47 protein-coding genes (1 of these 47 cut by a window edge) are annotated in these 57,671 nt (G+C 68.3%); 26 read left to right on the forward strand and 21 right to left on the reverse strand.

The genetic code is table 11. The annotated features are described in order from the left end of the window. Positions 1 to 389 precede the first annotated feature (389 nt). From ACWDUA_RS18425 to ACWDUA_RS18435, 3 genes are all read right to left on the reverse strand, one after another. Positions 390 to 869 (reverse strand): DUF456 domain-containing protein, encoded by a 480-nt coding sequence (locus ACWDUA_RS18425; RefSeq protein ID WP_449752452.1) that lies wholly within the window; start codon positions 867 to 869, stop codon positions 390 to 392. An 11-nt stretch (positions 870 to 880) separates the two neighbouring features. Beyond that, positions 881 to 2,809, reverse strand: a complete 1,929-nt coding sequence (gene purT / locus ACWDUA_RS18430) for a formate-dependent phosphoribosylglycinamide formyltransferase (protein ID WP_449752453.1) — start codon at positions 2,807 to 2,809, stop codon at positions 881 to 883. 96 nt (positions 2,810 to 2,905) lie between these two features. Then, the gene (locus ACWDUA_RS18435; RefSeq protein WP_449752454.1) at positions 2,906 to 3,250 is read right to left on the reverse strand and encodes a UBP-type zinc finger domain-containing protein; all 345 of its coding nucleotides are present in this window, start codon (positions 3,248 to 3,250) and stop codon (positions 2,906 to 2,908) included. Positions 3,251 to 3,280: 30 nt separating this feature from the next. Between ACWDUA_RS18435 and ACWDUA_RS18440 the strand changes: the two genes are divergently transcribed. Beyond that, positions 3,281 to 4,885, forward strand: a complete 1,605-nt coding sequence (locus ACWDUA_RS18440) for a Na+/H+ antiporter (protein WP_449752455.1) — start codon at positions 3,281 to 3,283, stop codon at positions 4,883 to 4,885. Between the two features lie 4 nt (positions 4,886 to 4,889). Here the strand turns inward: ACWDUA_RS18440 and ACWDUA_RS18445 are convergent, their stop codons facing one another. Beyond that, the gene (locus ACWDUA_RS18445) at positions 4,890 to 6,479 is read right to left on the reverse strand and encodes an adenylate/guanylate cyclase domain-containing protein (protein ID WP_449752456.1); all 1,590 of its coding nucleotides are present in this window, start codon (positions 6,477 to 6,479) and stop codon (positions 4,890 to 4,892) included. A gap of 89 nt (positions 6,480 to 6,568) precedes the next feature. Between ACWDUA_RS18445 and ACWDUA_RS18450 the strand changes: the two genes are divergently transcribed. Further along, a complete protein-coding gene (locus ACWDUA_RS18450) occupies positions 6,569 to 9,322 on the forward strand; it encodes a LuxR C-terminal-related transcriptional regulator (protein ID WP_449752457.1) in 2,754 nt (917 codons plus the stop codon). A gap of 168 nt (positions 9,323 to 9,490) precedes the next feature. Further along, entirely contained in the window at positions 9,491 to 10,882 is a 1,392-nt protein-coding gene (locus tag ACWDUA_RS18455) for a carotenoid oxygenase family protein (protein WP_449752458.1), read from the forward strand. 37 nt (positions 10,883 to 10,919) lie between these two features. Here the strand turns inward: ACWDUA_RS18455 and ACWDUA_RS18460 are convergent, their stop codons facing one another. Further along, on the reverse strand, positions 10,920 to 12,206 hold the full coding sequence (locus tag ACWDUA_RS18460; protein ID WP_449752459.1) for an adenylosuccinate synthase: 1,287 nt from the start codon (positions 12,204 to 12,206) through the stop codon (positions 10,920 to 10,922). Between the two features lie 100 nt (positions 12,207 to 12,306). Between ACWDUA_RS18460 and ACWDUA_RS18465 the strand changes: the two genes are divergently transcribed. Continuing rightward, positions 12,307 to 12,969, forward strand: a complete 663-nt coding sequence (locus tag ACWDUA_RS18465) for a hypothetical protein (protein WP_449752460.1) — start codon at positions 12,307 to 12,309, stop codon at positions 12,967 to 12,969. Next, the gene (locus ACWDUA_RS18470) at positions 12,966 to 13,811 is read left to right on the forward strand and encodes a site-2 protease family protein (RefSeq protein WP_449752461.1); all 846 of its coding nucleotides are present in this window, start codon (positions 12,966 to 12,968) and stop codon (positions 13,809 to 13,811) included. Before ACWDUA_RS18465 ends, ACWDUA_RS18470 begins: the two co-directional genes overlap by 4 nt. Positions 13,812 to 13,840: 29 nt before the next feature. Here the strand turns inward: ACWDUA_RS18470 and ACWDUA_RS18475 are convergent, their stop codons facing one another. After that, the gene (locus ACWDUA_RS18475) at positions 13,841 to 14,671 is read right to left on the reverse strand and encodes a mycofactocin-coupled SDR family oxidoreductase (RefSeq protein ID WP_449752462.1); all 831 of its coding nucleotides are present in this window, start codon (positions 14,669 to 14,671) and stop codon (positions 13,841 to 13,843) included. 109 nt (positions 14,672 to 14,780) lie between these two features. On the opposite strand from ACWDUA_RS18475, the gene ACWDUA_RS18480 reads away from it, so the two are divergent. Then, complete coding sequence (locus tag ACWDUA_RS18480; RefSeq protein ID WP_449752463.1) at positions 14,781 to 15,707, forward strand: LysR family transcriptional regulator; 927 nt, start codon at positions 14,781 to 14,783, stop codon at positions 15,705 to 15,707. Positions 15,708 to 15,762: 55 nt separating this feature from the next. Here the strand turns inward: ACWDUA_RS18480 and ACWDUA_RS18485 are convergent, their stop codons facing one another. The 4 genes from ACWDUA_RS18485 to ACWDUA_RS18500 form a co-directional block, all read right to left on the reverse strand. After that, on the reverse strand, positions 15,763 to 16,563 hold the full coding sequence (locus ACWDUA_RS18485; RefSeq protein ID WP_449752464.1) for a heparin-binding hemagglutinin: 801 nt from the start codon (positions 16,561 to 16,563) through the stop codon (positions 15,763 to 15,765). 158 nt (positions 16,564 to 16,721) lie between these two features. Continuing rightward, positions 16,722 to 17,627, reverse strand: a complete 906-nt coding sequence (locus ACWDUA_RS18490) for a 3-hydroxybutyryl-CoA dehydrogenase (protein WP_449752465.1) — start codon at positions 17,625 to 17,627, stop codon at positions 16,722 to 16,724. A 159-nt stretch (positions 17,628 to 17,786) separates the two neighbouring features. Then, positions 17,787 to 19,079, reverse strand: coding sequence for an isocitrate lyase (gene aceA, locus ACWDUA_RS18495; protein ID WP_449752466.1), 1,293 nt, complete (start codon positions 19,077 to 19,079; stop codon positions 17,787 to 17,789). 455 nt (positions 19,080 to 19,534) lie between these two features. Further along, on the reverse strand, positions 19,535 to 20,314 hold the full coding sequence (locus ACWDUA_RS18500) for a hypothetical protein (RefSeq protein ID WP_449752467.1): 780 nt from the start codon (positions 20,312 to 20,314) through the stop codon (positions 19,535 to 19,537). A gap of 35 nt (positions 20,315 to 20,349) precedes the next feature. On the opposite strand from ACWDUA_RS18500, the gene ramB reads away from it, so the two are divergent. Further along, a complete protein-coding gene (gene ramB, locus ACWDUA_RS18505) occupies positions 20,350 to 21,771 on the forward strand; it encodes an acetate metabolism transcriptional regulator RamB (RefSeq protein WP_449752468.1) in 1,422 nt (473 codons plus the stop codon). Positions 21,772 to 22,386: 615 nt separating this feature from the next. Here the strand turns inward: ramB and ACWDUA_RS18510 are convergent. Next, a complete protein-coding gene (locus ACWDUA_RS18510; protein WP_449752469.1) occupies positions 22,387 to 22,854 on the reverse strand; it encodes a MaoC family dehydratase in 468 nt (155 codons plus the stop codon). A 25-nt stretch (positions 22,855 to 22,879) separates the two neighbouring features. Here ACWDUA_RS18510 and ACWDUA_RS18515 point away from each other — a divergent pair, with 25 nt between their 5' ends. Together ACWDUA_RS18515 and ACWDUA_RS18520 are read left to right on the forward strand one after the other, a co-directional pair. Continuing rightward, a complete protein-coding gene (locus tag ACWDUA_RS18515) occupies positions 22,880 to 23,419 on the forward strand; it encodes a carboxymuconolactone decarboxylase family protein (RefSeq protein WP_449752470.1) in 540 nt (179 codons plus the stop codon). 27 nt (positions 23,420 to 23,446) lie between these two features. Then, complete coding sequence (locus ACWDUA_RS18520; RefSeq protein WP_449752471.1) at positions 23,447 to 24,064, forward strand: class I SAM-dependent methyltransferase; 618 nt, start codon at positions 23,447 to 23,449, stop codon at positions 24,062 to 24,064. Between the two features lie 40 nt (positions 24,065 to 24,104). Here ACWDUA_RS18520 and ACWDUA_RS18525 read toward each other — a convergent pair whose 3' ends face one another. Further along, positions 24,105 to 25,037, reverse strand: a complete 933-nt coding sequence (locus ACWDUA_RS18525; RefSeq protein WP_449752472.1) for an oxidoreductase — start codon at positions 25,035 to 25,037, stop codon at positions 24,105 to 24,107. Positions 25,038 to 25,142: 105 nt separating this feature from the next. On the opposite strand from ACWDUA_RS18525, the gene ACWDUA_RS18530 reads away from it, so the two are divergent. Then, positions 25,143 to 26,168 carry an alpha/beta hydrolase family protein gene (locus ACWDUA_RS18530; RefSeq protein WP_449752473.1) on the forward strand — a complete coding sequence of 342 codons (1,026 nt, stop codon included), beginning with the start codon at positions 25,143 to 25,145 and terminating at the stop codon, positions 26,166 to 26,168. 20 nt (positions 26,169 to 26,188) lie between these two features. On the opposite strand, the gene ACWDUA_RS18535 is transcribed toward ACWDUA_RS18530, so the two are convergent. Next, the gene (locus ACWDUA_RS18535; RefSeq protein WP_449752474.1) at positions 26,189 to 27,589 is read right to left on the reverse strand and encodes a styrene monooxygenase/indole monooxygenase family protein; all 1,401 of its coding nucleotides are present in this window, start codon (positions 27,587 to 27,589) and stop codon (positions 26,189 to 26,191) included. 224 nt (positions 27,590 to 27,813) lie between these two features. Here ACWDUA_RS18535 and ACWDUA_RS18540 point away from each other — a divergent pair, with 224 nt between their 5' ends. The 6 genes from ACWDUA_RS18540 to ACWDUA_RS18565 all read left to right on the forward strand — a co-directional run bounded on the left by ACWDUA_RS18540 (position 27,814) and on the right by ACWDUA_RS18565 (position 34,877). Continuing rightward, on the forward strand, positions 27,814 to 29,073 hold the full coding sequence (locus ACWDUA_RS18540) for an acyltransferase (protein ID WP_449752475.1): 1,260 nt from the start codon (positions 27,814 to 27,816) through the stop codon (positions 29,071 to 29,073). Between the two features lie 370 nt (positions 29,074 to 29,443). Further along, positions 29,444 to 30,361, forward strand: coding sequence for a LysR family transcriptional regulator (locus ACWDUA_RS18545; RefSeq protein ID WP_449752476.1), 918 nt, complete (start codon positions 29,444 to 29,446; stop codon positions 30,359 to 30,361). Between the two features lie 4 nt (positions 30,362 to 30,365). Next, the gene (locus ACWDUA_RS18550) at positions 30,366 to 30,554 is read left to right on the forward strand and encodes a hypothetical protein (RefSeq protein WP_449752477.1); all 189 of its coding nucleotides are present in this window, start codon (positions 30,366 to 30,368) and stop codon (positions 30,552 to 30,554) included. Positions 30,555 to 30,796: 242 nt separating this feature from the next. Then, positions 30,797 to 31,690, forward strand: a complete 894-nt coding sequence (locus tag ACWDUA_RS18555; RefSeq protein WP_449752478.1) for a hypothetical protein — start codon at positions 30,797 to 30,799, stop codon at positions 31,688 to 31,690. A 2-nt stretch (positions 31,691 to 31,692) separates the two neighbouring features. Next, positions 31,693 to 33,264: an asparagine synthetase B family protein gene (locus tag ACWDUA_RS18560; protein WP_449752479.1), complete on the forward strand. Its 1,572-nt coding sequence runs from the start codon at positions 31,693 to 31,695 to the stop codon at positions 33,262 to 33,264. Positions 33,265 to 33,980: 716 nt separating this feature from the next. Beyond that, the gene (locus tag ACWDUA_RS18565; RefSeq protein ID WP_449752480.1) at positions 33,981 to 34,877 is read left to right on the forward strand and encodes an SGNH/GDSL hydrolase family protein; all 897 of its coding nucleotides are present in this window, start codon (positions 33,981 to 33,983) and stop codon (positions 34,875 to 34,877) included. Between the two features lie 37 nt (positions 34,878 to 34,914). Here ACWDUA_RS18565 and ACWDUA_RS18570 read toward each other — a convergent pair whose 3' ends face one another. The 3 genes from ACWDUA_RS18570 to ACWDUA_RS18580 are packed head-to-tail and all read right to left on the reverse strand — an operon-like array spanning position 34,915 to position 37,971. Then, a complete protein-coding gene (locus ACWDUA_RS18570; protein ID WP_449752481.1) occupies positions 34,915 to 35,892 on the reverse strand; it encodes an alpha/beta fold hydrolase in 978 nt (325 codons plus the stop codon). Positions 35,893 to 35,918: 26 nt separating this feature from the next. After that, positions 35,919 to 36,896, reverse strand: coding sequence for an ABC transporter substrate-binding protein (locus tag ACWDUA_RS18575; RefSeq protein ID WP_449752482.1), 978 nt, complete (start codon positions 36,894 to 36,896; stop codon positions 35,919 to 35,921). 7 nt (positions 36,897 to 36,903) lie between these two features. Then, on the reverse strand, positions 36,904 to 37,971 hold the full coding sequence (locus ACWDUA_RS18580; RefSeq protein WP_449752483.1) for a polysaccharide deacetylase: 1,068 nt from the start codon (positions 37,969 to 37,971) through the stop codon (positions 36,904 to 36,906). A 382-nt stretch (positions 37,972 to 38,353) separates the two neighbouring features. On the opposite strand from ACWDUA_RS18580, the gene ACWDUA_RS18585 reads away from it, so the two are divergent. Together ACWDUA_RS18585 and ACWDUA_RS18590 are read left to right on the forward strand one after the other, a co-directional pair. Then, positions 38,354 to 38,872 carry a hypothetical protein gene (locus tag ACWDUA_RS18585; RefSeq protein WP_449752484.1) on the forward strand — a complete coding sequence of 173 codons (519 nt, stop codon included), beginning with the start codon at positions 38,354 to 38,356 and terminating at the stop codon, positions 38,870 to 38,872. Positions 38,873 to 38,924: 52 nt separating this feature from the next. Then, complete coding sequence (locus ACWDUA_RS18590) at positions 38,925 to 39,860, forward strand: GDSL-type esterase/lipase family protein (RefSeq protein WP_449752485.1); 936 nt, start codon at positions 38,925 to 38,927, stop codon at positions 39,858 to 39,860. A 15-nt stretch (positions 39,861 to 39,875) separates the two neighbouring features. Here the strand turns inward: ACWDUA_RS18590 and ACWDUA_RS18595 are convergent, their stop codons facing one another. Beyond that, positions 39,876 to 40,478, reverse strand: coding sequence for a SanA/YdcF family protein (locus ACWDUA_RS18595; protein WP_449752486.1), 603 nt, complete (start codon positions 40,476 to 40,478; stop codon positions 39,876 to 39,878). 101 nt (positions 40,479 to 40,579) lie between these two features. Between ACWDUA_RS18595 and ACWDUA_RS18600 the strand changes: the two genes are divergently transcribed. Further along, positions 40,580 to 41,980 carry a WS/DGAT/MGAT family O-acyltransferase gene (locus ACWDUA_RS18600; RefSeq protein WP_449752487.1) on the forward strand — a complete coding sequence of 467 codons (1,401 nt, stop codon included), beginning with the start codon at positions 40,580 to 40,582 and terminating at the stop codon, positions 41,978 to 41,980. 55 nt (positions 41,981 to 42,035) lie between these two features. Here the strand turns inward: ACWDUA_RS18600 and ACWDUA_RS18605 are convergent, their stop codons facing one another. Continuing rightward, positions 42,036 to 43,301 carry a glycoside hydrolase family 26 protein gene (locus tag ACWDUA_RS18605; RefSeq protein ID WP_449752488.1) on the reverse strand — a complete coding sequence of 422 codons (1,266 nt, stop codon included), beginning with the start codon at positions 43,299 to 43,301 and terminating at the stop codon, positions 42,036 to 42,038. Between the two features lie 43 nt (positions 43,302 to 43,344). Here ACWDUA_RS18605 and ACWDUA_RS18610 point away from each other — a divergent pair, with 43 nt between their 5' ends. Further along, complete coding sequence (locus ACWDUA_RS18610; RefSeq protein ID WP_449752489.1) at positions 43,345 to 44,349, forward strand: glycoside hydrolase family 26 protein; 1,005 nt, start codon at positions 43,345 to 43,347, stop codon at positions 44,347 to 44,349. On the opposite strand, the gene ACWDUA_RS18615 is transcribed toward ACWDUA_RS18610, so the two are convergent. Continuing rightward, a complete protein-coding gene (locus tag ACWDUA_RS18615) occupies positions 44,285 to 44,746 on the reverse strand; it encodes a hypothetical protein (protein ID WP_449752490.1) in 462 nt (153 codons plus the stop codon). The two genes, ACWDUA_RS18610 and ACWDUA_RS18615, sit on opposite strands and share 65 nt — an antisense overlap. Continuing rightward, the gene (locus ACWDUA_RS18620; RefSeq protein ID WP_449752531.1) at positions 44,698 to 46,641 is read right to left on the reverse strand and encodes a glycosyltransferase family 2 protein; all 1,944 of its coding nucleotides are present in this window, start codon (positions 46,639 to 46,641) and stop codon (positions 44,698 to 44,700) included. The genes ACWDUA_RS18615 and ACWDUA_RS18620 overlap by 49 nt, the downstream gene beginning before the upstream one ends. A 549-nt stretch (positions 46,642 to 47,190) precedes the next feature. Here ACWDUA_RS18620 and ACWDUA_RS18625 point away from each other — a divergent pair. From ACWDUA_RS18625 to ACWDUA_RS18650, 6 genes are all read left to right on the forward strand, one after another. Next, positions 47,191 to 50,649: a (Fe-S)-binding protein gene (locus tag ACWDUA_RS18625; RefSeq protein WP_449752491.1), complete on the forward strand. Its 3,459-nt coding sequence runs from the start codon at positions 47,191 to 47,193 to the stop codon at positions 50,647 to 50,649. A 118-nt stretch (positions 50,650 to 50,767) separates the two neighbouring features. Continuing rightward, entirely contained in the window at positions 50,768 to 52,525 is a 1,758-nt protein-coding gene (locus ACWDUA_RS18630) for a hypothetical protein (protein WP_449752492.1), read from the forward strand. Then, positions 52,518 to 53,771, forward strand: a complete 1,254-nt coding sequence (locus ACWDUA_RS18635; protein ID WP_449752493.1) for a pyridoxal phosphate-dependent aminotransferase — start codon at positions 52,518 to 52,520, stop codon at positions 53,769 to 53,771. The genes ACWDUA_RS18630 and ACWDUA_RS18635 overlap by 8 nt, the downstream gene beginning before the upstream one ends. Positions 53,772 to 53,854: 83 nt before the next feature. Further along, complete coding sequence (locus ACWDUA_RS18640; protein WP_449752494.1) at positions 53,855 to 54,847, forward strand: alpha/beta fold hydrolase; 993 nt, start codon at positions 53,855 to 53,857, stop codon at positions 54,845 to 54,847. A 31-nt stretch (positions 54,848 to 54,878) separates the two neighbouring features. Continuing rightward, a complete protein-coding gene (locus ACWDUA_RS18645) occupies positions 54,879 to 55,784 on the forward strand; it encodes a metal-dependent hydrolase (protein ID WP_449752495.1) in 906 nt (301 codons plus the stop codon). Positions 55,785 to 55,789: 5 nt separating this feature from the next. After that, entirely contained in the window at positions 55,790 to 56,947 is a 1,158-nt protein-coding gene (locus ACWDUA_RS18650; RefSeq protein ID WP_449752532.1) for a PDR/VanB family oxidoreductase, read from the forward strand. Here the strand turns inward: ACWDUA_RS18650 and ACWDUA_RS18655 are convergent. Further along, positions 56,909 to 57,671, reverse strand: the 3' end of a protein-coding gene (locus ACWDUA_RS18655) for a pyruvate kinase (RefSeq protein WP_449752496.1). The gene runs 1,235 nt beyond the window's last position; the window shows 763 of its 1,998 coding nt (coding positions 1,236-1,998); its start codon lies off the right edge, out of view — the gene reads right to left on this strand; it ends in the stop codon at positions 56,909 to 56,911. The two genes, ACWDUA_RS18650 and ACWDUA_RS18655, sit on opposite strands and share 39 nt — an antisense overlap.

A 57,671-nucleotide genomic window follows, 5' to 3' on the forward strand; every position in this document is an offset into this window, starting at 1 on the left:
CCCGACCAGCCACCTGATATCGGCACCACCCGAACCCGGCTCACCCAGGGTTTCGACACGCCTCGTCGCCACGCTCCTCATCGGCTCAACCACCAACCGCAACAACACCTCTGATGGTCGAGCCCGGACCCCAACCACCAACCGCAACAACACCTCTGATGGTCGAGCCGGGACCGAGCGAAGCGAGGACCCGAGTCGAGACCTCCCTCGCCCACACCCGGAACCCGACCAGCCACCTGATATCGGCACCACCCGAACCCGGCTCACCCAGGGTTTCGACACGCCTCGTCGCCACGCTCCTCATCGGCTCAACCACCAAGGGCGACAACCCCTCTGATGGTCGAGCCGGGACCGAGCGAAGCGAGGACCCGAGTCGAGACCTCCGCCGGTCACAACGCGATCGCACCACCGAGCCAGGTACCTGCGGCGAGCAGCCCGCCGAAGAGTTCGATCCCGATCGTGTAGGCGGCCGCCCTGGTCGCCGACACGGTCCCCCGCCAGGCCTGCGTCATGGTGCGGGTGCGGACGAGCTCGGCGAGCATGGCGCCGATGATGAACCCGAGGAACAGCCCCACCACCGGGATCACGAAGAAGCCGACGATACCGACCACGGCGCCGACGACGACGGTACGGTTGGGGATTCCGCCAGACCGCAGAACCCGTCCTGCGACGAAGTATTTGATGGTCTCGGCGATCGCGATCAGACCGACCGCGACACCGAGTACGGCCCATGCCCATCCGCCGACGATCACAGCCCAGATCAGGATGGCCACGACGACGAGCAGCGTCCCCGGGATCACCGGGACGACGATGCCGAGCAGGCCGAGCAGGATGACGACACCGATGATGATGTCGCCGTAGAGCGGCATCGGTGTTCCGCTCAGTCGACGACGGCGCGCGACGGGTCGGTGGCCGACTCGTCGGGTGCGGGTGCGGGCGCGGGTGCCGCCGGCGGGGCGACCGGCGGCCTGCCGGCGGCCTGGCGCGGCGGTCCAGGTGGCGGGAAACCGCGACCCGGCTGACGCGGTCCGGGCCCGGGACCAGCCGGAGGACGACCCGGCGCACCACCGGCAGGTCCCATCGGTGGACGCGGGGGTTGTTGTGCGCCATGCGGTCCCGGCGCCGGCCGACCGGGCCCGTGCGGTCCGGGCGCAGGCGGCACGGCGGGTGGCATCTGTGGACGGTTGGGCATCACCGGCGGAATCGGTGCGGGCGCACCGTGTCTGGCCTCACGGCCGCTGACCGGGGTGACGATCGACGCGGCGCGCACCGCACGTTCACGGGCGGTGGTGACATCGTCAGCGGTCGCGGTGACCACACCCATCCGGCGACGATGGAAACTCTCCGGCTTGCCGAAGAGCCGAATATCGGTCTCGGGCACCATGAGTGCCTGCGCCACGTCGGTGAAGCCGATCGCCTTCTCGTCGAGCTGGCCGTAGATCACCGCTGATGCGCCGGGGGAGGCGAGGGTGACATCGACCGGCAGTCCGAGGATCGCGCGAGCGTGCATCTCGAACTCGCTGAGCCGCTGGGTGGCCATCGTGACCAGGCCGGTGTCGTGCGGGCGCGGACTGACCTCGGAGAAGTACACGTCGTCGCCCTTGACGAACAGTTCGACACCGAAGATTCCACGGCCACCGAGCTTTCCGTCACCCATGGCGGTGGCGATCCGGGCCGCGATCGAGGTGGCCGCACCGAGCGCATCGGGACTCATCTCGTGCGGTTGCCAGCTCTCCACGTAGTCGCCGCTGACCTGCTTGTGTCCGATCGGCGCACAGAAGTGAGAGGTGATCCGGCCGGTCGTGGGATCGATCGCCCGCACGGTGAGCAGGGTGATCTCGAAGTCGAACTCGACCCAGCCCTCGATGATCACACGATCGGTGGCGACGCGACCGCCGGTGGTCGCCCGCTCCCACGCGGCCGTGATGTCGTCGGCGCTCTTGATCACCGTCTGGCCCTTGCCCGACGACGACATCACCGGCTTGACCACACAGGGATATCCGATCTGCTTGACCGCGATGGTCATCTCGTCCAGCGAACTGGCGAACAGGTACGGCGAGGTCGGCAGCCCCAGTTGCTCGTCGGCGAGGCGACGGATGCCCTCACGGTTCATCGTGGCCATCACCGCGGCGGCGGTCGGGATGACCTCGGCCTGGCCACGACGTTCCACCACCTGCAGCGCCTCGGTGGCGATCGCCTCGATCTCCGGCACCACATAGTGCGGGCGGTACTCGTCGACCAGGGCGAGGATCGCGTCCGCGTCGGTCATGTCGATGACCTCGGCGTGATGCGCCACCTGCTGCCCCGGTGCGCCCTCGTACCGGTCCACCGCGATCACCTCGACGCCGAGGCGCTGGAATGCGATGACCAGTTCCTTGCCGAGCTCACCGGCGCCGAGCACCATGACGCGGGTGGCGGTGGGCGAGTTCGGGGTTCCGATGACATCGGGCGGCCCGACCGGAGACGGGCGGGCCGCCGGTGCCGGGTCGGCGGCCACCGGAGCGGGCTGCGACAACGGCGCACCAGACGCCGCGGGTGTGGCAGCCGACGCATCGGCGCCGGCCACCGGCGCAACGGGCTCGGCGTCAGGCCGTGCGACCCCAGGGGCCCCGGAGGACTCGGCCACGTTCCCGGCGGCGGGAGCCCCCGACACCGACATCGCGTCCGGGGTCGCCTTGTTCAGCGAGGGCGGGGCGGCCTCGGGCGCCGGATCGGCCGCGGGCGGCGGCACGGCCGCGGGCGGCGGCACGGCAACGACGGGCTCCTGTGGCGTCGGAGTCGACGCGCTGCTCTCGCGGTTCGAGGTCATCCCCGAATTCTACGTGGCGACCCGATCATCCGGATGCGGCACCACGGGAGTCGGATTGCGGTTTCACAACGTCTCAGACCTGCAGAAACCGCGGATTCAGCCCATCACCTCGTGGACGTAGCACCACCGCCACGTCTCACCCGGTTCAGCCGAACGCATGACGGGATGACCGGAGTCGTGGAAGTGCGCGGTCGCATGCCGGCGCGGGGACGAGTCACAACAGCCGATGTGACCACACTCGAGGCACTTGCGCAGGTGTGACCAGTGGGTCTCCCCGATCGCCACGCAGTCCTCGCATTCGTCGGCCCGACCGGTCGCGGCGGGCGGATCGGTGGCCACCTCGACCCCTATCGTGCCGAGCTCCGGACAGCGCTCCGCAGCACCTCCGGTCCCACCCGTCGTTGCGTCGTTTCCGTCGTTGCCACGTCCGAACAGTCGCATGGGTCCATTATCCCCACTAGGTTCTACCGGGTGAGTGCGTCACTTCTCCTCGTCGCGGCGGTGTCACTCGCGATCGCCGCCGTGTGCCGCCATTTCGGGTTGTCGGCGCCGCTGATCCTGGTCGCGGTCGGGCTGGGCATCGGGTGGATTCCGGGGCTGCCCGGCGCCGCCCTCGACCCCGAGTTCGTGCTGTTCGTGATCCTGCCGCCGCTGCTGTACTCGGCCGCCCAGGACAGCTCCTACCAGGAGATCCGCGCCAACGGGCGGGCCATCGGGCTGTTGGCCGTGGGGCTGCCCCTGTTCACCACACTGCTGGTCGGGCTGGTCGCGTGGGGTGCCGTCCCGCATCTACCGTTGGCCGCGGCCCTGGTCCTCGGCGCGGTGGTGGCCCCGCCGGACGCTGTGTCGGCGCAGGCCATCGGTCGACGGGTGGGGCTGCCGCGGCGTCTGATGACGCTGCTCGGTGGGGAGAGCCTGCTCAACGATGCGACCGCCCTGACCGCACTGCGGGTGGCGGTGGCCGCCGCGATCGGCGCCACCACCACCGTCTGGGACGGGATCGCCACCTTCCTGCTGGCGGCGGTGGGCGGCGTGGTCGTCGGCCTGGCGATCGGGTATCTCACCGGTTGGGTGCGCAACTGGCTGACCGATCCGACGCTGGAGACCTCGATCGGCATCATGGTCCCGTTCGGCACCTATTTCGTCGCCGAGGAACTGCACACGTCCGGCGTGATCGCGGTGGTCACCGCGGGCCTGCTGCTCGGTCAGCGGTCACTGCGCGTCGGCTATGCCACCCGGCTGCAGGACACGTCGGTCCGCAAGTCGATCGACGCGCTGCTCGAGTCCTTCGTGTTCCTGCTGATCGGATTGCAGCTGCCCGACCTGGTGCGGGGACTGGCCGGGGAATCGTGGGCACACATCGCCGTCGACTCCGCGCTCGTGCTCGCCGCCGTGATCGCGGCCCGGTTGCTGTGGGTCTACCCGGCCACGTACCTGCCGCGCATGCTGTCGCGGTCGGTCCGGGAGGCCGAGCCCCCGCCCACACCGGCATCGGTGTTCATCGTCGGCTGGGCCGGCATGCGCGGGGTGGTGTCCCTCGCTGCGGCCGCGACCATTCCGCTGACCACCCAGTCCGGGGAGGCGTTCCCAGCGCGCGCGGAGATCGGTTTCCTGACGTTCGTGGTGGTGGTCGGGACCTTGCTGCTGCAGGGCACCACCCTGCCATGGCTGATCCGGCGCCTCGGGGTCGCCGGCGACGACGTCGCCGCCGACCGTCTCGCCTACGCCGCGGCGCAGGACCGCGCCTCCCGGGAGGCCGAACGGCGGCTCGACGAGATCGAGGCGGCCATGGCGTCCGACGACGTCCGCCGCCACCAGATCGGGATGCTGCGCAAATGGGTCACCACACAACGCAATACCGCCTGGGAGGAGCTCGGACGAGGCCCGGACGCGATCGGTGAGAGCCCGACCGCCGCGGCGAACCGGATCCGGATCGAACTGCTACAGGTGCAACGCAAGGTCTTCGTCGACGAACGCCGCGCCGACCGCATCGACGACGAGGTGTTCCGAAAGGCCATGCGGCGCCTGGACTTCGCCGAGGGACTCACCGACCGCGGTGGCGACGGCGACAGCTGAACGGTCACCCGACAGTGGCAGACGCACCGACGACGGCCGGTTCGCCGATCTCGGCGAGCTCATAGACCTCGGTCGACGCGGCGCGACCGCGCAGGGTGACGGTCTCCAGTTCCCGCCAGCGTGCCGACTCGTGCGTGGCGGCGGCCTCGATCGTCCGCCCGGATGCCAACGGGCGGCGCGGATCCCGTTTCGCCAGCTCCGACAGCCGCGCACTCTCGTTCACCGGATCACCGATCACCGTGAACTCGAATCGTTCGATGGCGCCGACATTTCCGGCCACGACCGGTCCGTATCCGATACCGATCCCCGCCGACAGTTCCGGCACCTCGACGTGTAGCCGGTCGGCGATGTCTCGGGCGGTCGCGAGTGCGGCAGCAGCACTGTCGGGTAACGAGATCGGGGCGCCGAACACCGCCAGCACCGCGTCTCCCTCGAACTTGTTGACCAGGCCGCGATGGGTGTCGACGGCGCCGACGATCACCGCGAAGAACCGGTTCAGGATCTCCACGACCTCGGTGGGGGTGCGTTCGGCGGTCAGCCGGGTGGATCCGATCACGTCGACGAACATCGCCGCCACCACCCGCTCGGTGCCACCGAGTTCTGGATCGGAGGCGAGCGCGGCGTCGGCGACGTCGCGGCCCACGTGCCGGCCGAACAGATCCCGCATGCGTTCGCGTTCGCGCAGCCCACCGACCATCGAGTTGAATCCGGCCTGCAGATCGCCGAGTTCGGTGCCGTCGTAGACGACGAGCTCGGCGTCGTCGAGGTCACCGGCCTGCACCCGGTGCATCCCGGTGCGCACACTGCGGATCGGTCCGGTGATGCTCAGGCTCGACAGCACGGTCAGGATCAGGCCGGTGGACAGCGCCGTCACCGCCAGCACGGCCACCCCGACGAACATGTCCAGTTTGCTGGTCTCGTCCCGGAACGCCCCGAACAGCACCACCAGCAGGATCCCGACGATCGGGATCGCCGAGCCGACCAGCCAGGACACGATCGACCGGCTGTGCACGCCGCTGCTGCGGCGACGCCGACCGTAGCCGGCGCTGATCAGCTCGGCGGCCACCGGCCGCATCGCGAACTCGATCAGCAGATAGGACACCGCCACCACCACCAGTCCGCTCATACCCACCACGAACAGCACCTTGGGGATCAGATGCGGGTGGATGATCCCGTAGCAGAGGGTGAACAGGATGACCGCGCCGAGCCACAGCATGCCCTGGATGCCGAGCAGCCATCGTGGTGCCCGGCGGGCGAGTCGCGCATCGCGCTCGGTGGGGCGGCGATCCCGGATGGCCCACTGCAGGTCGCGGACGACGATCACGGTGCCCGCGCCGATCCCGATCACGAATGCCGCCACCACGTACACCGGCACGGCGATGAAGTTCACCCACCACAGGTCACCGACGAACACCGACGGTTCGGGGATACCGACCGAGGCGAGGGCGATCGCGACGATCGCCCCGACGAGGTTGGCGATGACCAGGGATGCGGTGAGTACGGTCTGCACCCGCAGACGCTGCACGAAGCCGCTGTCGGTGCTGGAGCCGAGCAGAATCGATCCGTAGTCCCGTGTCCCCCGCGCACCGAGCATGCAGACACTGTGTCACAGCCGGGGCGGGCGGTGGGGACGCCGACGAATCCACCTCCCATTCCGGACATGGCGGACACTAGACTCGTGCCATGGCGTCGACAGATCTGGGGCCGCGGCCACCGGAGAACACGCGTCTCGACGTGATCGCCGACCTCCGGGGCGCGCTGTCCGACTCGACGACGCAGGTCTGCGGGCTGGTCGTCACCGCCGGTCCGGGCGCCGGCAAGACCCATCTGCTGCGCGAGCTGACCACCACGCTGCCGGGTACGGTCCGCCACGCGTGCGCCGACGAACTGTCCTGGCGCCGGCCGTTCGAGGTGGCCTCCGCCCTGCTCGGGGCCGCCGTCACCGATCCGGTACCGGAGGGTTTCGAGGACTCCCTGCTCGACCGCGTCGACGAGATCTGTGCGTCGGACCGGCTGGTGCTCGTCGTCGACGACGCCCACAACGCCGATGCGGCGAGCCTGGAACTGCTCGGTCGCCTCGTGGACGCCGCCGCCGACCTCCCGCTGGTGTTGCTGCTGGCGCGGCGCCAGCTACCGCGGCGCACCATGCTCGAGCAGTTGGTCGCACGGCGGTCGGTGCACGAATGGACGCTGCCCGCGATGACCGACGACGATGTGACCGCCATGGCCACGGCAATGCTGGGTGCCGCCCCGGATGCCGCACTGGCCGCGGTGCTCGCCACCGCGGGCGGCAACCCGATGCATGCGCTCACCCTGTTACGCGGCCTGCAGCGCTCCGGCGAGCTGATCGTCGAGCACGGCCACGCCACCACCCGACACCCCGATCCCGGGGTTGCGCTCGCCGACGTCCGCGACGCCGTCGGATCCCATCTGGCCCTGCTGGATCCCCGGGCCACCGATCTGCTGCGGAAGCTGGCGGTCTGGGGTGGCCCGGCCACCCTGCCCGACCTCGCGGCCCTCGACGCCTCACCGCCGGTGGCACTGGTCGCCGCCGCCCAATCCGCCGTCGACGCCGGGGTGGTCGCGATCGGCGACGGCGGGCGGCTGTCGTTCACCCACGACCTGTATGCCGAGGTCGTCTACGCCCGTATCGCTCCGGCGCTGCGATCGGTGCTGCACGAGGCGATCGCCGGGATGCAGCGCACCCGCGGCGCCCATCAGCTCGTCGCCCACCACGTGCTCGCCGCGGGTCTCGACGACGCGGCCGGGGTGTCCGACGCCGTGCGCCGCGCCGAGGAGGACCTGGTGAACACACCGTCGGTGGCCGTCGACCTGCTCGACTCGGCCGCCGGCCTCCCCGGCGGTGGCGCCCCGGGCCTTCGGTTGGGCCTGGCGACGGCGCTGGCCCGGACCGGCCAGCTCCGCCGCGCCTCGGAGGTGGCGGCCGAGGGGGTCGCCGCGACCACCGACATCGACGAACTCGCCGCGCTGCTGCGCATCCAGATGTTCACGCTGATCGCCCAGGCGCGCACCGACGAGGCCCGCACCCTGATCACCGACACCCTGGCCCTGCCGGTCGGCGACGACACCGCGCGCACGCTGCGCGAGCTGCTCGCCTACCTCGGCATCCTGGAGGGCACCGCGCCGGTGCCCGCAGCCCCCTTCCGCATCGCGGGCGCCTCCACCACGGGTGTGGTGGCCGAGTCGTTGCGCCTGTTCCTGCGCGGAGAGTTCACCGTGTGCCTCGACCTCGCGATGGAGGCCTCACGCCGGGAGGGCTCCGTCTCCGATCCGGCCGGCCCGGCCACCACCTCCGCCGACATCTGGCCACCGCTGATCGAGTTGTATGCCAACGGGCCGCAGGCGGCCGCGGAACTGATCGACCACGTCACCCGGCTCCGCACCGACCGAGGTAGCAGCTGGCTGACCTCCTATCACGAATTCACCTCCGGTGGAATCGAATTGATCGCCGGCCGACTCTCCGACGCGGCCGCACGATTCGATGCCGGATTCGAGCACCTGGGCGCCGCCGAGATGGGCTGGACCTCGCTGGCGCAGGCCGGCCGCGCCCTGGTCGACATCCACCGCGGCGAACTCGGTGCCGCGGCAACACGACTCGACGAGTATGCCGACGCAGGCCTGCCCGACCAGTTCGGCATCCCCACCGTGACGGCCACCCGCTCGGCGCTGCTCGAGGCACTCCGGCGCCTCCGCCCGGCCGCCACCGAGGCCGCTGCGGCATGGCGCCGCGCGACCGAGCTGAACCTGTACGGCTGGATGCCCCTGGTGGTCCTGCAGACCACACGGATCGCCCTGCGCGCACATGACGACGATCTGCTCCGCGATATCCGATCGGGTATATCACTTCTTCCGCAACCACTTCCGACGTCGGCGACCGGCGTCGAGCTGGCCGATGCCCTGTGCGCGGCAGCGCTGGCCGAACGCTCAGGCGCCGACACCGACGCGACCCCGGCCGCGCTCACCGACCTCGCCGCGACCGCGGCCACCCGGTCACGGGAGATCGGCGACCTGCTCACCGAGACCTCCGCGTGGGAGGAAGGCGCCTGCGTGGCAGCCGCACACGGCGACAAGCAGACCGCCAAAGACCTTGCGGTGCGGGCACTGTCGGTATCCCAGGAGATCGGTGCGGTGACCACGTCCACCCGGATCGCCACCCGGCTCCGCGCACTCGGATTGCGGCTCGACCCGACCGCGGTACGTGATCGGCCCCGCCATGGGTGGGACAGTCTCACCCGCTCCGAGCTCACCGTCGCCGAACTCGTCGCGGACGGGCTCAGCGGCCCCGAGATCGCCGACCGCCTGTTCGTGTCACGCCGGACGGTCCAGACCCACGTCTCGCACGCACTGGCCAAACTCGGGCTGCGTACCCGGGTGGAGTTGGCCGCGGCGGTCGTCGCCCGCCGCCACGGCGCCTGAACCGGGCGTTCCCCACCGGCCACCGCACCACCCGGCAGGCACGAGGCGTGAGTGGCACCGGAACCTCTGCCATCGCACCGATGACTGCGGCACGCCGGTCGGAGGACAGTGGTGATCACCGCCACGGTCCCACGAACACAACCGGTGGCCACCACGAAAGGCAGATCGATGACCAGCCCCACCCGACCGGCACCGGTGAACCCGGCCCATCACTCCCACCTCACCGGGGTCTTCGCCCCGCAACGATCCGAGGTCGCCGTCGACGACCTCCCCGTCACCGGGACGCTGCCGCAGACCCTGCAGGGCAGCTATCTGCGCAACGGCCCCAACCCGCGGTTCGATCCGATCGGCTCGTATGTCTACCCCCTCGACGGTGATGCGATGGTGCACGCCATCACCCTCTCCGACGGGAAGGCCGGCTATCGTAACCGCTTCGTCCGGACACCGATGGTCATCGCCGAAGAGGCTGCCGGAGAAGCGATCTGGTCCGGCATCACCGATGGCCACACCCCGTCGGTCGCCGAGGTGGGCCCCGACCTCGCCGGGACCGTACGTGAACTCCCCGACATCAACATCGTCTCCCATGCCGGCCGGCTGATGGCGATGGCCGAGTCCGACCGCCCCTACCTGCTCGCGCCCGCCGACCTCGCGACGCTGGCCCGCACCGACTGCGACGGCGCGATGCGGGTCGGCAGCACCGCCCATCCCAAGATCGATCCGGTCACCGGCGAGATGGTGCTGTTCAACTATGGTCTCGAGGCGCCGTTCCTCACGTGGTCGGTGGTCGGACCCGACGGGTCCGCGGTACGAACCCCCACCCCGGTCGAAGGCCTCGACACCCCGACGATGATCCACGACATGGCGCTCACCGAGCGCTACATCGTCCTGTTCGCATGCCCGCTGCGGTTCGACCTCGTGGCCGCGATGACCGGTGGTTCCCTGCTGTCGTGGCGCCCCGACGACGGCACCCGGATCGCGCTCATCCCGCGCGACGGCAGCCCGGTCCGGTGGCTGACCATCGACCCGATCTGGGTCTGGCACTTCGCGAACGCCTTCGACAACCCGGACGGCACGGTCACCGTCGACTACGTCGAGTGGACCTATCCGGGCGGATTCACCGACGACCCGCGGCCGGACACCTCGACGCTGGTCCGCGCCCGCCTCGACCCGAACGGCCCGGTCACCCGCACCACGATCAGCGACGAGGCGGTGAACCTGGAGTTCCCCCGCGTCGACGACCGCCTGCTGACCCGGGACCATCACCGGGTGGCGACGGTCGCCAAGGGCCCCGGTGACACCGGAGACCTCGACAGCCTGTGGTTCCACGACCTGCGGGCGGGCACCGAGACCTGCTGGAGCCCCCGGGTGGCGATCGGCGAACCGATCTTCATCCCGAGCGCCGACGGAGACCTGTGGGGTGCGATCGGCACCGATCCGGAGTCGATGCGGTCACGGTTCTACCTGCTCGCCGCCGACGACCCGTCCGCGGGTCCGGTCGCGACGGTGGATCTGCCGATCCGGGTGCCTGCCGGCCTGCACGGGTCCTGGTTGCCCGCGTGAGCGGTCGGCCGCAGGTGCCCGCGGCAACCGGGTCGGATCAGACGATCTCGCGACGCACGATCGTCTGATCGCGGCCCGGGCCGACACCGATGCACGAGATGTGCGCACCGGACAGTTCCTCGAGACGCAGGACGTAGTTCTGGGCGTTCTGCGGCAGATCCTCGAAGCGCTTGCAGTCGGAGATGCCCTCCCACCAGCCGGGCATGTACTCGTAGATCGGCTTGGCGTGATGGAAGCCGGTCTGCGTCATCGGCATGTCCTCGACCCGCTCGCCGTCGACCTCGTAGGCCACGCAGATCGGCACCTGCTCGACGCTGGAGAGCACGTCGAGCTTGGTCAGGAAGTAGTCGGTGATGCCGTTGACCCGGGTCGCATAGCGCGCGACGACGGCGTCGAACCAACCGCATCGGCGGGCGCGACCGGTGGTGACACCCACCTCGCCGCCGGTCTTGGCCAGGTAGGAGCCCCACTCGTCGAACAGCTCGGTCGGGAACGGTCCCGAACCGACGCGGGTGGTGTAGGCCTTCAGGATGCCGAGCACGGTGGTGATCCGATTGGGGCCGATACCGGCGCCGACCGCGGCGCCGCCGGCCGTCGGGTTGGACGACGTCACATACGGGTAGGTGCCGTGGTCGACGTCGAGCAGCGTGCCCTGCGAACCCTCGAGCAGCACGGTCTCACCACGTTCGAGCGCCTGGTTGAGCAGCAGCCGGGTGTCGGCGATGCGATGCTTGAAGCTCTCGGCCTGACCGAGCACCTCGTCGACCACCTGGGCGGGGTCGAGGGCGCGGCGGTTGTAGATCTTGACCAGGATCTGGTTCTTGAGCTCGAGGGCCGCCTCGACCTTCTGGGCCAGGATCTTCTCGTCGAGGACGTCGGCCACGCGCACGCCGACGCGGGCGATCTTGTCCTGGTAGCAGGGGCCGATGCCACGACCGGTGGTGCCGATCTTCTTGTTGCCGAGGAAGCGCTCGGTGACCTTGTCGATGGCCACGTGGTACGGCATGAGCAGGTGGGCGTCGGCGGAGATCATCAGGCCGGTGGTGTCGACGTCACGGTCCTCGAGACCACCCAGCTCGGTCAGCAGCACACCCGGGTCGACGACGACACCGTTGCCGATGACGTTGTTGACGCCCGGCGTGAGGATGCCGGACGGGATCAGGTGGAGCGCGAAGGTCTCACCGTTGGGCAGGACGACGGTGTGTCCGGCGTTGTTACCGCCCTGGTAGCGGACCACCCACTGCAGCGCACCGCCGAGTAGGTCGGTGGCCTTTCCCTTGCCCTCGTCACCCCACTGGGCTCCGATAAGCACGATCGCGGCCATGGACTCCCACTCCCCTTCATGATCGGAAATGATTCTGGCTGTCGGCACAGCCCGAACCGGGACAACCCTACTTGTTCGGGTCGATCGATACGCTATGCGCATGTCGTTTGTGCTCATCGCGTCGTCCGAGGTGCCCGCGACGGCCGCCTCCCCACGCGCCGTCCGGGACGAGGTGAAGGCCCGGATCGCCGACCCCGCGGTGAGTCGGCTGATCGTCACCGCCGGTCCCGACGACACCCATCCGGACCGGTTCCTCGCGCAGGTCATCGCGGCGCTGATGCGTGCCGAACGCCTGGACGTCGAGGTCGGATACGCCCCCGATCAGCCCACCCCGGCCACCGGGATCTACCGGCTCCCCCACGGCGCGCAGGCCCGTGAACTGGCCGAACAGGGGACCGCCGTGGAGATCCCCTTGATCCGCGACGACGCCGCGACCGTGCTGCTCGGCAGCGCCCGGCATCTCGGGGCCGAGGGCGCCCGGCTGCACGGCGAGAGCTACGTCGACGATCACCGGCTGTTCTCCGGGACCGTCTCCGGCATCCGGATCGAACCCACCCGCGAGCTCCCCGGGCTGCGCGCGAGGCCGGAGGCACCCGCCGGATGGCGCCGGCTGTGGCGCCGCGAACCCTGGCATCCGGGGCGGGCGGTGCAGACCGGTGGCAGCAATCTGGTCGTCGAACGCGAGGGGGCGCTGACCGAGCGCGCGGTGAAGCGGTCGACGTTCTACCGTCATGACGTGGATCTGAAGCTGGTGTGCCGATGAGCGGCATCGATCAGGGTGGTGCGCGCCGCACCCCGTCACTGACCCAGGTGGTGCGCGCGGTGGCCCCGAGCTGGGTGTTCCTGGCACTGATCGCCGTCGCCGGGGTCGGGGCATGGCTGTGCGTGGACGCCGGTCTCGAGCGCACCTCGACCACCGCGACCATCGGCACCGTCCTGCTGGTGCTGGCGGGCTGGGTGATCTCGCTGTGTCTGCACGAGTTCGCCCACGCGGTGACCGCCTACCGCTTCGGCGATCACAACGCCGAGTTGCGCGGCTACCTCACCCTCAATCCGCTGCGCTACACCCATCCGGGCCTGTCGCTGGGTCTGCCGCTGCTGATCATCCTGCTCGGCGGCATCGGCTTCCCCGGTGGCGCCGTCTATCTCGACGAGCGGGGCTTCAGCCGCGGGCAGCGCACGACGGTGGCGCTGGCCGGGCCGGTGATGAACCTGCTGCTGGCGTTCCTCCTGTTGACCGTGATCCGGGCGTTCGGACCGTTCGCCGAGACCCCGTTCGGCGTGTTCTTCGTCTCCGACCACCTGATCACCCTGTGGTCGGCACTCGCGATGCTGGCGTTCTTGCAGATCACCGCGGCGATCCTGAACCTGATCCCGATGCCCGGCTTCGACGGGTACGGCGCGATCGAACCGTATCTGTCGGCGCAGGCGCGGCAGAACGCCGCCAGGATCGCGCCCTACGGCTTCCTGATCATCTTCGCGTTGCTGTTCATCCCGCAGCTGAACCGGCTGTTCTTCGACATCGTGTTCTGGTTCTTCGACCTGTCCGGCGTGCCGTCGCAGCTGGCCGGTTGGGGATGGAACACCTTCCTGTTCTGGCGATGACGCACCGGCTGCCCGGCCGGCGGCCGCGCTCACGCCCGTGATGCCGACGTCCCCAGGTTCACCTCGATGACCGCGCCGGTGGTGGTGCCGGGGTCGGCGACCAGGTACATCACACTGCGGGTCACGTCCTCGGGGTGCAGCCACGGCACCCCGAGCGGGCTGAGTCCGGCGAGCAAAGCCCGCACGTCGTCGGCGGTGGGATGGGCCAGGTCGGGACGGAAGTGCTTGAGCGAGGCGGGATTGAGGACCATCGGGGTGGCGACGGTGGTGGGACAGACCACGTTGGCGGTGATGCCGTAGGCGCCCACTTCCAGGGCCACCGACTTGATGAACCCGATGATCCCCCACTTGGTGGCGGCGTAGTGCGACAGATCCCGCATACCGCCCCGGCCGGCACCCGACGACACCCCGACGATGCGGCCGTATCGGTGCTGCTTCATCACCGCGACGACGGACCGGACGCAGTGGAAGGTGCCGCTCAGGTTGGTCTCGACCATGTCTCGCCACTGCCCATCGGTCATGGTGTCGACCGGATTGAACCCGCAGATCCCGGCGTTCGCGATGAGGACGTCGAGGCGGCCGTGATCGGTGCGCACCCGGTGGACGAGATCGTTCACCGCGTCGACGTCGCGCACGTCGACCACCGCGGCGGTGGCCTTGCCACCGGCGTCGGCGATCGCCTCGACGGTCTCGGCCAGCTCTTCCTCGGTTCCCATCGGGTACGGGATCGTGTCGATCTGGTGGGCGATGTCGGTGGCGATCACATGCGCTCCGGCCTGGGCGAGTGCCAACGCATGGGCCCGGCCCTGCCCGCGTGCGGCGCCCGTCACCCAGGCGACCTGCCCGTTGAGATCGATCATCGCTCCTCCTCGGAACCGTCGGTGGATCCAGAACCCGACCTGTCCACATCGTGACCGCCGGATCACCGAGAACGCCAAGACCAAACGGCGATCGATCTAGCATCGAGAGATGCTGGATGTGTCGCTCCGCGAGCTCGAGTACGTGGTCGCGGTCGACTCCGAGCGCAGTTTCACCCGGGCGGCCCGCGATCTGCACATGGCCCAGCCGGCGTTGAGTCAGGCGATCATCCGGCTCGAGCGTCGTCTGGGCGTGCCGCTGTTCGAACGGACCAGCCGCCGGGTGGAGACCACCACGGCCGGGGAAACGCTGGCGCGGGAGGCCCGCGACATCCTCGAGCAGGTACGGGCGGCGGTACGCGAAACCACCACCGCGGGGCGTCCCGAGCTCACCGTGCACGTGACAGAGCCTGCGCTGCAGACCCCTCGGCGCCTGTTGACCGCGGTGCGGGCCGCATATCCGCAGCTGGCGCTGCACCAGACCACGCTGCCCGAGTCGGCCGGCGACCATCGTGAGTCCGGTGGCCATGTGTCGCTGACGCTCGGCCCACCGCAGGCCGACGACGTCACCTTCGCCGACGATCTGTGCTCCGAACCGATGCGGTCCGAGCGTGTCGGCATCCTGGTGACCCCCGGACACCGGCTGGCCGGCACCGGCCCGGTGTGCGCCGCCGCGATCGCCCCGCATCGGCTGGTGTCGATCGACGATCGACTGAGTCGCTGGAACGACTGGGTCACCGGCTGGCTCACCACTCACCGTGAGCATCCGCGGTGGACGGCGTCGACGGTGTTCGGGCTGGCCGCCGGCGGCGACATGGTCGCCGACGGCAACTGTGTCCTGGTCTGCCTGGAATCGGTCGCCGACGACGCCGGACCCGAGTTCTGCTGGCGGCCGCTCACTCCGACGAGCGAGGTGACATGGATGCTCAATTGGCATGCCGGTCAGTCGGATTCACCCGAGTTGACCACCGGGTTGGGGGCAATGCGCCGCTTTGCGCGCGGCGCACGGTGGGTCCGGCCGTCACCGATCGGCGAATAGCGAAGGCACCCAAGGTTTCCCTTGGGTGCCTTCACGATTCGGTTGTGGGCGAGGATCACTCGTCGGCGTCGTCGGCGTCGTCTGCCGGAGCGGGCGCGACCTTCTTGGCCGGGGCCTTCTTGGCTGCGATCTTCTTGGCCGGCGATGCCTTGGCGGTGCGGGCCTTGCCCTCGACGGTCCCTGCGGCGCCGTCGATCTTGGCGGCTGCGGCAGCGGACTGCTCCTTGATGTCCGCGCCGGCCTCGGTGACGGCCTCGGCGGCGTCGTCGAGCCGCTCGCCGATCTCGAGGGCGGCCTCGTCGACGGCGTCACCGATCTTGTCGGCGGCCTCGGCGAGATCGTCGGAGACCTCGCCGGCGCGGGCACCGACCAGGCCGGCGATCTTGGCGGCCTGCTCACCCACGGAGCGGGTCTGGTGCGAGACCACACCGAGCGCGTCCTCGGTCAGGTCGACGGCGTCGTTGTAGGTCTTCTCCGCGCGGGTCAGACCCTCTTGCACCAACGGCTGATGCCAGAGGCGGTCGACGGTCTCCTCGCCACGTTCGGCGAGCGAGTTGTAGAGGGTGGTGGCCAGCTCCACATACGGCTCGGCGAACTTGCGCAGTTCTTCCGGGGTGAGCTTGGCGCGGAGTTCCTCGATGGCCGAGGGCACCTCGTCGGGCAGACCCGCGACCTTGGTGCGGGTCTCCTCGAGACGGGTCCTGGTCTCCTCGAACCGCGAGGATGCGGAGTCGGTGACGGATTCGGTGCGCTCACGGAGCTGGGCGACGGCCTCGGTGACCTGCGAGACGGCGAGGTCCCCGGCGCCGATGACGGCGTAGAACGGCTGGGCGAGAGTACGGTCGGCGGTGGTCATGGCGGCCTCCTTGATTGGGGTTCTCCACCAGTATCCACGTTCTGCTAGCAATTGCAAGCACTGTGTTAGCAACGTCTCCATACCACACCGTGACGGGCCACCGACAGACGGTCGACGCGCGGTTCGGAAGGTGGCCGCACGGCCGTCCTCGGTCCACGTCAGCGACCGGATCCGCTCTCCGGATAGACATGGAAACCGCGGCCCGACTTCTTTCCGAGCCGACCGTCCACCACCATCTGCCGCAACAGCACAGGCGGCGCATACAGGGGCTCGTCGAACTCCGCATGCATCTTGTCGGCGATCGCCGCGACGGTGTCGAGACCGATCAGATCGGCCAGCCGCAGCGGCCCCATCGGGTGCGCACACCCCAGCACCATGCCCTTGTCGATGTCCTCGACGGAGGCGAAACCACTCTCGGCCATCCGGATCGCCGACAACAGATACGGGATCAGCAGAGCGTTGACGATGAAGCCCGAGCGATCCCCCGACCGGATCACCTGCTTGCCCAGCACGTCGTTGGCGAAGGCCTCGGCACGGGCACCCACCTCCGGCGCGGTCGCGGCCGTGGTGACCATCTCGACCAGGGGCAGGACCGGGACCGGATGGAAGAAGTGCATCCCGATCACCCGGTCGGGATGGCGTGTGGCCGCCCCCAGTGTGACGATCGGGATCGACGACGTGGCCGAGGCGAGCACGCCCTGCGGATCGGCGACCACCGCGTCGAGCCGGGCGAAGATCTCGGACTTGACCGCGTCGTCCTCGACGACGGCCTCACACACCAGTTGCCGGTCGGCGAAGTCGTCGAGATCGGAGGTGAAGCGCAACCGCCAGGCCGCCTGTTCCCGCTCGCGCTCGGTCAACGTACCGCTGGACACGCCGCGGTCGAGCGACCGCAGGATGCGAGTGCGCCCCGTGGCCGCCCACTCGCGAGTGGGCTCGAAGACCAGGACGTCGGTGTGCGCACGGGCGCAGACCTCGGCGATACCGGCGCCCATCTGTCCGGCACCGATCACGCCGACGCGGCTGATCTTGCCCCCCGGGCGCGCGGTGTTCTCGCTGGGCACGGTCGCCTCCTCTGGACGGGATGGACGGAGATCGGGCGCACAGGATCCGTGGACGGGGACCCGTCGCGACCCGGGATAGACGAAAAACCCGGGGCGAGTGGGGGTTTCCCCACTCGCCCCGGGCTGTCAGTCACGCGTGGCGTCTCGCCGGGCGAGTTCCTAGTGGAACTGGCCTTCCTCGGTCGAGCCCTTCAGGGCTGCAGTCGAGGTGTTCGGGTCGACGGTGGTGGCGATCCGGTCGAAGTAGCCGGCGCCGACCTCACGCTGGTGCTTGGTGGCGGTGTAGCCGCGCTCCTCGGCAGCGAACTCGCGCTCCTGCAGGTCGACATACGCGGTCATCTGGTTGCGGGCGTAGCCGTAGGCCAGATCGAACATCGAGTAGTTGAGGGCGTGGAAGCCGGCCAGGGTGATGAACTGGAACTTGAAGCCCATGGCGCCGAGCTCGTTCTGGAACTTCGCGATGGTCGAATCGTCCAGGTGCTGCTTCCAGTTGAACGACGGCGAGCAGTTGTAGGCCAGGAGCTGGTCGGGGAACTCACTCTTGACGGCCTCGGCGAACTTGCGGGCCAGCTCCAGGTCGGGCTTGCCGGTCTCCATCCAGATCAGGTCGGCGTAGGGAGCGTATGCCTTCGCACGCGCGATGCAGGGCTCGATGCCCTTCTGCACGTTGTAGAAGCCCTCGGAGGTGCGCTCACCGGTCACGAACGGCTTGTCGCGATCGTCGACGTCGGAGGTGATCAGGGTCGCGGCCTCGGCGTCGGTCCGGGCGATGACGACGGTGGGGGTGTTCGCGACGTCGGCGGCCAGACGAGCCGAGGTCAGGGTACGGATGTGCTGCTGGGTGGGGATGAGCACCTTGCCACCGAGGTGGCCGCACTTCTTCTCCGAGGCGAGCTGGTCCTCCCAGTGGGTACCGGCGGCACCCGCGGCGATCATGGCCTTCTGCAGCTCGTAGACGTTGAGGGCGCCACCGAAGCCTGCCTCGCCGTCGGCGACGATCGGCACGAGCCAGTTGTCGATCGAGTCGTCGCCCTCGACGGCGGCGATCTCGTCGGCGCGCAGCAGCGCGTTGTTGATGCGGCGGACCACGGCCGGGACCGAGTTGGCCGGGTACAGCGACTGGTCGGGGTAGGTGTGACCCGAGAGGTTCGCGTCACCGGCGACCTGCCAACCGGACAGGTAGATGGCCTTCAGGCCGGCGCGAACCTGCTGGACGGCCATGTTGCCGGTCAGCGCACCGAGCGCGTTGATGTAGGAGTCGTCACCCTTGGTGACACCCTCCCAGAGGATCTCGGCACCGCGACGGGCGAGGGTGTTCTCCTCGACGACCGAGCCCTGCAGATCGGCGACCTGCTGGGCGGTGTACTCGCGGGTGATGCCCTTCCACCGGGGGTTGGTGTCCCAATCCTGCTGGATCTCGGCGGCGGTACGGGGCTTTCCGACGTTGCTCATTGGCCACTTCGCTTTCGTTGTGCTGCTGCTCGGCCCAGATGTCCGGCCGAAGGTGGTCCGCGCTGTCCGCACGAACCCTGTCTTCAGACAGCCGGGAGATGAGTTGAGTGTTGCGATCTCGGGACCGAAACAGGATTTCGACTTCCGGTCTTGCCAACTCTCAGTGATCCCTCGGTGTTGCCTGGGACCAAGAGTGCCACAGCCCAAACCTGCAGGTCCAGTCCCATTTCACTGTGAACCGAGGCGAGGATCTGGCGCCAATTTGCAAAGTTTGCGAATCTGATTGTGTGAAGACGTCGGGGCGTACCGCCAAAAAGTACGCGCGTACTGGGATTTTTCACCGGGTATATCCCGGCAGCCCGGAGACCCCGAGCGGTGCCGGTGGGGGTCGTCGGATGTCGTTTCGCAGGCATACTGTGACGACTCTCACACGATGGCGTGCTGAACGGCCCTGCTCAACCGCGGTCGGCGGCCGCGCGAACCGCGTCCCCGAACAGCACCACGAAGTGGCCGGCGGGCATCGGCGCGCGGGTCGTGGGGACGGCCGCACCCGGCGCGGACGCATCGGTGGGCTCCCCCGACACCGTCAGCTGCACGGTGACCCGGTTCTTCCCGGGTCGCCGGACCAGTGCATATCCGGCATGGGAGATCCGCGAGCGCATTCCACCGTCGGGCAGGGTGGTGGTGACCGCCGACGTCACGAGGTGTATCTGTTCCACCGCTTGGCGGTGCTCGGCGAGGTCCGGTTCGTCGAGGGTGGTGTAGTCGGTCGTCACCCGGGTCCCGGCCATGTTGCCGCCGTGGATGGTGGTCTCGGTACGTGCACAGCGTCCGGTCGTCGCCACGACGTCGGCGGAGATGTCCCGCTCGGCGGTCGTCACCAACTCCACCAGCGTCCCGGTGCCCGAGGTGGCGGCCAGGACCGCCGCGTCGGCACCGGAGAGCTGCGGATCGAATGCGGCGTCGGCAGTCGGCCGGCATCGCTCGGGGACGATTGTCGTGCTCGCGGCGGCCTTCAGCGACGCCGCGTCGGCAGCGACGAGCTGATCCACCGTCAGCGGCGAGGGTGTGTATCCGGTGGGCAACCCGGCGGGATCGAGCAACAGGTCGGCCGGAGCCCTGCCGACCACCGGGATCGGGGCCTGACCCGCCCCACATCCCACGACCGTGCCGCACACGGCGGACACCGCGACGACCCCCGCCGCGACGCCTACCGCTCCCCGTCCCCGACGCACGGGGCTCACCGTACCCTGAACGAGGAGGTCAACCGATGCCGACGAAGACATACGTGGGTTCACGCCTGCGCCAGCTGCGTTCCGAGCGTGGGCTCTCGCAGGTCGCCCTCGCCCAGACCCTGGAGATCTCGCCGTCGTATCTCAATCAGATCGAGCACGATGCGCGGCCGCTGTCGGCCAAGGTCCTCGCACGCATCACCGAGACCTTCGGGGTCGACGGCGGATTCTTCGACTCGCAGGACGACGTGCGCCTGGTCGCCGAGCTCCGCGAGGTGTTGCTCGACGACGACGTCGAGGCCACCGAGACCGCCGCCGACGCCGCTGAGATCTCCGCGATGGTCGCCACCCACCCCGACATCGCGCAGGCGATGGTCAACCTCTACCGCCGCTACCGCAACACCACGGACCATCTCGCCGCCGCCACCGATGACCGCAACGACCGCTCCATGCGTGGCTCCATCACCGCACCCCACGAGGAGGTGCGCGACTACTTCTACCAGCGCCGCAACTACATTCACGAGCTCGACGTCGCTGCGGAGGAGTTGACCACCCGCATGCGGATGCACTCCGGTGATGTCCGCCGCGAGATCATCGACCGGCTCGAGAAGGCCCACGGCGTCACCATCGCCCGGCGCGTCGACCTCGGCGACTACGTCCTGCACCGCTTCGACCCGGAGTCGCGCCGACTCGAGGTGTCTGCGGCACTCTCCTCGGGGCAGCGCGCCTTCAAACTGGCCGCCGAGCTGGCCCTGCTTGAGTTCGGCGACCTGATCGACGAGCAGGTGGAGGTGGGCGGGTTCACCAGCGACCAGGCCCGATCGTTGGCCCGCTACGGGCTGGCCAACTACTTCGCCGCCGCGACCCTTCTCCCCTACTCCCAATTCCACGGTGCAGCAGAGGATTTCCGCTACGACATCGAGCGCCTCTCGGCGTTCTACGCGGTGAGTTTCGAGACCATCTGCCACCGGCTGTCGACGCTGCAACGCCCCAACCTGCGTGGGGTCCCGTGGTCGTTCGTCCGCGTGGACCGGGCCGGGAACATGTCGAAACGCCAGTCGGCCACCGGTTTCCACTTCTCGTCGTCGGGCGGTACGTGCCCGCTGTGGAATGTGTACGAGACCTTCGGCTCACCCGGCAAGATCCTCACCCAGATCGCCGAGATGCCCGACGGGCGGGAGTATTTCTGGATCGCCCGCACCGTCGAGCGCCGGGCCGCACGTTTCGGTCAGCCGGGCAAGACCTTCGCCATCGGCCTGGGCTGCGAGCTGCGGCACGCCGCCCGGGTGGTCTACTCCGACGGCCTGGAGATCGGACCCCAGGCCCGGATCACCGAGATCGGCGCCGGCTGCCGGGTGTGCGAACGTCAGCATTGCGCCCAACGTGCCTTCCCCGCACTGGGTTCGACGCTGCGGATCAACGAGCACGGTTCGTCGGTGTCGCCCTACATGACATTGTGATCGCGACTCGGGCCGGAGGTGATCACCGACACCGCCATCTCGCCAGGTTTCGACACGGGTCCTCGCCTAACGGCTCGGTCCCGGCTCAACCACCAACTCCATTGACCCACTTACCAACTGATTCTTGATGATCGAGCCGGGACCGAGCGAAGCGAGGCCCGAGTCGAAATCCCCGCCGGCCAACATCACCAACGCAACCACCCCAACGACAATCGACCCTGAATCCATTGGAGCATTTGCTGGTTGAGCCGACGAGGAGCGAAGCGACATGTCGAGTCGAAACCTCCGCCGGCCAACATCACCAACGCAACAACCACAAAGACGGTTACGGACACATCACCCACACCAGGTTTCGACACGGGTCCTCGCCTGGCGGCTCGGTCCCGGCTCAACCACCAACTCCATTGACCCACTTACCAACTGATTCTTGATGATCGAGCCGGCACCGAGCGAAGCGAGGACTCGAGTCGAAATCCCCGCCGGCCGAACTCACCCACACAACACACGATGATTGAGCCGGGACCGAGCGAAGCGAGGACCCGAGTCGAAATCCCCGCCGGCCGAACTCACCGACGCGACCGGCAGAGATCCCGACAAAGGCTGGTCGAGAACCACTCAGTAGACCATCACGCGGACGTTCTCGGCGACGCATGCAGGCTTGTCGACACCTTCGATCTCGACGGTGTTGCGCACCACCATGGTGACGCCCTTGGGGGTTTCCTCGATCTCGGTGATCACCGCGTTGGCACGAATCCGTGAGCCGACCGGTACCGGGTTGGGGAAGCGGACCTTGTTCAGTCCGTAGTTGATGACGAGCTTGGGTCCCTCGACGGTGAAGATCGAGCCGGCGAGGTCCGGCAGCAAGGACAGGGTCAGGAACCCGTGGGCGATGGGCGCACCGAACGGGCCGCTCTTGGCGCGCTCGGGGTCGACGTGGATCCACTGGTGGTCACCGGTGGCGTCGGCGAAGGCGTCGACCCGGTCCTGGGTGATCTCGAGCCACTCGCCGGAACCGAGGTCCTCACCGATGGCCGCCTTGAGTGATTCGAGGCTGCTGAACGTACGCGGAGTGATGGTCGTCATAGTCGCCGTAGTCTACCGTGACCTCATGACGACGACGCCTCGGATCCCTCCCGGTGGCCTCCGCGAACTCGGCCCGTTCAACTGGGCGTTCGCGACGGTGGCGGCGAAGGCCATCGGTGTGCAGAACGCGCACATCTTCAGCACTCTCGGCCGCAGCCGTGGCCTCTTCCGTGCCTGGCTGTACTTCTCTGCGCGGCAGATGCCCTTCGGCGTGCTGTCGCGCAAGGACTCCGAGATGGTCATCATCCGAGTGGCACATCTGCGGGGGTCGGGGTACGAGCTCGACCATCATCGTCGGCTCGGCAAGCGTGCCGGCCTCTCCGGCGACGAGATCGAGCGAATCCTGGCCGGACCCGACGCCGGCTGGGGTGACCGAGAACACTCGATACTCCGGGCGGTCGACGAGCTGATCGCCGGCAAGGACATCTCCGACATCGCCTGGGCCGCGCTCCGCCGACATCTCGACGAGCGCCGCACGATCGCCTTCGTCCTGCTGGTCGGACAGTACGACTCGCTCGCCACCACCCTGCACACCCTGCGCGTGCAGCCCGACACCCGGGTCTGAGCCGTGTCGACGCCGGCGTCGAGGTTGATGGGCAATCCGCTGTTCTCGCGGATCTACCAGGACATCTGGCGTCCGGTGTTCACCCGCGCGTTCAGTCACGGGAGCTCCGAGACGGCCGACTTCGACAAGGCGTTGCGCGCCTATCTGTCTCGGCCCGGGGAGCGACTCGTGCTCGATGTCGCCTGCGGCCCCGGCAACTACACCCGTCAGATCGCCGACGGCCTCACCGGTGACGGCCGGGCGATCGGCGTGGACTTCGCCTCGTCGATGCTCCGCACCGCGCTGGCCACCAACCGCTCGCACCGGGCGAGCTACCTGCGAGCCGATGCGCATGCACTCCCGTTCCCCGACAACACCTTCGACCAGACGCTGTGCCTCGCGGCGCTGTACCTCGTCCCCGACCCGCTGCCGGTACTCGACGAGATGGTCCGCGTCACCGCGCCGCGCGCCGACATCGTCGTCTTCACCTCCGCGGCCGGTCCGGTGTCGTCGATCCCGGGCGTCGGGTGGCTCGCCCGGATCGGCGGATTCCGCATCTTCGGTGTCGACGAGATCATCGATCGCCTGCGCCGCAACGGTGTTCACCACGTCGAGCAGACCCTGATCGGCGAGGGACAGTACGTGCTGGGTACCAAACCCGGCTGACCCCACTGCGCGACCGGTGTCACCGGCCCGGACGATCGGCCTACAGGTCGTAGCTCACCCCGGTGAGTTTTTCGGCCGTACCCCAGAGTTCTTCACCGAGCACCGGGTCGGTGGCCTTGTCGGTGAGCACCTCCTGGGCGGGCGGACCGCTGAACCCGAAGACGCCGTGCGGGCCGTAGTACTGGCCGCCGAGGACGGCCGGGTCGGTGGCCGCGCGCAGCGTGACGGCGGCACCGTCGGGGGCCTCCATGATGAAGGTGCGGCGAATCCACCGCAGGGACGGCGTGGTGAACAGCCAGCCGAGCACCGCCTGGTCGCGCATCACCCCGGACTGGGTGGCACCGGGATGGGCGGCGACGGAGATCGGGGATCGTCCCGGACGACGCTCCAGTCGGCGCTGCAGCTCGACGGCGAAGACCAGCTCGGCGAGTTTGGCCCTCGAATAGGCACGCGCCGTGGAGAATCCACGTTCCATGGTGAGGTCGTCGAAGTCGATCACCCCCGCCTTGTACACCTTGGACCCGACGGTGACGATCCGGCCGGCCTCGGCGGCGGACAGCAGCGGGAGCAGTCGGCCGGTCAGCGCGAAGTGGCCGAGGAAGTTGGTCCCGAAGTCCATCTCGAAGCCGTCGACGGTGAGCTCACGACGCTGCCGCATCAGACCGGCGTTGTTGATCAGCAGGTCGATCGACGGATGCTCGGCGAGCAACTCGTCGGCGCAGTCGCGCACCGACGACAGATCCGACAGGTCCAGTCGCACGATCGCCGGCTGCGCGCCGGTCACGGTGGCGGCGATGTCGTCGCGGGCGCGGACCGCGGCGTCGGGATTGCGGCACGCCAGGACGACCCGCGCACCCAGACGGGCGAGCTGCCGTGCGGTCTCCAGACCGATCCCGGAGTTGGCCCCGGTGACCACGGCGACGCGCCCGCGTTGCGACGGCGCGTCGGCCGGTGTCCAGCGCTGCTTCGGCATGTGGCGAGCTCCTCTCGGCGATTCGTCGCATCTTGGTACCACATCGGCTCCGCCCGGCCACCTCGAGTCCGCACCCGATCGCGATCACGCGGGCACACTGGTCTGGTGCCCCGACCGCTGCATCCCCGCCTGCACAGGTGCGTGTTCGGGGTGCTCGGGAGTCTGGTGGTTCTCTCGGGCTGCGCATCGGCACCACCTGTCCACCCCGTCGACCGGCCGTCGGCCGGATCGCCGTGGACCGCACGCACCGGGCTCTCCCCCACCCGGTCCGCAGAAGCCGCCGACACGGCCCCCGGCGTCACCGTCGAGCATCTGCTGTACCCGGTTCCCGGCGGGCACGCCGATCCCCACCAGAACTGGATGGACCTGTATCTGCCCGACCTCGCCCCGGCGACCGCTCCACCGACCGCCCCGGCGACGGCGCCGGTCCGGGCGCCCCTGGTGATCCTGCTGCACGGGGGTGGCTGGCAGTCCCGGGTCGGTGCCTCCACCTTCTCCCGGTTCTCCCGCATCCTCGCCGAACGCGGGCTCGCCGTACTCAATGTCGAGTACCGGCGGGTCGGTAAGGGCGGGGGCTGGCCGACGACGTTCACCGACGTCGGTGCCGCGATGGACGACGTCCCCACCGTCGCGGCCCGGTACCGGCAGGTCGACGCGTCGCACGCCGTGGTGGTCGGGCACTCGGCGGGCGCGCAGCTCGCCGTGTGGGCCGCCACGCGTCACCACCTCGCGCCGGGCGAGGTGGGCTCGGGCCCGAGGTTCCGGCCGACCCGGGTGTTCTCCCTGGCCGGCCCGCTGGACATGCGACGTGCGGTGACCCTCGGCGACCACGCGGTGATCCGGGTGCTGGGCGGAACCCCCGGCCAGGTGCCGTCCCGCTATGCGTCGGTCGATCCCATCGAGAACCTCGACCCGACCATCCCGATCGTGGTGGTCACCGGCACCCGAGACCAGGTGGTACGGCCGGAGCTGGCCGAACGCTACGTGGCCGCCGACCAGGCGGTCGGCGGCCACGCGCGTCTCGTTCTGCTTCCGGGACAGACACATTCATCGATCGTGGACCCGCGGTCGTCGACCTTCGGGGCCCTCGTCGACGAGATCGTCCAGGCGGCCGGCACCCCGGCCGGGTGATCTCGGTCGGGTCCGGGCGCTCAGACCCCCACCGGGCGTGGGGCGGAGCTGAACTGTCCGGCCGGGGCGAACCGCGCCAGGACGTCGTCGGCCGGTTCCCCGGCGACGGCAGTGATGAATCCGACGACGTCGTCGCGGGTCTTCAACGACAGCAACGGATTCGGATCGGACAGCAGCCCGAACAATGCCGATGCGACGTCGGTGTTGACCGCAGCGGCCGGGAACGACAGTTCGAGGTGGGTGGCGTAGTCGGGGTCACCCAGGTACAGGCGGGTGACCTCGGTGGAGGCCAGTCCACGGCGTTCCCAGTGCTTTTCGAACTCGTCGGCCAGCCAGTCGGCACCGAAGTCGGCGTTCGGGTCGGCCGCCAGACGCTCACGGGCGGCGGCGACCAGCTCGGCGATCTGGACGAGCGTGTTCTGTGCCCCCTGGCCGGCGACCGGGTCGACCGAGATCGCGGTGTCGCCGATCGCGCCGACGACGTGCCCGCCCGCGGTACGGCCGACGGCCTTGCGGACGGTCGGGGTGACCGCACCGGTGAGCCAGGCGTACGGGTCGGACTCGATCACCTGCAGCGCCGAGATCACCGGGGCGTCGTGCGGGAAGAACTGCTCGAAGATGTCCACCACGGCCTGCCGCGCCGAGTGCACGTCGACGACACCGTCGATCAGCGGCGCCCACGCGCCGTCCGGCTTGGCGAAGACGATGATCGACCAGGTGGCACCGGCGTCCTTGTGCAGGAACGGTCCGACGAAGATCTCACCGTTGTCGCTGTCGAGGTTGAACAGCGCATGCCCGCCGCCCTCGCGAGAGCGGTAGGCGAAGGTGTCGGGGCCGTGGTCGACGCCTTCGAGGGTCACCTGCAGCAGGCGCCGTTGTGGGGCGTCGTACTTGGTGCGCTCGGTGTCCACCTCGAACACCCCCGACAACCCGCCCTTGCCGGTGGCCACCAGGGTGAGGTCGTGGTCGGCGGCGATCCGGTCGAGGGCGGCGACGTCGACGTGGCCCACCTCGAAGCGGCCGCCGCGATCGAGGAAGCGACCGAGCCGGTCGTCGGCGCGCAGCCGCAGATCCACGGCCTGCGCGACGTAGCCGTAGTCGGGATTGAAGGCGAGCACGTCGGCACGCTCATCGCCCTCACCGGAATGCAGGCGCACGCTGATCCCGGTGGTGTTACCGACCTCGTACAGGTCTTCGATGATCTGTGCATCCCATTCGCGGGACGCCCCGAACAGCACGCCCACTCCGGTCGGCGGCACCTTGTCGCGCAGTGACGCACGGTCGCGGTCGCTGTAGAGGGTGACGTCGAATCCGGCGTCGGCGAAGCCGAGGGCCGCACTCGTCCCGGCCAGTCCCGCGCCCACGACGGCGACCGTCTTCTTGACATTCGCAGTGGTGTCACTGCTTGTGATCTCAGTCATGCGGGCCAGCGTGCCGGGTACCTCCCGACCGCGACAGGATTACGTTCATCGCAATCGGATCGTCGACGCCGCCGAATCCGGACGGTCAGCACTGGAACGCATTGACAGATACGTCCCAGCTGGCGCTCAGGTGGCGCTGTTAGGCTGACCAGATCACGGATTGATCACGGGGTGAGTGGGTCGTTGCGGCTCCGGCCTGTACCGAGCCATTCGAGAGACGGAGTATGTCGACAGTTCTATCGCGCGCGACCGACACCGGCGCGCAGCAGGCCGAGGTCGGGCCGAAGGCCACCGGACGCACCCGGAAGGCATATCTCCACCATCTCGACCTGATCCGGGCCACCACGTTCTCCCTCGTGATCTTCGTCCACTGCCTGACCCAGACCACCGACGAGTGGGACAGCGTCGGGGTCAACACCACCTCCTTGTTGTTGCACTTCACCCGCAACACGTTCTTCGCCCTCAGCGGCTTCGTGCTGATGTATCAGAACTTCGACAAGGCCGACTTCTCGACGTGGTCGTTCTGGCGGCGCCGGATCAAGCTGGTCATCTTCCCCTATCTCGCCTGGTCGCTCATCTATTGGGTGATCGAGGACATGTGGGTACACGGCCGGCTGACCGAGGTGCCGTCGAGTCTCGACGAGTTCGGCCGGCTCGTGATGTGGGGCCTGTCCGGGTTCCAGATGTACTTCCTGTTCGTGATGCTGCAGATCTACCTGCTGTTCCCGCTGGTGCTGTGGCTCGTCCGGGCCACTGTCGGCCATCACCGGCTACTCATGACCGTGAGCGTGGTGGCGCAGTTCGCGATCTTCGTCGTCATCACCCACTGGCAGCCACCGGCCGGTGTCGCCGAGTACTGGTGGCACTACTACGCCACCTTTGTGCCCTATCAGTTCTTCATCCTCTTCGGCGCCGTCGCAGCGGTACATCGCGAGGAGATCGCCACCTGGCTGTCGGGGAAGTTCTGGTGGTTGACGACGGCGCTCATCGGCACCGGCGCCGTGGCGGTGGGGACGTACCTGTGGCGGGTGTGGAGCGAGGGTCAGCGTCCGATCTACGCCGCAGCCGCCTTCCAGCCGACGCTGCTGCCGTTCCTGGTGGTCGCGGTGACCTGTCTGTACGCCGCAGCCCTGTACTGGGCCCAGACCTGGCGGGATCTCACCCCACGGTTCGCCCGCGCGGTGGCGTTCGCGTCCAATCGGTCGTTCGGGGTGTTCCTGGTGCACGTGCTGGTGTTGTTCTTCATCCTGTTCCCCAAGACCGACGGTCAGCCGACCATCCTGGTCGTCCTCGGGCAGCCGTGGGGCACGGCAGCGGTGTATCTCGCCACGCTCGCCGGGTCGTTGCTGCTCGTGGAAGTCCTTCGCCACCTTCCCGGATCGCTGTACCTCACCGGACGGCCTCGCCTGCCCATCGCCCTCGGACGCCGCTTCCGCGAATTGCGCCACGAGCGCACCGGTCACCCCACACAGCTGTCGGACTGAGCCGGCCGGCTCGGAGCGTGCGTCCGCGTTCACCGATCGCCTGATGACCTGGTGTCGGTTGCAGGCCCGAAACGACAACCATCTCTTGTCATCCGGCCGCAGTCCGTTGTGTGATCTATCTTCAGTCTGTGCGCCGACGCTCCCGATTCACCGGGAAACGACCCGCCCGGGGCATACGCCGACCGCCGTCGGCACCCGTCGGCGGCGTCGGTGTTGATATTCCACAAACGCCGCTTGTTGGCGCGGTCGCCGAATTCACTGTTTAGTACCTCGTGCGCACGCATGACGATCACAAAGAACAGTGACAACGTGCATTGTTGCACATTTTTGTGTGACAGACCGGCGAACAGATGTCGAACAGGAGGCAAGGGTGAAAGCTCAGCCGCCCGAGCGAACCAATCGGAATGGGGCGACTCCGCGTTTTCTGGATCTCCGCAGGCTTCATCAGTTCGTCACCGCCGTGGAGGCACCCAACCTCAGAATCGCCGCGGCCCAATTGTTCATGACCCAGCAGGGGCTTTCCGCATCACTGCGGCAGCTCGAATCCGACCTCGGTGTCGATCTCTTCTCCCGTTCAGGGCGGACACTCCTGACAAATCAGGCAGGCCTGGAGCTGTATCGCCGTGCACCCGCACTTCTCGCCGGTGGCCGACAGACCGTCGAGGCCGTCCATCGCGCGATCGGGGAAACCGCCCGACCGTTCGTGATCGGCCACACGCCTGCGGTGTCCGGGGAGGAGGTCTACCGGCTCATCGAACCGTTGCTGTCGAAGATGCCGAGCCAGCCGTTCAAGGTCACCCAGGTCTACCCGGACCGCATCCGCGACGAACTCCACTCGGGCGCCATCGACGTCGCACTCCGGCGCGCGATCGACCACTCGCTCGACCTCGAGTCCACCGTGGTGGCCTATCACACCCTGCGTCTGGCGGTGTCCGTGCGGCATCCGCTCGCTCAGCGAAAAGTCGTCGTCACCACCGATCTCGTCGACTATCCCATCGTCGTCTGGGGTCCTGAACATCAGTCGTTCTACACCGACTTCGTGGTGGCCCTGTGCCACCGCGAGGGGTTCGAACCGACCCTTCTGGTCAATCCCGTCCAGGGCACACCCCCGAGCACCGCCGTGGCGGCCGACGACTCCGCATGCGCCTTCGTGACCGATCCGGCGGGCGAGGCCTTCGGCGGGCGGGTCCGGGTGATCGAGTTCCAGGACGCACCCAAGGTGCCACTACAGGCGGTGTGGCTGCCGCACAGCGCATCACCGGTTCGCGATGTGCTCTTCGGGAACTGAGCCGGTGCGACGTCTGCGATGTGCCGACCGGTACGGCCTTGCTGCCCTCGTGCTGGGCGTCGCGGGCGGCACGACACTGCTGACCCGCCGTCTCCGGCGCGCCGCGGCCGCCGGTGCGCCGTCCGACGACGAGCCGTCCCCGGATGCCTTCGGACCCCTGATCCGGCCGATCAAGAATCCCCCCGTTCGATGATCGACAGGAGATCGGCCCTGACAACCGTGGTTTTCCCGACCACAACCATCGATGGTGACCGGGGTGCCCCCATTCGGATTTCAGTAAACTGCGGTGTTGCGAATTCTCGAAACCACCACCACGGCGATGCCCGATTCCGGGCGACGGCGCGTCGCGCTCCGACTCTCCCGGGATGTGGGGTATGAAAGGAACACGTTGCCCGACTCCGATCTGCCGGAAACCCATCCGAAGAATCTCACCCGATGACATATTCCGATAGTCCAGAAAAATCGTTGACCGACATGACGAATCCGGCCATCGTGGTCCCGTTTCGTCACGAGGTCCACCGACTGAGCGAGCAGACGGCGCGGTGTGGACCCCACGGGGTGGGTGAGGTGATCCGGCGCGGACTCTACGCCCCGGCCATCTCGACGGTGCTCGCTCACCATCTCGGAGAGGGGCGACGACGTGAGGAATTCACCACCGAGTTCATCTCCTCGGCAACCACTTTCCGACCAACCGGACTCTCATCGGCAGGCGATGTCCCGGCGCTGGTCAAGGTCAAGCTCCTGTCGACACTCGACGCGGCCTGGTGGGCGGGGGCACGCCCGTTCCGCACCGACGCCGAGGTCGTCACTGCCGCCGACCTGATCGACCTACGCCGGGCACGGTCCCGCAGGGAACTCCGATTCGACTTCCGCACACAGGTGTTCGACCTCCCACGCCGGGGGCTCCGCGCGCTCGATCGGCGTCTTCGGCCCCGGCATTCACCCAACACGATCGGGATGCGGTTGCCCTACGGACGACCAGAGGTGGTCGCCGTCCTCAATGCGATCGCCGACGACCTTGCCCGACGCGAACCGGACGCGCCGCGGCCGTGGGTGAACAGCCTCGTCCGCAGTGTCGCCTATCAGGACGAGATGCGCGGCTCGGGCTACACGGCGGCAACCGGTAGCGCCCATTGCGTCGGGTGGGCCGCCGACATCGAGATGGACTGGATGACCCGACTCGGCTTCGGCGACGCACTCGCCGCCGTTCTGCTGGATCGGGCCGAGACGGCGCAGATCAACGTCATCGACGAGGGGCAGGCGTGGCATATCTGCCTCAATCCGCACTCGGCGGGCTTCCCACTGGAGGCCGACCGATGTGCGGAATAGCGATGATCGTCGGTGCCGGCTGGGATGAACGAATCCTCGACGGCATGGTCACCGCCATCGAATCGCGGGGCACGATCACCGAACGGTGGACGCGCCACGACCTCGCGGCAGTCACCCGTCGTCTCCCCATCGTCGACCGCGCCCACGCAGTCCAACCATGGCGCTACGGTCCGGACGAACGGTCCACGTTGTGTTACAACGGCGAGGTCTACAACCTGGACGAGATCCGGGGTGCGCTCGCCGAGCAGGGCGTCGTTCCGACGACCGCGTCGGACACCGAACTCGTCGCACTGAGCCTCCTCACCTGGGGCGACGAGGCCGTCCCGCGCTTCTCCGGGGAGTTCGCCTTCGCCGCGGAATGCGGCGGATCGGTCTATGTGGCCCGGGATCGGCTGGGGGTCAAACCGCTCTACTACGCGCTCGCCGACGAGCTGGTCTACGTGGCATCGGAGATCAAGGCGCTGGTCGCCGTCTCCGCGAGGATCATGGAGGTCCCACCGGGGCACCACGGGTGGATCTCGGCCCGGACCGGGGCCCGACTGCGCTGCTACCACGACCTCGATGCGGAACAGCACGCCGCGGCCGCGTACGCCACGACCCAGGACGCCGTCGACGCGGTGCGGTCGGCGGTCACATCCGCTGTCGAGTCCCGGGTCCGGACCGACCTGCCGATAGCGGTCATCCTCTCCGGTGGTCTGGATTCCTCCATCGTCGCGTCCATTGCGGCCCGGCATCATCCCGGGTGTGTCGCCTACACGATCGGCACCCCCGACAGCCCTGACCTGAGCTATGCCACTCGCCTCGCCCGCGACATCGGGATGCCGCATCGGGTGATCGAGGTGCGACCATCGGACATCCGACGATCCGCGGTGATGGAGGCGGTCAGGTTCTCCGAGCTCACCGAGTACGGCGACATCATCAATGCCGTGATCTCCGCGCACTTGTTCTCGGCCATCGCCGAGGACGGTATCCGCATCGCCATCGGCGGGGATTGTTCCGACGAGCTGTTCGGCGGTTACCCGATGTACCAGACCATTCCGGCGGAGCAGCAACGGGATCTCTTCCTGCACAAGCTACACGGCCTGTCGCGCACCGAGCTCCAGCGCGTCGACCGGGCGAGCATGGCCGCGACGGTGGAGACGCGGGTGCCCTTTCTCGACAACCGGGTGATCGACGCCGCGCTGCGGTTACCGATGTCGATGAAGACGCGCGACGGTCAGGAGAAGTGGATCCTCCGACGGGCATTCGAGGATGCCCTGCCCGACTACGTGGTCAACCGACCCAAACACGGGCTCTCCTATTCGTCGGGCCTCCACGACCGCATCCGGCTGTACAAACCGTGGATCGCAGCCGAGTACCGCCGGTGCGGATACCGGGCGCACGCCCCGCTACGACGCGATTTCGATGCGGCATTGGCCTTGTCGGGTAACGATCTCGGACGGGCACTGGCCGGCGACACCTTGCTGGCCGATCACACCCTGTTCGAGAAGGGCAAGGACCTCGTCGGAGCGCTCCGCTGGAACATCGCACCCCGGTTCTCCCGGAAGCCGACGTCGGCGAGCCCCGCCGAGTAGTCGGGTACCCGACCGGCGGGGAACTCACCGGGCCGGTGCCTCCGCACACGGAGTGGCATCGGCCCGATGGTCCCGGTGAACATCGGCGGGCCCGGGAGCATCGGCGCTTCCGGGTGTGGTCCGGACAGGACAGTCGTGGACGATCCCCGTCTGGCGAACCGGGGCCATTCCCTCCGAGGAGCCGCTGTCCAGGACCAACCAGGCGAGCACCAGCAGCAGCAGATAGCCCAGGAGCCGGCCGACGGGACCACCGACCACGGCTGCGACGGAAACACCGACCGCCATACGATTCGCCCCATCCTCCACATGACCCGCAGTTCGAGCGGATTGTCGGCCTCGGTGCGGGACATACGATTCGAATGAGTCCGGGCGCCCCGAACCGGCATCATTCCCGCATCCCGTTTCCGGAATACCGACCAGACAACCACCGACGAGCGCAATCTCGCAATCGATACGGATTCACAGAAAATTGTGATCAGACACCCACTTCTTGTCGGCGCAGGAAATGCGTGCGAGGGCCCGGACACACAAGAGATTCCGCGACCGATCGGCCTCTACGATGCACTCATGAAGACCGCCGATGCCGTGACCACTCCACGCCTCGCGTCGCGCTCGGTCGCTGGGACGACCACCGGGAATCATCCGCTCGGGGTGTGGACGCCCGCCCTACGGGGCGCGCTCCGGTGATCCGGCCGTGGTCCACGACCGGGCCGACGATGACGACCGCACCCATGCGCACCCGGCGTCGATGGCTCCTCGCCGTCGCGCTCCTCCTGATCGTCGGCGTCACGTCGTGCGCCGGCCCGCGGGCCGACCCGGACACAGGCGCCTCGGGGACATCGGTGTCGCCCCGTGATGGCACGTCGAAACGATATGTGGCGCTGGGAAGTTCCTACGCATCCGGGCCCGGGGGAACACTCACCGACCGTCGGTGCGAGAGATCCGAGGACAACTATCCGAGCCAGACCGCCCGCGCGCTGCACATGGAACTGGTGGATGCGAGCTGCGCGGGTGCCACCATCGCCGACATCGTCTCCCGAGCGCAACCCCACGTTGCAGACGCACCGCAGATCGATGCGGTGACCGCCGACACCGCACTCGTGACCCTGACCGTCGGCGGCAACAACGTCGGGTACATGCGGCGGGTGATGGCGCTGAGCTGCATCGCGGTGGGCCCGGCCGAGCCCTCGTCGACGTGCAATCCGACCTCACCGCCACCGCCCACTGCCGCGGATTTCGAGGCGCTGACGAGATCACTGACCCGTCTCATCGCCGACATCGCCGTTCGCGCTCCGCACGCGATGATCATCGTGGTGGACTACCCCCCACTTGCGGTCTCCGGTGAATCCGGTTGTGCCGCCTTGCCACTGACCTCTGGTCAGATCGATCAGACATCGCGGGTCCTCGACGGCGTCGTCGGCGCCCTGGCCGCCGCGACCTCGGCGACCGGCACCCACCTGGTGCGCGCATCCCTCGCGGGCCGTGCCCACGGGGTGTGCTCGGCGCAGCCGTGGTTGTACGGCTACGGCGGTCCGGCCCCGTACCACGAGCGGCCGTTCGGCAAGACGGCCATCTCCCGGCTGGTCGCCGAGATGGTCACCCGACACCACTGAGACCGGGCGGCTCCGGCACGGAGCCGGGGGTCGACCCTCAGCCCGACCGCTGCGCGTTGTACGCGGACCGGCTGATCGTCTCCAGCACCCGCGCGAATGCCGGCGCGCGGGGATCGACGATGGTGCCGTGGTCGGTGTTGTCGAGCAGCACCAGCGTGGCCGAGCCACCCGCCGCCTTGTCGGCGGCGACATAGTTCTGGGACAGAATCGGAGGCACCACCTTGTCGTCCTTGCCGACCATTGCGATGGTGGGAGTGGAGGGGTCGAGGTTCTGGATCGGGTCGACGGAGGTGTACCGGTCGGGTACCGCGTCGGGTTCACCACCCAGTGCCCGGACGATCCGGTCATCGCCGAGCTTCACCGCCACCCGCATGTCGAGTGGGCCGGCCAGCGAGATCACGTTGGTGGGACGGAACTTCGGTTCGGCGCCCACCTCGCCGGCCTCGAGCCGGTGCCGGGTTCCCGCCCACATGGCCAGCTGCCCACCGGCCGAATGTCCGACGACCACCGCATTGCGCTCATCGATCTCCGGGATGCTCGCCGCGACCGTCGGCACATAATCCAGTGCGGCAGCGACGTCTTGGAAGGTCGTGGGCCAACCGCCGCCCGACCCCACACGCCGGTACTCCACGTTGTAGACGGCGAGGCCACGCTCGGCGAGTCGCCGCGAGAAGGTGACGAAGCTGTCCGCACCGACCTGCGACTGCCACGAGCCGCCGTGGATGAGGATCACCAGCGGCACCGAGTTCTCCCCCTGCGCCCCCTTCGGCAAGAAGACGTCGGCCCAGTTCTGGTCGTCGTCTCGGCTTCCGGTGGTGGTCGGGTAGAGGTAGCGACGGGCATCGACGTTCGACGATGCGACCACTTTCGCGAAATCGGCCGATGCAGCACCCGGATCCACCGCCGACGCGGTCGGCTGCGGCTCGGTGGGGGTCGATGAGCAGCCGGCGAGCACCAGCCCGGCGGCGAGTGCGCCGCAGAGTCCGGTCAGCGCACGGTGCACCGTGTTTCGCATGGTCGGGTTGCTCCTGAACTGGGTGCTCATGACTCGGTGGCCCCGTTGATAGTGGAGGTGGCGATCAGTCCGCCCTGCAGACCCCAGCGGTGCGCGATCGCCGACAACCGCCCGCTGTCGACGAGTTTCTGAACCGCGTCGCGAAGTGGTTGTGCCAGGGCCGATCCCTTCGGTACCGGGAACGCATACGGTTCGGTGTCGAACGGGGTTCCGGCCACGCTCAACGCGCCGGACGAGCGGGAGACCGCGTACGCGGTCACCGGTGAGTCCGCACTGACCGCATCGACCTGACCGTCACGCAGTGCGCTGACCGCCTGGTCGAGAGTCTCGAATCCGACCACGTCGATCGGCTTGTCGCCGGTGGTCTCGCAGGCCGAACTCTTGGCCGGCAGTTCGGAGTCGGCCTGCACGGTGCCGGTCTCCACCGCAACCTTCAGACCACAGGAGTTCTCGGGGTCGACATCGCTGCCGGCGCGCTGCATCCACTGGATCCCGCCGCTGAAGTAGGTGACCATGTCGACCTGCTCCTCGCGGGGTTTGGTGTCGAAGATCAATCTCGCCCCGACATCGAACGTGCCGTCGTGAACGCCGGGCAGCACGGCGGCGAAATCGGTGGTGCGGATGTCGGTACGCAATCCGAGGATCGTGGCGGCCGCGTCGATCACATCGATGTCGAAGCCGACGATCCGACCGTCTTCGCCGAACTCACCGGGCGCGAACGGCACGGCTGTCCCCACGATCAGGGTGCCCCGCCCACGGATCGGTTCGGGGACGCGCGCGGCCAGCGCGTCGTCGCGGGTGACGGTGGCGGGCCCACCCGGCGCCGAGGCCTCCGATGACACCACCGATCCCGACGTCACGGTGCCCGGCGCCGACGACGATCCGGCCGGGGTGTCGTCGGTTCCCGACGAGCACCCGGCCACCGCGACGGCCAGCGCCATCGCGAACCCGCTTGCCGCCAGACGTACCGTCCGGGTCAGGGCGTGCTCCCCGAATCTCCTCATAGCCACCTCACTCCGTTGCCGACACCGCAACCGGCGGTCGGCTCGTCCACTCCTGCAGCACCTTCGGGTCCTGCACCTCGAGCCACGCCACCACATCGGCGTGCGTCGCGCAGATCACCCCGGGCCGCCCGCATGTCTCGGCCATGAACTGCGCGGTCGCCGGATTGAACGCATTGTGGTTCCAGTCGTTCATGTGATTGGCGATCACCAGGGGTGCTCGATTCCCCTCGTACGTCCGCTTGAACATGTAACGGTAGGTGTCCAGCACGACACGTTTGATCCGGTTCTTGTCCTTGGGCCGATCGCGTGCGCCGTTGACGGTGTACCAGAAGTTGTAGTCCAACACGGTCTGTCGCGCCTTGAGCGGTGGTGACCATGCATACGGGATCTGGAACTCCCAGATACCACCGATCTTCGACGGCCAGTAGACGCCGGGCTGAGCGGCCGGCATCGAGGAGTCCCAGGTCATGTGGTGCGCGCGGAGGGCCGGGAAGAGCCTCGCGGGGCTGCCCTCGAGACACTGGGTCCGACCGCCCTTGACCTCCTGCGGTCCGAAGGCCAGGTCGGGCCCGGTGGTGATCGCGTTGTTGGTGCGCCAATCGGCCATCAACGAGAAGAACTGGTCGAGCTCGTGATTCCACTCCCGGGTACTCCAGTTCTTCCCGGGATTGCGCGTACCCGCACAGAAGTGTCCGACGTAGTGGGTACCCAGTTCGTGGCCGCCGTACCAGGTGCGATTGAGGTATTCGATCTGCTCGATCACCTCGGCTTTCGTGCCGCCGAAGGCCAACGAGGATTCCCCGGGCTCGTATCCCGGTCCGCGGTAGTGCTTCTTGGCCTTGTCGGTCAGGAAGTACAGGCCGGTCATCAATGCGCTGAATCGCGCGTCGGAGCGTTCGGCGGCGTCGAGGAACAGATCCCAGTTCTTCGACACCCCGACGCCGTCGAAAGAGAAGAGGATGAACTGCGGCGGTTTCTCGCCGGGCGCCAATGGCCGGATCGGGACATTCGTCGCGCGGCGGACCGGTGTCGGATCGGGCTCTGCCGTCGTCGAGGATGTGGGGGAGAAATCCACCGAGGGTGCGCTCCCGGAGCTCTTCCCGCAGGCCGAGAGCACCATCAGTGCGGCAAGCCCGACGAAAAGAGAGCCGACGCATCGCGGCGGGTGTCTCATCACGGCCTTTCTGGTCGCCCGACGCACATGGTGACGAAGCATAACGGACATATCGGGAATGCGATAGTTTCGTGGGTATCGAAAAGTAGCGTCGCACTTGCGCTTTGCCCAAAATAGCGCGATTTCGGCACCAACTGGCGCTCGACAAACGAGTGTTGTCCGATGTAACCGGTCCGTTGACTTCCTTTCGGTGCCGCGGTCGGGGCAATAGCCTGCCATTCCAGAAGGCCGCGCCCGACCCGTTGTCGGGTCGACTCCCGCGGCGCCCTGCGCGAAAGGTGACATGAGAACCCCGAATCGAGCGATGATCACGGCCGGACTGCTGAGCGCGGCCGTGCTGAGCCTCGGCGCCTGCAGCAGTTCCGACAGCGGCACCCCGGCGTCGAGTTCGAGCAAGACCACCTCGTCGTCGGCCACGTCATCGTCGGCAACCTCGTCGTCGGCCGCGTCGCGGGCCACGACCACCACCACCAACCCCGGCGCGCAGAACGCACCCGCCGTCACCACGACCCCCCATCAGAACCACGCCACCACCACTCCCCCCGTCCGCGACGACGATCCGGGCGGCCGGCCCTGCACCGACCAGAGCGGCGCACCCGGTACCTACATCTGGGCCGACTCCAGCCAGCAATGGATCTGCCAGGTCACCGGTGACGCACCGCGCGCCACTACCACGACCACGACCAAACCCCAGGTGCGCGACGATGATCCGGGCGGCCGGCCCTGCACCGACCAGAGCGGCGCATCCGGTACCTACATCTGGGCCGACTCGACCCAACAATGGGTCTGCCAGATCAGCTGACCCCACAGCGACCGCTGCACGATCACCTTCCAGGATGTAGACCGATACCGTGATGTCCCGAGCACGACCGGGCGCGGCGAGTACTCCTCGTCGCGCCCGGCGCACCCCCGCGTCAGTCCTTGCCGCGATCGCCCTCACCCTGATGTCCACCGCCTGCGGTGACGCCGACCCGGACACGGATCCGGTCGCCGCATCCGGACGGTCGACCGCCCCGTCGAGCTCGACGGCCGGGCCACCGCAGCAGTACGTGGCAATGGGTAGTTCGTATGCGGCCGGACCGGGAGGCAGCGTCCTGTCCGACGCACCGTGTGGTCGATCCGAGGACAACTACCCGAACGTGGTCGCCGATCTGCTCGGCATGACACTGATCGACGTGACCTGTTCGGGGGCCACCACCGAGGACGTCCTGCATCGGGCGCAGCCGAACGTGGCCGCCGCCCCGCAGATCGACGCGATCACCACGGACACCAAGCTGATCACCGTCACCATCGGCGGGAACAACATCGCCTACATCCCCCGGGTGATGGCCCAGAGTTGCCTCACGGCAGGACCATTCGAACCCGGCGGGCACTGCAACGCCCATCCCTCACCCCGCCCTCCGGATGCGGCGTACGCCGCTCTCAACCAATCGCTCGACAACATGCTCGTCGAGATCGAGAAGCGGGCGCCCGACGCCCGGGTGGTCTTCGTCGACTACCCGCCGCTGGCCCAGCACGGTGATGAACCGTGCGCCGAGATGCCGCTGACCCGAGAACAACTGGCCCTCACCCTCGATGTGCTGGACAACGTCACCGAGGCGATCGCCGAGGCCGCGACCGAAGCCGGTGCACATCTGGTACGGGCGTCTGATGCCGGGCGCGGCCACGGTGTGTGCACCGCCGAACCGTGGCTGTACGGCTGGGAGGCCCCGGCCCCCTATCATGAACGCCCGGCAGGAAAGACGGCCATCGCACATCTCGTCGCCGAACTCGTCGCACGTAACGAGTAGGCCCGCTCGCGCCCGTCAGCCGGTGACGGCGGTGAGCAGCGCTCGTGGCCGCGCGAGGAACGTCTCCCGCAAGTGATTGCGGATCACCGTCGGCCACGGGCATGCGCACCCGGCGACCACCCCGACGGGATCGTCGACGCCGAGGCGACGGCAGAGGGCGATCGCCCGATCGAGGTGGAAGTCCTGGGTGATCAGCACCGGCCGATGGACCCCGAAGCGATCACGCAACCCGCGACAGGTGTCGGCGGTGTCGATGCCGAGCGCGTCGTCGACGATGACCGCGGCGGGCACACCGTGCTCCTCGAGGTAGGCGCGCATCACGGCCGGCTCGTCGCCGGCACCAGCGGAGCCGTTGCCCGAGTTGACGATCCGTGCCACGCGCCCGTCGCGATAGAGGTCGAGTGCGGTGTCCAGGCGCCCCCGCACGTAGTCGCCGGGTCGACCGTCGGAGACCAGTGACCCGAGTACCACCAGGGTGCTCTCGCGTGGCAGCGCGTCGGCGTCGACGACCCGCCCGGCAGCCGCGACGTACACCCAGGTCGCCGCCACGGCGACGATCAACTCCACGGTGATCAGTCCGAGAACCACCAGCCGACCCGCAACGAAACGGACGCTCACCCCACCACCGTAGTGAACCCGTTGTACTGTGACCTGAACCACAGAAGGTTCGCCGCCGCCGTGCGCCCGGACCGGACACACCCGGAGGGAGGCACAGCGCCATGGAGTACATGCCCGTCACCGAGTCGATGTTCCTGATCGCGGAGACCCGGGAGCAGCCGATGCACGTCGGCGGCCTGCAGCTGTTCGTCCCTCGCGAGGGCCAGACCGGCACCGAACTCGCCGAGGAGATGATCGACCGGTTCACGCACTGCACCCAGATCGACACCCTGTTCCGCAAGCGGCCGGCGTCACCGGCGAGCGTGCTCGGGGTGTTCGCGTGGTCGCACGACGACGAGATCGACGTCGATTATCACGTCCGGCACGCCGTCCTCCCGCGCCCGGGCCGGATCCGCGAACTGTTCCGGTACGTCTCCCTGCACCACAGCGCCCTCCTGGACCGGAATCGGCCGATGTGGGAGCTCCACATCATCGAGGGCCTCGACGACGGTCGGGTGGCGCTCTACTCCAAACTGCACCATTCGCTGATCGACGGGGTCTCGGCGCTGCGGGTGCTGCAGCGCACGCTGAGCGCCGACCCCGACGACCGCAGCGGCACCGCCCCATGGGACCCGGCACTCACCCGTCCTCGTCGGCACCGCGATCATGCTCCGTCGGCGACGTCACCGATCTCCGGGATGATCCGATTCGTCGGCACCGCCGTCGGAATCGGAACCCAGCTCGTCGGGATCGGCCCCGCCGCGGCACGGATCGCGTGGACCGCGCTCACCGACGAGGATTTCGCCCCGCCCTTCCGCCCGGCCCCGCGGACCATCCTGGATGTGCCGATCGGCAGTGCCCGACGGTTCGCGGCCCAGCAATGGCCCACCGACCGGGTGCGCGCGGTCGCCTCCGCGATGGACATCACGATCAACGACGTCATCATCGCCATGTGCTCGAGCGCGCTGCGGTCGTATCTGATCGACCGCGACGCCCTGCCGACGGCGCCGCTGCTCGCGGCCGTCCCGGTGTCGATGCACGACGTCGGCGACTCCGACGGCAACGCGATCACCGCGATCCTGACCAACCTCGCCACCGATCAGCCCGATCCCGAACGGCGCCTTCACACCCTGGTCAATTCGATGCGCGAGTCCAAGCGGGTGATCCGCAACCTGTCACCACTGCAGGCGCTCGCCTACGGCGCGGCGACGATCGCGCCACTCGCGCTGGCCACCGTGCCCGGCTTCGTCCGCTACACCCCGCCGCAGTTCAATCTGATGATCAGCAACGTGCCGGGACCGGCCGAGCACATGTACTGGAACGGGGCGCGGCTCGACGGCGTGTACCCGGTGTCGGTGGTGATGGAGGGGACGGCCCTCAACATCACCGTCACCACCACCGCCGAGCACGTGAACTTCGGTCTGATCGGCGCACGCAAGGAACTGCCCAGCCTGCAGCGCCTGCTCACCCATCTCGACACCGCGCTCGACGAGCTCGAGAAGGTCGCAGATCTGCCGTCGTGATCGTACGGTGCCCGCGGCCGACGAGGTGTGCCCCGACCGGCCGAGGCCGCGCCGGTCAGCAGGCGTGCACCGATTCGGCGTAGCGCAGCCAGTCCGGGAGTTCGCGGACGAAGGCGTCGTGGATCACCGGTGATCCGGCCGCCCGCCAGTCGACGACGTCGTGGATCTCGACCTCGTACTTCTTCCACTCGAACCAGTTGATCATCTTGAGCATCGGGTAGCGGCGAGGGAGGTCGGCGGAGAACACCTGACGCCACCAGGCCGCCTTCACGGCGAGCTCCGACGCCCCCTCGGCAGCGCGCGCCGGGGTGTAGATGGCCGCGGTCTCGACCACGGCGATCTCGCGCCCGTGATCGACGCCGTACACCGTGTAGAAGTCGGGGACCGCGCGATCGTCACCGGCGGTTCCGCGATAGGTGCCGTCGAGCATCGCGGTGAACTTCCCCGGTTCGGTGACCTCGTTGTCGCCCCAGGGGCGATGGTTACCCCAGTGGTAGAGCGACACCCCCGCCCAGTCCACCGCATCGTCGCCGGGATAGTAGGGCGCATAGGGATCGTCCCGTGCGGTGAGCGCTCCGTCATGGTCGGTGTCGAGGAGCCTGAAGTCGCTGGTTCCCTTGCGCGCCACATACTTTCCGCCGAGGAACGGATACCCACCGCCGTAGTTGGGCGCCCACATGATGGCCGAACCCGGTGCGCTGCGCCGGATCTGCGCCGACAACGTGCGGAACACGCGGACGTACTCGGCCGGCTGTTGACCCCACGCATACCAGCTGCCGTTCATCTCGTGGGCGAATCGGACGATCACCGGGACACCGGACTCGTTGAGGTGCCGCAGATCGTCACCGAGGCGCCCGATCACCCCGTCGTCCACGGCGGCGAGTCCGGCGTGCGGCTCCAGGGTCAGCACCATCACACCACCGTTCGCGGCCACCTCGTGCGCCGCGGCCACCGTGTGCGCCCAGGTCGCATCGCTGTAGGGGATGTCGGAGAACTGGACCGCCACCGCCGGGGCATGACCGAGGTCGGCGCGATGCCGGGCCAGCGATTCGGTCTGCCAGTCCAGGTTCACGCCGAACAGCACACCGTCGGACGGGATCACCCGCGAGGCGTCCACCACGGCGCAGGGAGCGCTGGGTTCGGGCAGGTAGTGGCGATAGGCGACGCCGGCCGCGGCGATACCGATGACCATCGCGATCACCGGGACGAGCGCCGACCGTCGCCGCCTCCTACGCCGGGACCACCGGGCTGCGAACTCCCCGGGGGCGTGGGCCGGATCGGTCGATCTGCTTGTCCCGGTGGGCATCACGGGCTTGGTCATGTCAGACTGTTCCTCACATCGCAGGACGGACGGGGTCATTCGCATGACGACGGCACGCACGGAACGCACCACTGCCCGATCTCTCGGATCGCGGCATGTCATGGCATTGGTGGTCGTCGTCACGGCGATACTGGGCGCCACTGCCTGCACCGAGTCGACGGACGGACCTTCGGCGCACCACATCCGTTGGGGTGCTTATCTTCCCGATCTGATGGGTTCGGACATCACCTCGGATGCCGGGATCGTCGGCGTCACCACCCTGGCCAACCGACCGCTGGACCTGATCCTCACGTTCTCCGCACTACACGACCCGGTGCCGCTCGAGCGGTTGTCACGGATCATGGACACCGGGGCGACGCCGGTGATCACCATCGAACCGTGGCGGCCCGACGGAGGGGTGGATCAGCCCGACCACCGGCTACGCCCGATCGCCGACGGCGAGCACGATTCCGACCTCTCCCGGTGGGCGAAAGCACTTGCCGCATGGGGACATCCGGTGTTGGTCCGCTTTGCACACGAGATGAACGGGACGTGGTATCCGTGGGCGGTCGGCGTCAACGGGAACACCGCGGCCGACTATCGGGCGGCCTGGATCCACATGCACGACCTGATGCGCGCCGAGGGCGCCGACCTGGTGCGCTTCGTCTGGGCCCCGATGACGGCGATCCCCGGGATCAGCGATTTCGAAAGTGCTTATCCTGGTGACGATTACGTCGATGAGATCGGTGTCGACGGATACAACTGGGGTGACGACGGAACGCACGGATGGGCATCGCCGGACTACCTGTTCACCGCGAGTCTCGCGCGGCTGCGCGCCCTGGCCCCGTCCAAACCCATCCTGATCGCCGAGGTGGGTTCGGCCGACTCCCCGGACCCCGCACGCAAGGCGGCGTGGATCTCCGAGTTCGTCACCCTCGCCACCACCGAACCCGGCGTCGACGGCTTCATCTGGTTCCAGGCGAACAAGGAGCGGGACTGGCGGTTCAATTCGAATCCGCACGCCGCGAACGCCTTCCGATCCGCCGTGACCGAGGTGCCCGATCCCTGACCCGCACTTCCTCGGGAACCGGGCGCGCGGTGCGCAGACGCAACGCCCCCTCCCGGTCGGGATGCACCGTCAGGACCTTCGCGAGGTCGAGTGCACGGAGGGCGTCACCGAGTGCTCGCGACTGCCCATAGACGCGCAGATCCCCACCGCGGGCACGCATGTACCGCACGGCGTGCAGGAGGTCGGCCAGCCCCGAGGGCGTCACCGACACCACCGGGGACACATCGAGGAGCACGAGCCGGACACCTCGTCGGGACGCGTCGACGACGTGCCACGACAGTCCCGTACGGACATCGGCGGTGGCTGCGAGCCGGATGTCGAGGGCCTCGCCGACCGGTGATGTGACGGTCAGACCGCGTCGGTCGGCAGCGTCGCGGTAGTCGGGCTGAACGGACATGATTCCTCCTCGAGCAGGGGCATTCGCAGGACGGGACGCCGGGACAACGGTGTGCGGCGAGCCGATGGGTCGGGGGCCGTGGACGCCGACGGCTGGTGACCCCGATAGCGGGCGGCCCGGATGACCGCCGACAACAACAGCAGGTCGAGAACGACCCAGCCGATGGACAGGTAGGTGGGGAACACGTCGGCGTCGCCCCGCGACAGTCGAACCGCGCCGATCACCGTGGCCGCCACGAGTGCGGCCATCGCCACGAGTTGGATGGCGACGGGCCGGTAGTCGACCCGCACCTCGGCGCGGGTCTTGGGTGTCACCGAGAACCGGATCTGCCTGCGGAGGAACACCGCCGCGGCCGCCGACAACGTCGCCGCGATCCACGTGGGGAACAGCGCGAACGACATCTGCTGGCCCCGCCACAGTCCGCGCGACCGGTGCCCGGCGACCAGGAACAAGATCTGACAGACGACGAAGAACGGGATGAACCGCGCGAAGAAGTCCAGCGGCGTCGCCTCCATCGGGAAGATCCCGCTGGTCAGGTAGATGAGCGGCGCGGCGATGTACACCAGCGCCGCGAATCCGCTCAGATACGAGGTCATGGTGGCGAGGTACATGAACCGCTGGGCGAGGGTGAGACCGGACTTGAGCATCGGGTTGTCGGCGAAGAAGACCTGCATCGATCCCGTCGCCCACCGCTGCCGCTGCACCAGCATCGTGCGCACGTCCTCGGGGGCGAGCCCGGTGACGAGCACTTCATGGTGGTACACCGTCTCCCAACCCATCGCGTGCAGGTTCATGGCGGTGGCCATGTCCTCGGTGACCGTCGCGGTGTTGATCGGCTGGATCGCGAGGGCCTCGTCCACCCGCGACACCTCGACGCCGTCGGCTGCAGCGGTCAGCACCTCGACCAGCGCTGTCGGCAGTTCCGGTTGATCGACGATCGTGGCGTGGATGTACTGCTGGAGATCGGCCACCGCCTCACCGATCGCCTCGCCGCGACGGATACGTCCCTGGGCCAGACGGACCTGCCGGTGGGCGTCTTCGAGGGGGCGCCGGAACGGCGAGTCCGGCCCGATGTCGTTGATCACGTCCTCGAGCCGTGCCCGGCACTCGCGCAGCCTGCGACGCGTGTGGGAGGGGGCACCCCGCGAGTAGGTGGCCAGACCCAGCGCCATCAATGCCTCACGCCTCAGGACCGCATTGGAGCCGCAGAAGAAGGCCGCACCCCACCCGTCCTTGCCCTGCTGGATCGGACCGTAGAACAGTTCGGCCTGGCTGCCCAGCGGGTCCGACGAGGGCACGTTCCAGAAGCACTGCGGGGTCTGCACCAGTGCCACCGACTCGTCGTCGAAGTAACCGAGCACCTTCTCCAGGAAGTCCGGTGCCGGCACCTGGTCGGCGTCCAGGATCGCGATGAAGTCGCCACCGGTGCGGAAGAGCGCGTTGTTGATGTTGCCGGCCTTCGCGAACCGCTGCCGTCCGGCCCACTCGTCACCCCGGGTGATGTAGCCGACGCCGATCCGCTCGGCGGCCGCCCGGAACTCCGGCCGGTCCCCGTCGTCGAGAATCCACGTGAGGTGAGGGTAACGAACATCACGTGCCGCGACCGCGGTCGTCACCACCAGGTCCAGCGGCTCGTCGTACGTCGTGATGAACACGTCCACCGTGCGGCCGGGCCCTGCGATCGGTGGCGCGACGCGCCGCCGCGCATTCCACATCATGAAAGAGAAGAGAACAGATTCAGAAAAGCTGTAGGTTTCGGCCACAACCAAGGGAATGGCAATCCACCACGCATTCCAGGAAATCGTTTCCGTCCAGCGCCAAGAAATATAGACAACCCCAAAAGAAACGACGAGTATTGCGACTATTCGAACAACGACAAGGCGCCCAGGCCCCATGGTCGACCTCTCTCCGGTCCGGTACCGCTCGACCACCAGAATCGGCATCATCGCCCCAGTACACGGGCAATTCTTGCGACGGCCATCGACACCCGCAACACCCGACGGCGCGGCCACACGGCCCGCTGCAGCCGACGACGAATCCATTCGCCGATATAAGTAAATTCGACGTCTCGCGCGGATTGCCGATCGACCATTCCGGGGCGGAACGGGTCCAATTCGGACATTGAATTCGCAAGTACCGGGTATCACCCGGCACATTCGGCATTCATCGGTGTCCTGCATCACATTCGAGTCGATGTCCACCAAGTGGACGAGTCCGGGCAGAGGAATCGCCCAGCCGTTGTGGCCGTCAACACACCCCAAATATATTACCCGTGGGTAATATGGCGCCCACGCTGTACCAGCCCGACCAAGCGCTACTTAGGGCAACCTTCGCAGCGCTCAGGTGTCCTCAGGATTTACGGTTACCTGTACGAGACGTCCGACCTCGCGCACGTCAGCCCTGCGCTGGAGGTTCGGCGACACACCAGAGAGGGGCCGGACGCCGTGAATGCCACGACGATCACCATCGGCATCATCGCCGCGGTCATCAGCCTGGGTTGCTGGGCGCTCTTCCTGCGCGGCGTGTGGACCATGGTCCGCGCGATCGCACAGGGACAGCGTGTCGACAGCTCGCGCTTTTGGCCGTTCTTCCCGCGACTGTGGACGATGCTCAAGGAGTTCGTCGCCCACACCCGCATGGTCAAATTCCGATCCGTCGGCTGGGCGCACTGGCTGGTGATGTTCGGCTTCCTGATCGGCGCCATCTTCTGGTTCGAGGCGTACGGCCAGATCTTCGACCCCAGCTTCCACTGGCCGATCATCGGCGCCTGGAACATCTACATCTTCGCCGACGAGGTCCTCGGCCTCGGCACCGTCATCGGTATCACCACGCTGATCGTCATCCGGCAGCTCAACCACCCGCGCGTCCCCGAACGCATCTCGCGTTTCTCCGGCTCGCGCTTCGGTGCGGCGTACTTCGTCGAGCTCGTCGTCCTCATCGAGGGCCTCGGCATGATCTTCGTCAAGACCTTCAAGATCGCCACCGGTCTCGAGCACGCCCCCATCTGGACGTCCTTCTTCACCCACTACTTCGCGCAGCTCTTCGAGGGCTGCTCGGTGTACTGGGTGACCGCCGCCGCCGTGGTCAAGCTGATGAGCGGCATGATCTGGCTGGCCGTGGTGGGTCGGAACATCGACTGGGGTGTGGCCTGGCACCGCTTCGCCGCCTTCCCCAACATCTACTTCAAGCGTGAGGCCGACGGTGGCGTCGCCCTGGGCGCCGCCAAGCCGATGATGTCCGGCGGCAAGGTCCTCGACATGGAAACCGCCGACCCCGACGTCGACGCCTTCGGTGCCGGTAAGGCCGAGGACTTCTCCTGGAAGGCCTGGCTGGACTTCACCACCTGTACCGAATGTGGTCGGTGCCAGAGCCAGTGCCCGGCATGGAACACCGGCAAGCCGCTGAGCCCCAAGCTGTTGATCATGTCGCTGCGCGACCACGCGCAGGCCAAGGCCCCGTACCTGATCGCCGGTGGCCGCACCGACATGGGCGGCGACGAGGTGGGCCTCGTCGATGCCGAGGGCAACGTCGACGACGCCAGGCTCGCCAAGATCCCGGCGGCCGCCCGGGCGGAGGCCGCCCGCAAGCTGGTCGGCGAGTCCAAGGGTGCGATCGGTGGCGGCGAGGGCATCGAGTCCGCCGACGGTGCCTTCGATCCCGAGCAGCTCGGCGCGGTGATCGACACCGAGACCCTGTGGAGCTGCACCACCTGTGGCGCCTGCGTCGAACAGTGCCCGGTGGACATCGAACACGTCGACCACATCATCGACATGCGCCGCTACCAGGTGCTGATCGAATCGGACTTCCCGTCCGAGCTCGCCGGCATGTTCAAGAACCTGGAGAACAAGGGCAACCCGTGGGGCCAGAATGCCTCGGCGCGCACCAACTGGATCGACGAGATGGACATCGAGATCCCGGTGTTCGGCCAGGATGTCGAGTCGTTCGAGGGCTTCGAGTACCTGTTCTGGGTCGGCTGTGCGGGCGCCTACGAGGACCGCGCGAAGAAGACCACCAAGGCCGTCGCCGAACTCCTCGACATCGCCGCGGTGAACTTCATGGTCCTCGGCGAGGGCGAGACCTGTACCGGTGACTCCGCCCGCCGCGCGGGCAACGAGTTCCTGTTCCAGATGCTGGCGCAGCAGAACATCGAGATGATGAACGAGGTCTTCTCGACGGCCCCGCAGCAGCGCAAGAAGGTCGTCGTGACCTGCGCGCACTGCTTCAACGCGCTGGGCAACGAGTACCCGCAGTTGGGTGCCTCCTACGAGGTCGTCCACCACACGCAGCTCCTCAACCGTCTGGTGCGGGAGAAGCGCCTGGTACCGGTAGCCCCGCTCGGCGAGGGCGTCACCTACCACGACCCCTGCTACCTCGGCCGCCACAACAAGGTCTACGACGCACCCCGTGAGCTGATGGCCGCATCGGGCTCGGCACTCACCGAGATGCCGCGTCACGGCGAACGCTCCATGTGCTGTGGTGCCGGTGGTGCCCGGATGTGGATGGAAGAGCAGATCGGCAAGCGGATCAACATCGACCGGGTCGACGAGGCGCTGTCGACCCTGGGCGATCCGGGAACCGCGACCAAGAAGGTCGCCACCGGCTGCCCGTTCTGCCGCGTGATGCTCACCGACGGTGTGACCGCCCGGACCTCGGGAACCGAGAACGAGGGCAAGATCGAGGTCGTCGACGTCGCCCAGCTGCTGCTGGAGTCGGTCAGGCGCGGCGCCCCCGAGGTGGCCCGTGGTGGCCGCTTCCTCGGCCCCGTCGCCAAGCCTGCTCCCGAGCCGGAACCCGAGCCCGAGCCGGTGGCAGTCCCCGCGGCTGCTGCGGCCACGGCCGCCGCCGGGACCGCCACGGCCCCGAAGCCGAAGGTCGGGCTCGGTATGAAGGGTGGCAAGAAGCCGGGTGGGGCCAAGCCGGCTCCCGCTGCTGCCGCCGCCGCACCGGCGGAGGCACCGGCCGACAAGAAGCCGGCCGCCAAGGGCTTCGGCATGAAGGGCGGCAAGAAGCCGGGTGCCGCGACGGCCGCTCCGGCCGCAGCCGCGCCCGCCGAGGCCACCGCTGCCGCACCGTCAGAAGCACCGGCCGACAAGAAGCCGGCCGCCAAGGGCTTCGGCATGAAGGGCGGCAAGAAGCCCGGCGCAGCCGCCAAGGCCGCCCCGGCTGCAGCCGCACCTGCCGCCGAGACCGCTGCCCCCGAGGCCGCCGCACCTGCGGTCGAGAAGAAGCCCGCCGCCAAGGGCTTCGGCATGGCCGCGGGCAAGCGTCCGGGAGCCAAGAAGCCGGGCGCTGCGGCAGCCGCCGCACCCGCTGCGGAGGCCGCCACCGAGGCAGCCCCCACCGCGGGTGCCGCGGAGTCGGTGACCGAGGCCCCCGCCACCGAAGCGGTGACCACCGAGGCCGTTGCGGCCAAGGCCAAGGGCTTCGGCATGGCCGCGGGCAAGAAGCGCCCCGGCGGAATCGGCAAGGCCGCCCCCAAACCGGCCGCCGAGGCGGCACCCGCTGCCGCAGCTGCGCCGGCTCCGGCCGCAGAGGTTCCGGCTGCAGAGGTTCCGGCCGAGGCAGCTGCCGAGGTCGTCGCCGACACCGCCGCGCTGACCACCGAGGCCATCCCCGCCAAGGCCAAGGGCTTCGGGATCGCCGCGGGCAAGAAGCGCCCCGGCGGAATCGGCAAGGCCGCCCCCAAACCGGCCGCCGCAGCAGCACCCTCGGCACCGGCCGAGACCGAGGCTCCCGCCGAGACGGTCGCCCCGGCCGAGGCGGAGGCCGAGGCACCCACCGCCGCGGCGCCGTCGTCGAACGGTTCCGAGCCGGACGAGCGCACGATCGCCGAGACCGGCGCCGCCAAGGCCAAGGGCTTCGGGATCGCCGCGGGCAAGAAGCGGCCCGGGCACAAGGCCTGACTCCCGGGGTCCGAGCGCAACAACCCGTCACAACCGAATCCGCAACGAGCCCGTCCGGTCCACACCGGGCGGGCTCGTTCGTGTTGACGGATGCGCCGATCGCGCGCAGTGTCCGATCATGGACTCCGACTATTTCGACCTGGGTGGCCACACCCGGACCGTCACCACCTCCTCGTCGACGGCGCAGACCTGGTTCGACCGGGGCCTCGTGTGGAGTTACGGGTTCAATCACGAAGAGGCCGTCACCTGCTTCACTCGTGCGACCACTGCCGATCCGACGTGCGCCTTGGCCCACTGGGGTGTCGCCTACGCTCTCGGTCCCAACTACAACAAGCCGTGGGAGTTCTTCGATGCCGCCGACCTGGGGTCGACGGTGGACGCCGCGCACCGTGCCACCGTCCGCGCCGGCGAGCTGGCCGCGATGGCATCCCCGGTGGAACAGGCGTTGATCGAGGCACTCGGCCATCGCTATCCGGCCGCCGTCCCCGATGGTCCGGCGGGTGACCCCGCCACCGGCAGCATATGGAATCACCGCTATGCCGACGCGATGCGATCGGTGTATCAGAGGTTCCCCGATGATCTCGACGTCGCGACCCTGTTCGCCGACGCGCTGATGAACCTGACCCCGTGGGCGCTGTGGGATGTGCGGACCGGCGATCCCGCACCCGGATCGCACGCACAGGAGGCACAGCAGGTCCTCGACCGGGCCCTGGCGGACCCGGGTGGGGACTCCCACCCGGGTCTGCTGCACATGTACATCCATCTGGTGGAGATGTCGGCGAGTCCCGAGTCGGGCCTGGCCCATGCCGATCGTCTCCGTGACCTGGTGCCCGACGCCGGGCACCTCCAGCACATGCCGACGCACCTGGACGTCCTGTGCGGCGACTACCGGCGAGTGATCACGTCCAACGAGCGGGCGATCGCCGCAGACGAGAAGTACCTCGCGCACGCGGGGGCGATGAACTTCTACACGCTCTATCGTGCCCACGATCACCACTTCGCGGCCTACGGGGCGATGTTCGCCGGCAACTCCCGCGCCGCGCTCGATGCGGTGGCGCGACTGGAGGCGTCGATCCCCGAGGACCTGCTTCGGGTGGAGACGCCACCGATGGCCGACTGGCTCGAGGGCTTCCTGTCGATCCGGGTGCACGTCTACATCCGATTCGGCATGTGGCAGAACCTCTTCGAGATGGAACTGCCCAGCGATCCCGTCCTGTACTGCACCACCACCGCGATGATCCACTACGGCAAGGCCATTGCCTACGCGGTGTCCGGACGGATCACCGAGGCGCGAGACCACCGCGTCCTGTTCGGGACGGCACTCGAGCGGGTGGTTCCCTCTCGCACGCTGTTCAACAACACCTGCCTCGACATCCTGGCCATCGCGTCGGCGATGCTGGCCGGTGAGCTGGACTACCGCCTCGGCAGCCACGAGCAGGCATTCGCCCACCTGCGGCGCGCCATCGATCTCGACGACACCCTGCCCTACGACGAGCCGTGGGGCTGGATGCAACCCACCCGACATGCCTACGGCGCCCTGCTGCTCGAGCAAGGTCATGTCGTCGAGGCCGAGGCGGTCTACCGCGCCGATCTCGGAGTCGATCGCTCGTTGCCGCGGGCACAACAGCATCCGAACAACATCTGGGCACTGCACGGCTACCACGAATGCCTCACGCGGCTCGGTAGACACGGCGAGGCCGCGATCATCGAGCAACAGCTTCGGCTCGCCCAGGCATACGCCGATGTCCCGGTGGTGGCGTCGTGCCTGTGTCGCACCGAGGTCCCCGGCCCGGTCGCCGGGAGTGATTCCGCGGCGGATTCCGGTGGCGCCGGAAAACCGACTTGCCCTGGCTGCGACAATCGAACTCGTGAGTAGGCCGTATGTATCGCACCTGAACCAGAACCTCAAGCCGCTCGAGCAGTCCCTGAAGCTGCAGAACGTGTGCTACGAGATCCGTGGGCCGGTGCATGCGCACGCGGCGCGCCTCGAGGCCGAGGGCCACCGGATCATGAAGCTCAACATCGGCAACCCGGCCCTGTTCGGGTTCGAGGCACCCGACGTGATCATGCGCGACATGATCCACGCACTCCCCTACTCGCAGGGCTATTCGGAGTCGGCGGGTGTCCTGTCCGCACGCCGGTCGGTGGTGACCCGATACGAGTTGCTGCCGGAGTTCCCCTACTTCGACGTCGACGACGTCATCCTCGGCAACGGTGTGTCCGAGCTCATCACCATGACGATGCAGGCGCTGCTCAACGACGGCGACGAGGTGCTGATCCCGGCCCCCGACTACCCGCTGTGGACAGCCATGACCGCGCTCTCCGGCGGGCAGGCGGTGCACTATCGGTGCGACGAGGAGAACGCCTGGAACCCCGACATCGCCGACCTCGAGTCCAAGATCACCGATCGCACCAAGGCGATCGTCGTGATCAACCCGAACAACCCGACCGGCGCGGTGTACTCCCGTGAGGTCCTCGAGCAGCTCGTCGACGTCGCCCGCCGGCACTCACTGCTGATCCTGGCCGACGAGATCTACGACAAGATCCTCTACGACGACGCGGTGCACACCAACATCGCGTCGCTGGCCCCCGACCTGTTGTGCATCACCTTCAACGGCCTGTCGAAGGCCTACCGGGTGTGCGGCTACCGCGCGGGCTGGCTGGTGATCACCGGCCCCAAGGACCATGCGAAGGGGTTCATCGAGGGACTGGGGATCCTCGCGTCGACGCGCCTGTGCGCCAACGTGCCCGGCCAGCATGCGATCCAGGTGGCCCTCGGCGGGTATCAGAGCATCGAGGCGCTCGTCTCGCCCGGCGGCCGCCTCTACGAGCAGCGCAACGTCACCTGGGAGAGGCTCAACGAGATCCCGGGCGTCAGCTGCGTCAAGCCGCAGGGCGCCCTGTATGCCTTCCCGCGCCTCGATCCCGAGGTCCACGAGATCCACAACGACGAGCTGTTCGTCCAGGACCTGCTGCTGCAGGAGAAGATCCTCGTCGTGCAGGGCACCGGCTTCAACCTCGACGACCACAACCACTTCCGGATCGTGACCCTTCCCTGGGCCCGCGATCTGGGTGAGGCCATCGAACGCATCGGCAACTTCCTGTCGTCGTACCGCCAGTGACCTGGTAATACCGCCGAACCCCTGGACATTCCCGTTACCGTGGGTAACGTGTACCCCACTGAGAGATTCACAGGGGGAATCGAATGGTTCGGTGGATTGAACGCACGGTCGTCAGCGGGGGTGTCGGCCTCGCCGTGTTCGAGGCCGACGCGGGTTCGGGCGCACCTGTCGCGCAGCACGACGCCCGCCCGGTGATCCTGCTGGTCCACGGCTGGCCCGACACCCACATCGTCTGGGACGGCGTCGCCGACACATTGGTCCCGGATGCGCGGGTCTTCGCCTTCGACTGCCGCGGTCTCGGCCACAGCGACCGCCCGCGCGGGATCTCGCCGTACCGCATCGAGACCCTCGCCGACGACGTGTTCGCAGTGGCCGCCGAGGTGAATCCCGGCGGCCGGGTGCACCTCGTCGCCCACGACTGGGGTTCCATCCTGTCGTGGGAGGCGGTATCACGGCCCGGCGCCGACGACGCGTTCGCGTCGTACACCACCATCTCCGGTCCGTGTCTCGACCACGTCGGCACCCTGGTGCGCGAGAACCTCTCCCCGCCCACCCGGGACTCGCTGCGCGCCACCGCACTCCAGGCCATCGCCTCTACCTACATCGCGGTCTTCCATCTGCCGCTGGTTCCGCGACTCCTGTTGAGCGTCTTGGGAATCCCCCGCGTGTGGCGGGAGTACATCCACGTCATGGACGACACCCCGCGCGAGGTCATCCAGGTCGCACCGACGTTCCGCCGGGACATGATCGCCGGGGTCGCCTACTACCGGGCCAACATGCTGCGACGCCTGATCCGACCCCGACCCCGACCCACCCGGATTCCGGTGCTCGAACTGATCAACACCCGCGACTTCGCCATCCGGACAACCACTTTCGCACTCACCGGTCGATACGCGGAGAACCTGACCCGCCGGGAATCACCCACCGGGCACTGGCTTCCGTTGATCGATCCCGGCTTCGTCGCCGACAACGTCCGCGACCACATCGCGGCCGTCGCCCCGCACTCCGCAGACGCCCTGCACCCCACAGACGCCGCAGGCACCGCGCGATCCGCGGTGTCCGCCCGGCTGTCCTGACGCCGTTCCGACCCCATGTGAGGAGCACTCGATGCATGTACCCCTCGATTCGACAGCCCCGACCGACTCCGCCGACCCCGGCCCGGTCGAGATCCACGCCCGCGACGTCGCCTTCGACTGGACGCGGTCCCCGTTGCACTGGATTCCCGGGTTCCCGGTCGCATCGAACTTCGTCAGCGCCTTCAATCTGATGCTCCCCGAAGGGGAACGGTGGTTCGTCCAGACCTTCAACGAGGCCCTTCCACTGATCCGCGACGAGGAACTCCTCGCCGCGATGCGCGGGTTCATCGGCCAGGAGGCCATGCACGCCGAGGCACACGACCATGTGTTGTGGGAGTTCCTCGCACACCACGGGATCGATCCGCGCCCGTTCGTCGCACAGATGGAGTGGCTGTTCCGCAAGCTCTTGGCCCCCAAGGCCGGATCCGAACCGGCTGCGGCACAGAAGGATCTGATCGAGCGGCTCTGGCTGATCGCGGCACTCGAACACTACACCGCGCTCCTCGGCGACTTCGCCCTGAACTCGACGTGGGTGGAGCACGACGCCGACCCGACGATGGTGGACCTGTTCACCTGGCACGGGGCCGAGGAGGTGGAGCACCGCGCCGTCGCCCACGACGTCGCGGTGTACTTCGGGGACAGCTACATCCGGCGGGGTCGCGCGATGCTCGTCGTGCTGCCCACCCTGTTCGCCGTGCTGTTGCGCGGATATCGCTTCATGCAGCACTCCGATCCCGTCACCCGCGAGTTCGGTGTCGTCCGCCGGCAGATCGAGTACCACCGTGCCGTGCGGGCCGGGGTCCTGCCCCGACTGTCGCGGGTCGCGCTGGCCACCTTCAGCTATTTCCGTCCGGGCTTCCACCCCAACGAGATCGGCTCCACCGCACAGGCCGTCGCCTACCTCGCGTCGTCGCCCGCGGCCCGGAACGCGAGTTGAGCGACGTGAACCAGCGCGCGCATCCGCACACCACCCTCACCGGCCCGCCGCCCCACCTGTACGGACGGTGGCGACACGATCCCGTGCTGGTGTGCGGCACCGCCTTCTCCAGGATCTGGTTCCCGTTGTGGCGTACCCTCTCACCGCCATACGAGACACCCGATGCCGACGACGGTGTCACCGTGGTGCAGGTCGCCGACCGTCAGGTGGTCGCCGGGGACGAGAACGTCATCGCTCTCACCCTCGCGGCCCCGGACGGCGGCGTCCTGCCCCGCTGGTATGCCGGCGCCCACCTGGATCTGCTGTTGCCGTCGGGACGGATGCGCGAGTACTCGCTGTGCGGCGATCCGGCCGAACGACACACCTATCGCATCGCGGTGCGCCGCATCCCCGACGGGGGCGGCGGGTCGGTCGAGGTGCACGAGCGCGTCCGGGTCGGTGATCTCATCCGGATCAAAGGACCCCGCAACGCCTTTCCCCTCTCCCTACCCGGACACGGATCGACTGCCACCCGGCTGAGGTTCATCGCCGCGGGCATCGGCATCACCCCGATCCTGCCGATGATCACCGCTGCCGAACGCTTCGGACTCGACTGGTCGATGATCTACACCGGCCGGTCGCTCGAGTCCATCCCGTTCCGCGACGAGGTGGCCCGGTTCGGGGACCGGATCATCATCCGCACCGACGACACACCCGGCTCCGACGGCCCGGCAGGTCTGCCGACGATGACCGAGCTGCTCGGCCCCCTCGATCCCGAGACCGGACGCACACCCACGGGTCTCGCCGTCTACTGCTGCGGCCCCACCGCACTCCTGGAGAACCTGCGCACTCATCTCGCCGACCGGCCCGACATCGAGTTGCACTACGAACGGTTCGGTCCGTCACCGGTGGAGAACGGTCGGGAGTTCACCGCGACCATCGCCTCCACCGGGCGTGAGATCGCCGTCGCCGCAGAAGAATCCCTGCTCACCGCCCTGCAACGGGAGTTGCCGGATCTGCCCTACTCGTGCCGTCAGGGGTTCTGTGGAACCTGCCGACAGCGCACGGTGTCCGGCGAGGTGGACCACCGCGACAACATCCTCACCGAACCCGAACGGGAGAGCGGTCAGATGCTGCCCTGCGTGTCACGAGCGTGCGGGGACCGTCTCGTCCTGGACCTCTGACACCTCGACCCCTGACACCTCGACCTCTGACACCTCGACGTCTGACACCACATCCGTTGCCGCCGTCGCCCGCACCACATCCGGCGTGGTCCAGGCCGAGAGTCGTCGCAGGACAGGCGATTTCTTGTCGAGATGGCTGCCCATCCGGTCCAGGATCGCGTCGAGTGCACCGATCGCGGCGACGATGTTCGGGCCCTTGTTGAGCATCGCGCACTCGGCTCGCCGGGCCGCGCCGGCATCGGTCACCTCCGATCTGGTGGGCAATCCGTTACCGGCCAACGAGTCGAGGACCTGGGTTGCCCAGATGGTCGGGACGTGGCCGGCCTCGCACAGCCACAGGATCTCCTCCTGCACCTCGACGAGCCGCTCGAAGCCTGCCTCCACCGCGAGGTCGCCACGCGCGATCATCACGCCGATCCGCCTGTGCCGCATCAGTTCCAACAAGATCTCCGGGAGCGCGGTGAACCCCTCCACGGTTTCGATCTTGACCACCACTCCGAGGTCGGCGCCATGGTGTGCGCCGTCGGCGCCTGCCGACGCGTCGGCAAGGGCGTCGAGCAGTTCGGCGACGTCACCGGCGCTGCGCACGAACGAGAGTGCGGTCATGTCCGCGATCTCGATGACGGTTTCCAGGTCCTTGCGGTCGTCGACGGTGAGGGCGGGCACCGGGAGCGAGCTGTCGGGCAGGTTGATCCCCTTGCCACCGCGTAGTTTTGCCCCGTCG

The organism is Gordonia sp. NPDC003376 (assembly GCF_053589235.1).

Excerpts from the sequence above, each read along its gene's own strand:
- ACWDUA_RS18630 (WP_449752492.1), top strand. The coding sequence starts at position 50,768 with ATGGACTCCGACTATTTCGACCTGGGTGGCCACACCCGGACCGTCACC.
- ACWDUA_RS18485 (WP_449752464.1), bottom strand. The coding sequence starts at position 16,563 with ATGACCACCGCCGACCGTACTCTCGCCCAGCCGTTCTACGCCGTCATC.
- ACWDUA_RS18450 (WP_449752457.1), top strand. The coding sequence starts at position 6,569 with ATGGCGTCGACAGATCTGGGGCCGCGGCCACCGGAGAACACGCGTCTC.
- ACWDUA_RS18425 (WP_449752452.1), bottom strand. The coding sequence starts at position 869 with ATGCCGCTCTACGGCGACATCATCATCGGTGTCGTCATCCTGCTCGGC.
- ACWDUA_RS18610 (WP_449752489.1), top strand. The coding sequence starts at position 43,345 with ATGACGACGGCACGCACGGAACGCACCACTGCCCGATCTCTCGGATCG.
- ACWDUA_RS18520 (WP_449752471.1), top strand. The coding sequence starts at position 23,447 with ATGGGCAATCCGCTGTTCTCGCGGATCTACCAGGACATCTGGCGTCCG.
- ACWDUA_RS18480 (WP_449752463.1), top strand. The coding sequence starts at position 14,781 with ATGCTGGATGTGTCGCTCCGCGAGCTCGAGTACGTGGTCGCGGTCGAC.
- ACWDUA_RS18620 (WP_449752531.1), bottom strand. The coding sequence starts at position 46,641 with ATGGGGCCTGGGCGCCTTGTCGTTGTTCGAATAGTCGCAATACTCGTC.
- ACWDUA_RS18465 (WP_449752460.1), top strand. The coding sequence starts at position 12,307 with ATGTCGTTTGTGCTCATCGCGTCGTCCGAGGTGCCCGCGACGGCCGCC.
- purT (WP_449752453.1), bottom strand. The coding sequence starts at position 2,809 with ATGACCTCGAACCGCGAGAGCAGCGCGTCGACTCCGACGCCACAGGAG.
- ACWDUA_RS18535 (WP_449752474.1), bottom strand. The coding sequence starts at position 27,589 with ATGACTGAGATCACAAGCAGTGACACCACTGCGAATGTCAAGAAGACG.
- ACWDUA_RS18565 (WP_449752480.1), top strand. The coding sequence starts at position 33,981 with ATGACGACCGCACCCATGCGCACCCGGCGTCGATGGCTCCTCGCCGTC.
- ACWDUA_RS18590 (WP_449752485.1), top strand. The coding sequence starts at position 38,925 with ATGTCCCGAGCACGACCGGGCGCGGCGAGTACTCCTCGTCGCGCCCGG.
- ACWDUA_RS18640 (WP_449752494.1), top strand. The coding sequence starts at position 53,855 with ATGGTTCGGTGGATTGAACGCACGGTCGTCAGCGGGGGTGTCGGCCTC.
- ACWDUA_RS18540 (WP_449752475.1), top strand. The coding sequence starts at position 27,814 with ATGTCGACAGTTCTATCGCGCGCGACCGACACCGGCGCGCAGCAGGCC.
- ramB (WP_449752468.1), top strand. The coding sequence starts at position 20,350 with ATGCCGACGAAGACATACGTGGGTTCACGCCTGCGCCAGCTGCGTTCC.
- ACWDUA_RS18460 (WP_449752459.1), bottom strand. The coding sequence starts at position 12,206 with ATGGCCGCGATCGTGCTTATCGGAGCCCAGTGGGGTGACGAGGGCAAG.
- ACWDUA_RS18560 (WP_449752479.1), top strand. The coding sequence starts at position 31,693 with ATGATCGTCGGTGCCGGCTGGGATGAACGAATCCTCGACGGCATGGTC.
- ACWDUA_RS18455 (WP_449752458.1), top strand. The coding sequence starts at position 9,491 with ATGACCAGCCCCACCCGACCGGCACCGGTGAACCCGGCCCATCACTCC.
- ACWDUA_RS18575 (WP_449752482.1), bottom strand. The coding sequence starts at position 36,896 with ATGAGGAGATTCGGGGAGCACGCCCTGACCCGGACGGTACGTCTGGCG.
- ACWDUA_RS18515 (WP_449752470.1), top strand. The coding sequence starts at position 22,880 with ATGACGACGACGCCTCGGATCCCTCCCGGTGGCCTCCGCGAACTCGGC.
- ACWDUA_RS18470 (WP_449752461.1), top strand. The coding sequence starts at position 12,966 with ATGAGCGGCATCGATCAGGGTGGTGCGCGCCGCACCCCGTCACTGACC.
- ACWDUA_RS18475 (WP_449752462.1), bottom strand. The coding sequence starts at position 14,671 with ATGATCGATCTCAACGGGCAGGTCGCCTGGGTGACGGGCGCCGCACGC.
- ACWDUA_RS18600 (WP_449752487.1), top strand. The coding sequence starts at position 40,580 with ATGGAGTACATGCCCGTCACCGAGTCGATGTTCCTGATCGCGGAGACC.
- ACWDUA_RS18435 (WP_449752454.1), bottom strand. The coding sequence starts at position 3,250 with ATGCGACTGTTCGGACGTGGCAACGACGGAAACGACGCAACGACGGGT.
- ACWDUA_RS18555 (WP_449752478.1), top strand. The coding sequence starts at position 30,797 with ATGACATATTCCGATAGTCCAGAAAAATCGTTGACCGACATGACGAAT.
- aceA (WP_449752466.1), bottom strand. The coding sequence starts at position 19,079 with ATGAGCAACGTCGGAAAGCCCCGTACCGCCGCCGAGATCCAGCAGGAT.
- ACWDUA_RS18585 (WP_449752484.1), top strand. The coding sequence starts at position 38,354 with ATGAGAACCCCGAATCGAGCGATGATCACGGCCGGACTGCTGAGCGCG.
- ACWDUA_RS18605 (WP_449752488.1), bottom strand. The coding sequence starts at position 43,301 with ATGACCAAGCCCGTGATGCCCACCGGGACAAGCAGATCGACCGATCCG.
- ACWDUA_RS18645 (WP_449752495.1), top strand. The coding sequence starts at position 54,879 with ATGCATGTACCCCTCGATTCGACAGCCCCGACCGACTCCGCCGACCCC.
- ACWDUA_RS18570 (WP_449752481.1), bottom strand. The coding sequence starts at position 35,892 with ATGCGAAACACGGTGCACCGTGCGCTGACCGGACTCTGCGGCGCACTC.
- ACWDUA_RS18510 (WP_449752469.1), bottom strand. The coding sequence starts at position 22,854 with ATGACGACCATCACTCCGCGTACGTTCAGCAGCCTCGAATCACTCAAG.
- ACWDUA_RS18525 (WP_449752472.1), bottom strand. The coding sequence starts at position 25,037 with ATGCCGAAGCAGCGCTGGACACCGGCCGACGCGCCGTCGCAACGCGGG.
- ACWDUA_RS18445 (WP_449752456.1), bottom strand. The coding sequence starts at position 6,479 with ATGCTCGGTGCGCGGGGGACACGGGACTACGGATCGATTCTGCTCGGC.
- ACWDUA_RS18615 (WP_449752490.1), bottom strand. The coding sequence starts at position 44,746 with ATGTCCGTTCAGCCCGACTACCGCGACGCTGCCGACCGACGCGGTCTG.